The organism is Spongiibacter marinus (genome assembly GCF_016906995.1).
In the GTDB taxonomy this organism is placed as follows: domain Bacteria; phylum Pseudomonadota; class Gammaproteobacteria; order Pseudomonadales; family Spongiibacteraceae; genus Spongiibacter; species Spongiibacter marinus.
This window is the reverse complement of record NZ_JAFBBD010000001.1, coordinates 1-56,608: the sequence shown is the minus strand read 5'-3', so window position 1 is coordinate 56,608 and position 56,608 is coordinate 1. Positions and strand designations below refer to the sequence as shown.

At 54.4% G+C, this 56,608-nt stretch carries 55 protein-coding genes (1 of these 55 cut by a window edge); 35 read left to right on the top strand and 20 right to left on the bottom strand.

Annotation, left to right across the window (positions count from 1 at the left end):
• From HNR64_RS00275 to HNR64_RS00260, 4 genes are all read right to left on the bottom strand, one after another.
• On the bottom strand, window positions 1-1,132 hold the 5' portion of the coding sequence (locus HNR64_RS00275; RefSeq protein ID WP_204994644.1) for a methyltransferase. It extends 65 nt beyond the left edge of the window; only the first 1,132 of its 1,197 coding nucleotides appear in the window; it begins with the start codon at window positions 1,130-1,132; the stop codon falls past the left edge of the window.
• A 26-nt stretch (window positions 1,133-1,158) separates the two neighbouring features.
• The gene (locus tag HNR64_RS00270) at window positions 1,159-4,833 is read right to left on the bottom strand and encodes a response regulator (RefSeq protein WP_204994643.1); all 3,675 of its coding nucleotides are present in this window, start codon (window positions 4,831-4,833) and stop codon (window positions 1,159-1,161) included.
• Window positions 4,834-4,982: 149 nt separating this feature from the next.
• Window positions 4,983-5,711, bottom strand: a complete 729-nt coding sequence (locus HNR64_RS00265) for an SDR family NAD(P)-dependent oxidoreductase (RefSeq protein WP_204994642.1) — start codon at window positions 5,709-5,711, stop codon at window positions 4,983-4,985.
• Window positions 5,701-6,111 carry a thiol-disulfide oxidoreductase DCC family protein gene (locus HNR64_RS00260; protein ID WP_204994641.1) on the bottom strand — a complete coding sequence of 137 codons (411 nt, stop codon included), beginning with the start codon at window positions 6,109-6,111 and terminating at the stop codon, window positions 5,701-5,703. Before HNR64_RS00260 ends, HNR64_RS00265 begins: the two co-directional genes overlap by 11 nt.
• A 95-nt stretch (window positions 6,112-6,206) precedes the next feature.
• Between HNR64_RS00260 and HNR64_RS00255 the strand changes: the two genes are divergently transcribed.
• Window positions 6,207-6,650: a YaiI/YqxD family protein gene (locus HNR64_RS00255; RefSeq protein WP_204994640.1), complete on the top strand. Its 444-nt coding sequence runs from the start codon at window positions 6,207-6,209 to the stop codon at window positions 6,648-6,650.
• Between the two features lie 77 nt (window positions 6,651-6,727).
• The gene (locus HNR64_RS00250) at window positions 6,728-8,104 is read left to right on the top strand and encodes a Na/Pi symporter (RefSeq protein ID WP_204994639.1); all 1,377 of its coding nucleotides are present in this window, start codon (window positions 6,728-6,730) and stop codon (window positions 8,102-8,104) included.
• On the opposite strand, the gene HNR64_RS00245 is transcribed toward HNR64_RS00250, so the two are convergent.
• A complete protein-coding gene (locus HNR64_RS00245; protein WP_204994638.1) occupies window positions 8,069-9,154 on the bottom strand; it encodes a MarR family winged helix-turn-helix transcriptional regulator in 1,086 nt (361 codons plus the stop codon). The genes HNR64_RS00250 and HNR64_RS00245 overlap by 36 nt on opposite strands.
• 132 nt (window positions 9,155-9,286) lie before the next feature.
• Here HNR64_RS00245 and HNR64_RS00240 point away from each other — a divergent pair, with 132 nt between their 5' ends.
• The 10 genes from HNR64_RS00240 to HNR64_RS00195 all read left to right on the top strand — a co-directional run bounded on the left by HNR64_RS00240 (window position 9,287) and on the right by HNR64_RS00195 (window position 17,262).
• Window positions 9,287-10,486, top strand: a complete 1,200-nt coding sequence (locus HNR64_RS00240; RefSeq protein ID WP_204994637.1) for a cytochrome P450 — start codon at window positions 9,287-9,289, stop codon at window positions 10,484-10,486.
• A complete protein-coding gene (locus HNR64_RS00235; protein WP_204994636.1) occupies window positions 10,483-11,364 on the top strand; it encodes an NAD(P)-dependent oxidoreductase in 882 nt (293 codons plus the stop codon). Before HNR64_RS00240 ends, HNR64_RS00235 begins: the two co-directional genes overlap by 4 nt.
• 18 nt (window positions 11,365-11,382) lie before the next feature.
• Window positions 11,383-12,864 carry an aldehyde dehydrogenase family protein gene (locus HNR64_RS00230; protein ID WP_204994635.1) on the top strand — a complete coding sequence of 494 codons (1,482 nt, stop codon included), beginning with the start codon at window positions 11,383-11,385 and terminating at the stop codon, window positions 12,862-12,864.
• A 9-nt stretch (window positions 12,865-12,873) separates the two neighbouring features.
• A complete protein-coding gene (locus HNR64_RS00225; protein WP_204994634.1) occupies window positions 12,874-13,644 on the top strand; it encodes an SDR family oxidoreductase in 771 nt (256 codons plus the stop codon).
• An 11-nt stretch (window positions 13,645-13,655) separates the two neighbouring features.
• Window positions 13,656-13,976 (top strand): 2Fe-2S iron-sulfur cluster-binding protein, encoded by a 321-nt coding sequence (locus HNR64_RS00220; protein WP_204994633.1) that lies wholly within the window; start codon window positions 13,656-13,658, stop codon window positions 13,974-13,976.
• A 34-nt stretch (window positions 13,977-14,010) separates the two neighbouring features.
• Window positions 14,011-14,751 (top strand): SDR family oxidoreductase, encoded by a 741-nt coding sequence (locus HNR64_RS00215; protein WP_204994632.1) that lies wholly within the window; start codon window positions 14,011-14,013, stop codon window positions 14,749-14,751.
• 10 nt (window positions 14,752-14,761) lie between these two features.
• On the top strand, window positions 14,762-15,142 hold the full coding sequence (locus tag HNR64_RS00210) for a carboxymuconolactone decarboxylase family protein (protein WP_204994631.1): 381 nt from the start codon (window positions 14,762-14,764) through the stop codon (window positions 15,140-15,142).
• A gap of 1 nt (window position 15,143) precedes the next feature.
• A complete protein-coding gene (locus HNR64_RS00205) occupies window positions 15,144-15,572 on the top strand; it encodes a nuclear transport factor 2 family protein (protein ID WP_338061794.1) in 429 nt (142 codons plus the stop codon).
• 105 nt (window positions 15,573-15,677) lie between these two features.
• Window positions 15,678-16,757: a CNNM domain-containing protein gene (locus HNR64_RS00200; protein WP_204994630.1), complete on the top strand. Its 1,080-nt coding sequence runs from the start codon at window positions 15,678-15,680 to the stop codon at window positions 16,755-16,757.
• Between the two features lie 64 nt (window positions 16,758-16,821).
• Complete coding sequence (locus tag HNR64_RS00195; RefSeq protein WP_204994629.1) at window positions 16,822-17,262, top strand: hypothetical protein; 441 nt, start codon at window positions 16,822-16,824, stop codon at window positions 17,260-17,262.
• A 38-nt stretch (window positions 17,263-17,300) separates the two neighbouring features.
• Here the strand turns inward: HNR64_RS00195 and minE are convergent, their stop codons facing one another.
• Genes minE through minC form a run of 3 tightly spaced genes read right to left on the bottom strand, consistent with a single transcriptional unit; the run spans window position 17,301 to window position 19,196 of the window.
• A complete protein-coding gene (gene minE / locus HNR64_RS00190; protein ID WP_027873106.1) occupies window positions 17,301-17,552 on the bottom strand; it encodes a cell division topological specificity factor MinE in 252 nt (83 codons plus the stop codon).
• Window positions 17,549-18,364 (bottom strand): septum site-determining protein MinD, encoded by an 816-nt coding sequence (gene minD, locus HNR64_RS00185; RefSeq protein ID WP_204994628.1) that lies wholly within the window; start codon window positions 18,362-18,364, stop codon window positions 17,549-17,551. The genes minE and minD overlap by 4 nt, the downstream gene beginning before the upstream one ends.
• A gap of 49 nt (window positions 18,365-18,413) precedes the next feature.
• Window positions 18,414-19,196, bottom strand: coding sequence for a septum site-determining protein MinC (gene minC, locus HNR64_RS00180; RefSeq protein WP_204994627.1), 783 nt, complete (start codon window positions 19,194-19,196; stop codon window positions 18,414-18,416).
• Between the two features lie 350 nt (window positions 19,197-19,546).
• Here minC and HNR64_RS00175 point away from each other — a divergent pair, with 350 nt between their 5' ends.
• Together HNR64_RS00175 and HNR64_RS00170 are read left to right on the top strand one after the other, a co-directional pair.
• Entirely contained in the window at window positions 19,547-21,487 is a 1,941-nt protein-coding gene (locus HNR64_RS00175; RefSeq protein ID WP_204994626.1) for an alpha/beta hydrolase, read from the top strand.
• Window positions 21,488-21,619: 132 nt separating this feature from the next.
• Window positions 21,620-22,060: a DUF3429 domain-containing protein gene (locus HNR64_RS00170; protein ID WP_204994625.1), complete on the top strand. Its 441-nt coding sequence runs from the start codon at window positions 21,620-21,622 to the stop codon at window positions 22,058-22,060.
• On the opposite strand, the gene HNR64_RS00165 is transcribed toward HNR64_RS00170, so the two are convergent.
• The 5 genes from HNR64_RS00165 to HNR64_RS00145 all read right to left on the bottom strand — a co-directional run bounded on the left by HNR64_RS00165 (window position 22,057) and on the right by HNR64_RS00145 (window position 28,104).
• Window positions 22,057-22,302, bottom strand: a complete 246-nt coding sequence (locus HNR64_RS00165) for a DUF202 domain-containing protein (protein WP_204994624.1) — start codon at window positions 22,300-22,302, stop codon at window positions 22,057-22,059. The two genes, HNR64_RS00170 and HNR64_RS00165, sit on opposite strands and share 4 nt — an antisense overlap.
• Window positions 22,303-22,330: 28 nt before the next feature.
• Window positions 22,331-23,893 (bottom strand): cryptochrome/photolyase family protein, encoded by a 1,563-nt coding sequence (locus tag HNR64_RS00160; protein WP_204994623.1) that lies wholly within the window; start codon window positions 23,891-23,893, stop codon window positions 22,331-22,333.
• Window positions 23,893-25,386 carry an FAD-binding domain-containing protein gene (locus tag HNR64_RS00155; protein ID WP_204994622.1) on the bottom strand — a complete coding sequence of 498 codons (1,494 nt, stop codon included), beginning with the start codon at window positions 25,384-25,386 and terminating at the stop codon, window positions 23,893-23,895. The genes HNR64_RS00160 and HNR64_RS00155 overlap by 1 nt, the downstream gene beginning before the upstream one ends.
• Window positions 25,383-26,702 carry a DASH family cryptochrome gene (locus tag HNR64_RS00150; RefSeq protein ID WP_204994621.1) on the bottom strand — a complete coding sequence of 440 codons (1,320 nt, stop codon included), beginning with the start codon at window positions 26,700-26,702 and terminating at the stop codon, window positions 25,383-25,385. Before HNR64_RS00150 ends, HNR64_RS00155 begins: the two co-directional genes overlap by 4 nt.
• Window positions 26,703-26,829: 127 nt before the next feature.
• Window positions 26,830-28,104: an MFS transporter gene (locus HNR64_RS00145; RefSeq protein ID WP_239547395.1), complete on the bottom strand. Its 1,275-nt coding sequence runs from the start codon at window positions 28,102-28,104 to the stop codon at window positions 26,830-26,832.
• A gap of 194 nt (window positions 28,105-28,298) precedes the next feature.
• On the opposite strand from HNR64_RS00145, the gene cyoA reads away from it, so the two are divergent.
• The 10 genes from cyoA to HNR64_RS00095 all read left to right on the top strand — a co-directional run bounded on the left by cyoA (window position 28,299) and on the right by HNR64_RS00095 (window position 37,411).
• The gene (cyoA, locus tag HNR64_RS00140; protein WP_204994619.1) at window positions 28,299-29,252 is read left to right on the top strand and encodes a ubiquinol oxidase subunit II; all 954 of its coding nucleotides are present in this window, start codon (window positions 28,299-28,301) and stop codon (window positions 29,250-29,252) included.
• Window positions 29,253-29,327: 75 nt separating this feature from the next.
• Window positions 29,328-31,322 carry a cytochrome o ubiquinol oxidase subunit I gene (cyoB, locus tag HNR64_RS00135; RefSeq protein ID WP_338061793.1) on the top strand — a complete coding sequence of 665 codons (1,995 nt, stop codon included), beginning with the start codon at window positions 29,328-29,330 and terminating at the stop codon, window positions 31,320-31,322.
• Entirely contained in the window at window positions 31,322-31,951 is a 630-nt protein-coding gene (gene cyoC / locus HNR64_RS00130; protein ID WP_204994618.1) for a cytochrome o ubiquinol oxidase subunit III, read from the top strand. The genes cyoB and cyoC overlap by 1 nt, the downstream gene beginning before the upstream one ends.
• Window positions 31,948-32,295, top strand: a complete 348-nt coding sequence (gene cyoD / locus HNR64_RS00125; protein ID WP_027873096.1) for a cytochrome o ubiquinol oxidase subunit IV — start codon at window positions 31,948-31,950, stop codon at window positions 32,293-32,295. The genes cyoC and cyoD overlap by 4 nt, the downstream gene beginning before the upstream one ends.
• Before the next feature lie 7 nt (window positions 32,296-32,302).
• Window positions 32,303-33,022, top strand: a complete 720-nt coding sequence (locus HNR64_RS00120) for an SURF1 family protein (protein WP_204994617.1) — start codon at window positions 32,303-32,305, stop codon at window positions 33,020-33,022.
• An 82-nt stretch (window positions 33,023-33,104) separates the two neighbouring features.
• Window positions 33,105-34,433, top strand: coding sequence for an ATP-binding protein (locus HNR64_RS00115; protein ID WP_204994616.1), 1,329 nt, complete (start codon window positions 33,105-33,107; stop codon window positions 34,431-34,433).
• 4 nt (window positions 34,434-34,437) lie between these two features.
• Window positions 34,438-34,986, top strand: a complete 549-nt coding sequence (locus HNR64_RS00110; RefSeq protein ID WP_204994615.1) for a response regulator transcription factor — start codon at window positions 34,438-34,440, stop codon at window positions 34,984-34,986.
• Between the two features lie 231 nt (window positions 34,987-35,217).
• Complete coding sequence (locus HNR64_RS00105) at window positions 35,218-35,502, top strand: hypothetical protein (protein WP_204994614.1); 285 nt, start codon at window positions 35,218-35,220, stop codon at window positions 35,500-35,502.
• Window positions 35,503-35,516: 14 nt separating this feature from the next.
• Window positions 35,517-37,127, top strand: a complete 1,611-nt coding sequence (locus HNR64_RS00100; RefSeq protein ID WP_204994613.1) for a PepSY-associated TM helix domain-containing protein — start codon at window positions 35,517-35,519, stop codon at window positions 37,125-37,127.
• The gene (locus HNR64_RS00095) at window positions 37,124-37,411 is read left to right on the top strand and encodes a hypothetical protein (RefSeq protein ID WP_204994612.1); all 288 of its coding nucleotides are present in this window, start codon (window positions 37,124-37,126) and stop codon (window positions 37,409-37,411) included. Before HNR64_RS00100 ends, HNR64_RS00095 begins: the two co-directional genes overlap by 4 nt.
• A gap of 572 nt (window positions 37,412-37,983) precedes the next feature.
• Here HNR64_RS00095 and HNR64_RS00090 read toward each other — a convergent pair.
• The gene (locus HNR64_RS00090) at window positions 37,984-38,292 is read right to left on the bottom strand and encodes a hypothetical protein (protein WP_204994611.1); all 309 of its coding nucleotides are present in this window, start codon (window positions 38,290-38,292) and stop codon (window positions 37,984-37,986) included.
• 76 nt (window positions 38,293-38,368) lie between these two features.
• The gene (locus HNR64_RS00085) at window positions 38,369-38,914 is read right to left on the bottom strand and encodes a hypothetical protein (protein WP_204994610.1); all 546 of its coding nucleotides are present in this window, start codon (window positions 38,912-38,914) and stop codon (window positions 38,369-38,371) included.
• A gap of 576 nt (window positions 38,915-39,490) precedes the next feature.
• On the opposite strand from HNR64_RS00085, the gene HNR64_RS00080 reads away from it, so the two are divergent.
• On the top strand, window positions 39,491-41,110 hold the full coding sequence (locus HNR64_RS00080; RefSeq protein ID WP_204994609.1) for a site-specific integrase: 1,620 nt from the start codon (window positions 39,491-39,493) through the stop codon (window positions 41,108-41,110).
• Window positions 41,111-41,666: 556 nt separating this feature from the next.
• On the top strand, window positions 41,667-42,290 hold the full coding sequence (locus tag HNR64_RS00075) for a hypothetical protein (protein WP_204994608.1): 624 nt from the start codon (window positions 41,667-41,669) through the stop codon (window positions 42,288-42,290).
• 219 nt (window positions 42,291-42,509) lie between these two features.
• On the opposite strand, the gene HNR64_RS17510 is transcribed toward HNR64_RS00075, so the two are convergent.
• From HNR64_RS17510 to HNR64_RS00050, 5 genes are all read right to left on the bottom strand, one after another.
• On the bottom strand, window positions 42,510-42,644 hold the full coding sequence (locus HNR64_RS17510) for a zinc ribbon domain-containing protein (protein WP_420853743.1): 135 nt from the start codon (window positions 42,642-42,644) through the stop codon (window positions 42,510-42,512).
• A 234-nt stretch (window positions 42,645-42,878) separates the two neighbouring features.
• Window positions 42,879-43,421: a hypothetical protein gene (locus HNR64_RS00065; protein ID WP_204994606.1), complete on the bottom strand. Its 543-nt coding sequence runs from the start codon at window positions 43,419-43,421 to the stop codon at window positions 42,879-42,881.
• Between the two features lie 33 nt (window positions 43,422-43,454).
• Window positions 43,455-43,850: a gamma-glutamylcyclotransferase family protein gene (locus HNR64_RS00060; protein ID WP_204994605.1), complete on the bottom strand. Its 396-nt coding sequence runs from the start codon at window positions 43,848-43,850 to the stop codon at window positions 43,455-43,457.
• A gap of 13 nt (window positions 43,851-43,863) precedes the next feature.
• A complete protein-coding gene (locus HNR64_RS00055; RefSeq protein WP_204994604.1) occupies window positions 43,864-45,165 on the bottom strand; it encodes an N-6 DNA methylase in 1,302 nt (433 codons plus the stop codon).
• On the bottom strand, window positions 45,162-45,755 hold the full coding sequence (locus HNR64_RS00050; RefSeq protein WP_204994603.1) for a restriction endonuclease subunit S: 594 nt from the start codon (window positions 45,753-45,755) through the stop codon (window positions 45,162-45,164). Before HNR64_RS00050 ends, HNR64_RS00055 begins: the two co-directional genes overlap by 4 nt.
• 257 nt (window positions 45,756-46,012) lie before the next feature.
• On the opposite strand from HNR64_RS00050, the gene HNR64_RS00045 reads away from it, so the two are divergent.
• The 9 genes from HNR64_RS00045 to HNR64_RS00005 all read left to right on the top strand — a co-directional run bounded on the left by HNR64_RS00045 (window position 46,013) and on the right by HNR64_RS00005 (window position 56,429).
• Entirely contained in the window at window positions 46,013-47,731 is a 1,719-nt protein-coding gene (locus HNR64_RS00045; protein WP_204994602.1) for a type I restriction-modification system subunit M, read from the top strand.
• Window positions 47,724-48,962: a restriction endonuclease subunit S gene (locus tag HNR64_RS00040; RefSeq protein WP_204994601.1), complete on the top strand. Its 1,239-nt coding sequence runs from the start codon at window positions 47,724-47,726 to the stop codon at window positions 48,960-48,962. Before HNR64_RS00045 ends, HNR64_RS00040 begins: the two co-directional genes overlap by 8 nt.
• Window positions 48,963-48,982: 20 nt before the next feature.
• Window positions 48,983-52,039, top strand: coding sequence for a type I restriction endonuclease subunit R (locus HNR64_RS00035; protein WP_204994600.1), 3,057 nt, complete (start codon window positions 48,983-48,985; stop codon window positions 52,037-52,039).
• Between the two features lie 8 nt (window positions 52,040-52,047).
• Entirely contained in the window at window positions 52,048-52,767 is a 720-nt protein-coding gene (locus HNR64_RS00030) for a M48 family metallopeptidase (RefSeq protein WP_239547394.1), read from the top strand.
• Window positions 52,768-52,797: 30 nt separating this feature from the next.
• Entirely contained in the window at window positions 52,798-53,841 is a 1,044-nt protein-coding gene (locus HNR64_RS00025) for a hypothetical protein (protein ID WP_204994598.1), read from the top strand.
• 94 nt (window positions 53,842-53,935) lie between these two features.
• Window positions 53,936-54,229, top strand: coding sequence for a hypothetical protein (locus tag HNR64_RS00020; RefSeq protein WP_204994597.1), 294 nt, complete (start codon window positions 53,936-53,938; stop codon window positions 54,227-54,229).
• 117 nt (window positions 54,230-54,346) lie between these two features.
• Window positions 54,347-54,868, top strand: coding sequence for a hypothetical protein (locus HNR64_RS00015; protein ID WP_204994596.1), 522 nt, complete (start codon window positions 54,347-54,349; stop codon window positions 54,866-54,868).
• Window positions 54,869-55,013: 145 nt separating this feature from the next.
• Entirely contained in the window at window positions 55,014-55,568 is a 555-nt protein-coding gene (locus HNR64_RS00010) for a tyrosine-type recombinase/integrase (RefSeq protein ID WP_204994595.1), read from the top strand.
• A 261-nt stretch (window positions 55,569-55,829) separates the two neighbouring features.
• Entirely contained in the window at window positions 55,830-56,429 is a 600-nt protein-coding gene (locus HNR64_RS00005) for a helix-turn-helix domain-containing protein (protein ID WP_204994594.1), read from the top strand.
• The last annotated feature ends 179 nt before the right edge of the window (window positions 56,430-56,608 follow it).

Genomic DNA, 56,608 nt, shown 5'->3' with positions numbered 1-56,608 from the left:
AGACACTGAGCGTAACGTGGTAGTCCTGCTCACACAGGAATAGGGCGCTGTCTAACACACAGCGCAATTCCAGCAGCCGCCTGAATAGCATGGCAGCGAGGCCGCGCTGCTCTTGCATAAGCTGTTGGCCTGCCGCGTTGGCCAGGGCGGTATCAGCGTCGCTCATGTCGAGTGTTGCAATGCCATTGGCGGCGCATTGTTGTTCTACAAAGTAGCTAAACCCTTTTTTGGCAGCGCTGTGGGGCAGGGCGCGGTATTGATCCAGCGCTATCCCCTGTTGCTGGGCAAGTTGTTGGCTTGCAAGCCACCAGTGGTGAAGTTGTCGTCGCGCCTGCGTTTCACCGCGCCGGGCCGTGACGGTTTGTCGAACCGCCAGGCGCAAATCTTGTGTTGTGATTGAGAGGGGCGAGTTGTTGACGGCCTTGGACAGTGGCGCGTACTGCTCAATAAACCGGTGGTAGCAGCACGGGGCGAGGGCAATCTGCGCGGTGCTCGCCGCCGCGGCAACTTTCAGCATACGTTGGTGGAGACCTCCGCAGGCGTGCAGTGCAATGATGGCGTTGGCATCGGCCACAAACGACTCTGCCTGCTCGCTCAATACATCGCAACGCACAATGCGTTGATTGGTGTTGGCGTGCCTGCGGTTGCCACTGGTAACAAGGTCGCTATCAATTTCCAGGCCGATGACAGACGAGGGTGAGTGTTGCGGGTGGAATCGCAGTGCCTGGCCGAGGTAGCCTTTTCCGGAGCACCACTCGATCACGTTTCCCGATAGTGATGCTAACCCGCCACAAAAAGCCTGTATTTGCTGCCATTTTCTACCACCAATGCCGCTGGGCGGCTCGATATGTGGTGGCGCGATGGGCGGCGTAAAGTAAGACAGAATGGCGAGTATGTCTTTGGCATGGGCAAAGTGTGGCGACAATCGCTCCAAGAGCATAAGGTCGTCGCCCTGCAGCTGGGCAACATCCTCTGCCGAGAGTGTGCAAAGCGCGCGGAACAGCGCGTCGTAGTGCGTTACTGACTCGGCGTTCGAGCCGGCGCGCCACAATGCTTCGTGCTGGCTGAGTAGCTGGTCGATGTTCTGCAATAGGTCGGCGCCTTTCGCAGCGGTGAGAACGTTGCTGGTCATGCCCACATTATACGACGGTGCGGCAGTTAACCCTCTATTAGCGCGCGGCTTTCGTTGGTGTTGCGCAGCAAATGCTGTTCAAAGCACGCGCATAGCTGCTGCCAACACTGGTGGAGCTGGGGGTAGAAATAGTGGATTTTTTCCCAGTCCTTATTACTGGCGGCAAGTTCCAGTGATGAGGCCAGCTCGCGCAGTGCGTCGCCTTGTAGCTGTCCGCTACTGCCCTTCAGTGCGCGGCTGATACGGGCAATTTCTGCAGTATCTGCTGCGGTAACTGCGCTGCGTAATGCCTGCTGTTGCGCAATGCTGTACTCGTTAAACATCACCAGCATTTTATTCAGGGTACGTTCCTGCCCCATGACCCCTTCCAGAGCTTTGTCGGCATTCCACAGCGCCTCTGCATGATTCTTTGATGCGGGGTTGGCAGGGTCGTCGCTGCGCGAGGCGTGCAACCAGCTGAGCAATTTTTTATGCAGTCGGTCGGGGTCAATCGGTTTACTGAGGTAGTCATCCATACCTGCGGCGCTGCATTTTTCCCGGTCGCCGCTGAGGGCATTGGCCGTCAACGCGATAATGGGTAACTCGCGTGCGGCTTCGCCTGCCAGACCTGCACGGATTTGGCGAGTGCACTCGTAACCATCCATTTCCGGCATCTGACAGTCCATTAAAATTGCGGAGTAGGGCGGCGCTTGCTTGTCCTGCTGGTGCTTCAGCTCAGTGATCGCCTTGTTGCCGTTATCGGCAATGCTGACCTGTAAGCCCAACTCGTCTAGCAGACAGCGCACCACCTCTTGGTTTACCGCATTGTCCTCAACCAGTAGCACGCGCCTGCCCTGTAATAGGCTGCTAGCCGGTGCCTCCTGCGTACGGTCGCCGCTATCGCTTTGCAAGTAACTTCCCAGGGGCGCCAGTTTTAGTGCTTCACGCAAATTACTGGTGGTGAGGGGTTTGGGATACCACGCATCGAAGCCCAGCGAGCGAAAGTGGGCGTCGGTTCCCTGACTACTGATTTTGCTGAGCAAGACAAAAGGCTGGCTGCTTAGATGTTCTTCCTGGCGCAGAAATTGAACGAGCTCGGTGCCATCTAAGCCATCCATGTATCGGTCGATAATAACCAGGTCGATTTTCTCCAGCGGAATATCATGACTCTCGGCAGAGTTGAGCGCCGACTCACTGGATGTAGAGCAATAGACTTTTGCGCCCCAGCGCTTCAGCTGACGCTCAAGGCTTTTGCAGCTGTTTATATTGTCCTCTATCAACCATACATGCCTGCCCGATGCATAGGCCTCATCGAATGACGCATCGGCGGATGAATTCAGCACCACCTGGACATGGAAGGTGCTTCCTTTGTTTTCCTTGCTGCTAACGGCAATGCTGCCATTCATGGCTTGGCAGATCTTCTGGCTAATCGACAGGCCAAGTCCGGAGCCGCCATAGCGGCGCGTGGTGCTGGCATCCGCCTGGGTGAATGCGTTAAACAGGCTGTCTAATTTCTCACTGGCAATGCCGATGCCGGTGTCGCGTACATAGCAGTCAAATATCCATTGGTTTTGATGCTCGGTGAGCGTAGCGTGAACAACGATCTCGCCACTTTCGGTAAATTTTAGTGCGTTGCCAAGTAAGTTAGTCAGGACCTGGCGTAGCCTTGCGGCGTCGCCTGAGACCTTGTCTATGTTGATCTCACTAAGGTCAACAATGAGCTCCAGGCCTTTTTCCTGTGCGCGCAACGACATGCTCTCGCAGACTTCTTCGATGACTTCGCGTATCGCAAAGCTGCTGTCTTCCAGGGTCATTTTCCCGGCGTCGATGCGGGAGAAGTCCAGGACATCGTCGATGAGAGAGAGCAGCGAATGTGCGCTGCTGCGGGCAATGCTCACCCGACGCTCCTGTTCGAAGTCGAGGTCGGAGTTTGCCAGTAAATTCAGCATGCCGAGGACGCCGTTCATCGGGGTGCGAATTTCGTGGCTCATGGTTGCCAAAAACTCACTTTTCGAGCGCGCGGCTTGCTCCGCTTCATCACGGGCGCGTATCAATGCTTCGGCGGCGCGTTTGCGGTCATCAATGTCTTGGAGTGAGCCGAAAATGTGTGTGCAGCGCTGCTTATCCAGTACAGGGTGGCCCGTGAGCTGAATCCACAGTTCGCGGCCTTGTTGTGTGGTGAGCTTCACTTCTTCGCTAAATGCCTGGCCATTGATAATGGCGCGTCGGATCAAATGCTGCAGCAGGTGCCACATCTCTTCCTGAGGAAACACCCTGCGAAGCGCCTCTTCAGTTGGGGTAAAGTTTGCTGGTACACCACAAATTTCCCTTGTCACCTCAGACCACGTGAGCTGGCCGCTCTCCACCTCCAGCTCCCAGGCACCTATCCTTGCTTGCTGGCTCATGGAGTTAAACATCTGTTGCTGCCGGTCCATTATCTGGGCGGCGTGCATCCGCTCACTAATGTCCTCAACCATTGACCAGATTAGCGGTTTACCCTGCGAGTCGCTGAATAAAATGCTGTTGGTTTCGATAGGCAGGGGCTCGCCATTGGCGCGGATAAGCTGTTTCTCATAGGGCCCCAGGCGGCCTGTTTCTGTGAGAATAATGAAAGCCGCCTCGTCATCTAACATGAATTCTTGGGGCGTTATATCTTGGTAGCGCAACTCGGTTAGCTTTTCATGAGGGTAGCCTAAGCTTTTGCACAGAGATTGATTGGCGGCGATGAATTTGCCTGTTTCGTAGTCGTTTAATGCAATGCCAATCGGCGATAGCTCGAACAGCTGAACTAATAGTTGGTTGCTTTCATAGCGCTTGGCAAGCAGCCACGAAATAATGGTTAGGAAGCAAAAAATGATTAGTGCCAGCGACGCGACAACAACCCGGAAGGGGTCAAGCAAATTCATCTGTAGCCAGCCGCTCTCGGGGGCGGCGGCGATTTGCCAGCGCTCATCCAGCGGTAGTCGGATATCTGTGGTCACCGCGCGGGTCTGGTCGTTAAATAGTGCGGCATCGCCAAATACGGTTTTACCTAAGCGACCCTCGGGTCCGTATTTGCGTATGGCTACCTGCAATCGCTCGCCTGCTTCGCTCAGGCCACTGCTACGCAGCAGCTGCTCTATATCAATCACGGCCGACACGGTCATAGGCTCTCCAGTACCTTGATTCTGGCCACCGGGTAGACGGGCAATCAGCGCCATACCGCCTTGAACTAATTCGACAGGGCCCGAGAGTACAGCGCCGCCGGTTTTGTGTACCTTCATCATGTCGGCGAGTTGGTCGGGCCGCGTTCTTAAGTCTAGCCCCAGCACCGGCTCATTGCCCTTGAGTGGGTAGACGTAGGCGCCGATAACACCGCGAAATACGGCAACGCTGCGAATGCGGCTTTCACCGGAGAGCAGGCTTTCGGAATATTTATCCAGATAATCGGGGTTGAGGTCGGGGTGCTGGCGGACGGCTGCCACCATCGCTTTGGCTGCCTGGAGGTCACCCTTCAGGTCACTCTCTACTTTAGCGCTGATGGAACCCATTTCCCGCAGAACGGCGTCGCGGTGATTCAACTCGCGGTTGTGGTTATTCAGCTGGTCGATATATACCGCAACAACGGCGATAAGAATGAAGCTGGCAAGGCTGGCCAGTGGGTGCAGCCAACGGCGGTAGCGACTCACAGCAGCTTGGCGTGATGCGCTGTGACGACGGAGTTTTTGGAGGAACGAGTTCATGACTGCTCCCTGAGCACCGGCCAATAAGGAAGCCGCGGCTATGCGGTACCCGAACTCTCTGTCTCGTCAGTACATATAACACCGTGGCAATAACACCTGTAATGCTAGTGTGCACTTGCCCTGTCGAACATGCGTAGTTTCCACGGCCGTTACCAGTCGATGGCTTTTCCCTGCCAATCGATGTAACTGAGCTGGCCGTCGTGGGGGAGGGCGGAGCAGAGGTCCAGCAGGCGTTCGGCGACGAACTGAGGGGTGAATAACTTGCCGTCTGGGACGCGGCGCTGGAAGGGCGCTGACAGGGGTGAGTCGGTCGTGCCGGGGTGGAAGGACAGCAATTTCAGGTTCTTAGCGCGGCGAGCGAATTCGATGCTGGCGGTTTTTAATAACATATTCAACGCCGCCTTGGAGGCGCGGTAACTGTACCAACCACCGAGTTGGTTATCGCCAATGCTGCCGATTCGGGCGCTGAGAACGGCTACCACGCAGGGCTGAGGGCCGCGCAGCAACGGTAGTAGCGCTTGAATAGCCAGCATGGGGGTTACGGTGTTGCTGTGCAGGCGCGACAGTAGCGTGTCGGCATTAATGTCTTCGAGGCGCTTTTCAGGTTGGCCGGCGGCGTCGTGTAGCACGCCATTGAAAATAAACACGCGAGAGATGGCGCCGCTATGCTCCGCCAGGGAGTCTGCCCACGCAGCGAGGCTGTCCGAGCTGTAGTCGCCGCAGTGCCAGTGCAGTCGCTGGTCATCGCATTTAGTGGCGCTGGGGTGGCGACTAAAGACGTGTACGTCATCCAATTCTTGGTCGGTCAGCAATTTTTGGATCAGCGCCTGCGCAATAGCGCTATTGCCGCCGACCACCAGTGCGCGTTTAGGGTTCATGGCGGCGATGTTCAATGATGGCGCAGCGCTCTGTGCAGCGTGGCTGGCCGGTAAACAGCTGGGAAAAGAAGTAGCGGTGTCGAGCGAACACGCGATAGCCAAGGTCTGCCAAGGGGCGAATAAGCGGCCAGCGCAGTGCGGCCATCCAGCGGTGTTTTCCTACCAGCTGCCAGGCGCGACAGCTCACATCCAGGCCAAGTAACAACGAACCGTTTTCATCCCAGCCGTGTAACACGCGGTTGGCCGCAACGGGGTCGATGCTGGGGTAGCGGCGACTAAAGTCCTCGCCGTTGATGTCTTCAAAAGCCAGTGCGCGGCGACCGTCCAGGGCGGCGAGTTGCGTCATTTCCGCGACACACAAGGGGCATCGGCCATCGTAAAATAGGGTTAATCGCGTCATAATTTCTTTCCACAGCGAGGTGCTCAGTGTCTGTACGGAGCGCCAGGTCAAAGCGATGCCTGACACGCTATAACGAAATGCCGGAGAAAGCCAAAATGAAAATCTGGGTTGACGCCGATGCCTGCCCGGTGGTGGTCAGAGACATCTTATTTAAAGCGGCCGAGCGCACCGGGGTCGCCTTAACCCTCGTGGCGAATCAAATGCTGAGAGTGCCGCCGGTCCCCCATATTACCGCGGTTCAGGTGAGCGCTGGCTTTGATGTTGCCGACAATGAAATTGTGCGCCGTTGTGAAGAGGGGGACCTGGTCATTACGAGTGATATTCCCCTGGCCGCCGAGGTCATCGAGAAAGGCGCGATGGCTCTCAACCCAAGGGGTGAGCGTTACACGGCTGACAATATTCGCGGTCGGCTGAATATGCGCGATTTTATGGAGACGCTGCGCTCTTCCGGCATTCAGAGCGGCGGGCAAAGCGCCTATGGCCAGCGCGAGAAACAAGCCTTCGCTAATCAGCTCGACCGGATACTCGCCCGTGCCTAAGCCCTAAGTAAAATTACGGGGAATAAATGGCGCGTTGTTATCGGCAAAATACAGCGATCGTTTAAAGGCGTTTCAATGTGAACCAATGGATGGAATTAGCGGGCGGCCTCGGCCTGTTTTTAGTCGGCATTATCCTGATGACCGACGGCCTCAAAGCACTGGCTGGCGATGCCCTACACCGGGCACTTTCGCGCTTTACCCGCAGCCCGACTAGTGGCGCCTTCACCGGCGCAGCAACCACGGCAATTCTGCAGTCTTCCAGCGCGACAACAGTGGCGGCGGTGGGCTTTGTTGGCGCGGGCTTATTGAGCTATCCCCAGGCCCTTGGGGTGATATTTGGTGCTAACCTCGGTACCACCGTTACGGGATGGATGGTCGCCCTGCTGGGCTTCAAGCTTGAGCTGAATACGCTGTTGTTGCCCTGTATTCTCGCTGGCGCCCTGGCGCAATTGTTTGGCCGGGGGCGCTGGCGTGCCGCCGGGCTGGCACTTGCGGGTTTTGGCCTGATCTTTGTTGGCATCGACGCGATGCAAGTGGGAATGTCCGGCTTAGAGGGGAGGATTACCCCGGACAGTTTCCCGGAGAATACTTGGCTGGGGCGTCTCCAACTGTTGTTGCTAGGGGCGCTAATTACGCTGATTACCCAATCCTCCAGTGCGGGCGTGGCTACTGCGTTAACCGCTGTGCACAGCGGCGCTTTGGAGTTTGAACAGGCGGCCGCGATGGTAATTGGTATGGACGTTGGCACCACTGCAACGGCGCTGTTTGCCACCCTGGGCGGCTCAGCCGAAACTCGGCGCACGGGATACTCCCATGTGGTGTACAACGTATTCACCGGGATTGCCGCTTTTATCATGCTGCTGCCCTACGTAGCGCTTTGGCAATGGTGGGCGCCCGGGGCGATATACGATCAGGCTGAGGTCGCCCTCGTGGCGTTTCACAGCTTGTTCAATCTGCTCGGCGTTATTTTGGTGTTGCCACTGGCGGGCCAGTTTGCGCGGTTCATGCTCTGGCTGGTGCCGGAGGCGCAGGAGCAATTCACCGGGCATTTGGATAAGCAATTATTGAAAGACCCCGCGATTGCCCTGGAGGCTGTGCGGCGCAGCTTGCGCTCACTGGTTGAAGCGCAGCTGCAATATTGCATTGTTTTGCTGCGCGACCAGCCATCAGCCAAGCCCGAGCGCCATCGTGAGCTTGACGATGCCATTGAGCGCTGCCAACGCTATGTAGACGATATCCACTTACGGCCCGACACGCCGGACAGCTGGCAGCGCCTGTTGGCGTGTATGCACGTCATTGACCATATGCAGCGCCTGCACCTGCGCTTGGCAGATCGCGAAACGGCTCAGCGCTGGCAGCGGCGCTCATCGCGCCACTTCGCGAAAATCTTTGTCTACTTGGATCAATTGCACAAACTCTCACCCTACGGGAGTCCCGACAGCAAGGCGGAGTAACGCATTCAGCTGCGTTTGCGCTTCGCCGCCGAGGCGCTTTTCGACGGCGGCATTCAGGTCGGCGCTCGGCTGGCCCTTATCTAGCAGGTCCGCGGCGTAAGTCAGCAGCTCGGGGACGCTTAGCGGCGCCGCCACATTTACCTCAGCCTGCGGTTCGGCGCCGCTAAGCGTCTGTAGGGCCTTGCAGAAGCGCTGGAAGTCGCCGTCACCCAGGCGGTGTTGCAGGCGTCGCTCTAGTTTCGTCATAACCGATACCGCATCGTCTATTAACTTAATGCCCGCTTCAGTCAGGTGAAGGCGCTGGCTGCGTCCGTCAGCGGGGTCACTGTGGCGCTCGACATAGCCCAATTCATCAAGCTGACGTGCGACGCGAGAAATGGCCTGGCTGGATACGCCATTGGCCTGTGCCAGTTCGCCAACACTGCTGCCCTCGGGGGCCAGGCAGGCGAGCACCTGGCCGTGGGTCATTTGCAAATGTGGGTGGCCGCGGGCAATGGTGCTCTGCATCAGGTGGCGCTGCAGGCTTCGGTTGATCATGCCGATCAGCATTGAAAAAGGCAGTTCCTCATCAATGCCAGTCCGGTTCGGTTCAAAGCCGGGCACGGCCATCTCAATGCAAATCCGCTGAGCATAGCGGCCCAAAAATGCCATCTCAGCGCTGCCGAGCTGCGCCACATAACGCTCATTGATGTCGGCCAGCTGCTGGTTTGCTGCAGCAATAAGCTGATTGCCGCGCGGGCTAAGGGCAATCAGCTTTGCGCGCTTGTCCAGCGGATCGGCTTGGCGCGCGATATACCCGGCCTCGCTTAAAGGGCGCAGGCTTTGCAGGCAAAGTTGTTTACTCATTGCCAGTCGCTGGGCTAGCTCGGTGAGCCGGTGTGGGCGTTGGCCCAGCAAGCTCATCGGCGCGGCGAAGTGCATGGCTAATCTCGTGAACCCCTGGGCGGCTAAGCCCTGCATGGTGGCTTGTTCACAGTCATTGCTGAGGGCATTGAGTTGTTTGAGCGGGTTGTTACGAAACCGCTCGAGTGCGGCTGAAGTCTGTGGCATGGCCTTGGGCGCCTGTTAATTCTGTAGCGCCAATTAATGTAACACATATTTATTAAAATATATTTAGTGTATTTACCTTTTGTGTGGGGCTGTGCTAGCGTACTCGGCAATAATAATGATAAGGAGTGCGCGATGGCGGCGGTGGAGTTCAATCCCTATTCCCATGCGGTTCATGAAGACCCCTATCCCTACTACCAGCGTTTGCGGGCCGAAGCGCCGGTTTACTACAACGCCGAGCACGGCTTTTGGCTGCTGAGCAAATGGGAAGACTGTTTTAACGCATTTCGCGATTTTAAAACCTTTAGCAGCATCAATGGCCCGGCCTTGGAGTCAGACCAAAGCGCGTCGGCGGGCTACCCCATGTTCATTAATATGGACCCGCCGGACCATACGCGTATTCGCAAGCTGTTATCGGGGCTGATGGTGCCCCAGCGTATTGCTGCTCTTGAAGACTACACGCGGCAAAAGGCCCGTTCGCTGATCGCGCCTCATCTGGCGCGCGGGGAGATGGACCTGATTCAGGACTTCAGCGCCATTCTGCCAATGGACGTGATCTCTACCATGATTCATGTGCCCGAGGCGGATCAAGCCGCGGTGCGCACCTGGGCAGATGAGCTGATCTACCGGGAAGATGGCCAGTTCGAGATCAGCGAAGCGAACGTCAACGCCTATTTTAAATTGGCCCAGTATTTTGACGACCTGTCCCGACAATTGGCTGAGCAGCCCTTCGATCCCGACGATATGTTCAGCTGCGTTTTACAGGCTGAGAAAGACGGCAAAATGACTCACGACGATGTCATTGGTTTTGGCATTTTGCTGGCGGTTGCCGGCAACGAAACCACCACCAAGTTGATCGGCAATATGGGCTACCGCTTGTGGCAGCACCCGCAGCAGCGCCAGTTGTTGATTGACGATCCCAGCCGCATCGCCGACGCGGTAGAGGAGACTCTGCGTTTCGATGGATCCACGCAAATGATCGGCCGAACGGTAACGAAAGATATCGAGATTCGCGGACAAAAGATTGCCGCTGGCGCGCGCGTGGGGCTGTGCATTATTTCCGCCAGTCGTGACGAAGAGCGCTATGAAAATGCCGATGTCTACGATGTATGCCGGGGAGCGCGCGACCACATGGCCTTCGGCGTGGGTATTCACGCCTGCCTGGGTTCGGCGTTGGCGCGCTTGGAGGTCAGGGTATGCTTCGAGGAGCTGCTAAAGGCGATTCCCGATTACGAATTGGACCTGTCGCGCAGTGACCGCACTCACAACCCTAATGTGCGCGGCTTTACTACTTTGCCAATGCGCTTTCGCCCGCGGCAGGCGGGCGAGATATGAGCGCCGTGCAGTGCGGCTTTATTGGTCTGGGGAATATTGGCAAACCGATGTGCGCCAATATTGCCCGCAAGGCCTCGTCACAGCATCTTGCCTTATCGGTATTCGATCTCGACCCCGCGCCCCTGGCAGAAATGCAGGCGCTGGGCGCCCGCGTTGTCGAAAGCGCAGAGGAACTGGCCCGCAATTGCTCGCTGATCGCGCTGTGCGTGCGCAATGACGCAGACGTTGAGCAACTGCTCTATGGCGAGGCCGGTATTTTTGCGGTGGCTGCACCCAAAACCGTTATTGCCATTCACAGCACTGTTACCCGAGACGGTGTCGTGCGCTGGGCCGCGGATGCCGCTGAGCGAGGGCTGGCGCTGGTCGATGCCCCTATCACCGGCGGCGCGGCGGGAGCGGCGGATGCCACGCTATGCATTATGGCCGGCGGCAGTAAAGCGGCAGTATCGCGCTGTCAGGCGATGTTTGCGTGTACGAGTAAAACGGTGGTGTATGCCGGTGAGGCGGGGCAGGCAACCGTACTGAAGCTGGCAAATAACCTGATGAACTATGCCGCTTTTTCGGCGATTTCTGAAGCGGCGCAATTGGTCAAATGCGCCGGTGCCGATCTCGATGCGCTCCATCAGGTAGGGCAGGCAAATGGCGTGATTACCACCATGATGAAGCAGTTTATCGACGGTCGTGACGGCGTGCGCGCCGCCTGCAGTGATGAGGATATGCGAGCGGTGTTTGGCCCTTTCGCAGCGCTGGCGGAGAAAGACCTGGATCACGCCCTCAGTTTGGCGGCGCAGCTCAATGTGGCGTTGCCGCTCACTGAAAGGGTGCGCCGCGATATCGACGATGTCTTTATGGCGATATCGCGCCCGGACGTCGAATAACAATAATAGGAGGTCACCATGGGCGTTGCTGATACCCGGCAGCCAGGTCACGGCGAGAGCCGCTTGTATATCAATGGCGAGCTGCGCCCCGCTGAGGGCGGTCGTCAGTATGAGAATATCAGCCCCTTGACTGAGACGGTGCTCGGGGTTGCCGCCGATGCCAGCTTGCGCGATGCCGATGAGGCGATTGACGCCGCGCGGCGGGCCTTTGATCACAGCGACTGGTCGACGGATCACGCCGCACGCCGCGCCTGTTTACAGCGCTTTGTGGACGGCCTAAATCGCCATCGCGACGCCCTGCGCGCAGCAGTTGCCGACGAAACCGGGGCGACCCAGTTCTTCGTTCACGGCCCGCAGTGCGACGGGCCAATTGCGATGGCGAACTGGCCTGTGGAGTATATGGCGTCCTTCCCCTGGCAGCGGGACATCGGTGAATACGAGGTGATGGGCGTTCGCAGCCGGCGCCTTGTGGTAAAGGAGGCCGCGGGCGTGGTGGCGGCTATTTCACCGTGGAATTTTCCCATTCAAATTAACCTGGCCAAGTGCCTGCCGGCCCTGGCCGCGGGCTGTACGGTGGTACTTAAGGCCGCTGCCGAAACGCCGTGGACGGCATCTCTGCTTGGCCGCATTGCCGCCGAGGCCGAGTTGCCCCCCGGTGTGTTCAATGTGCTCACCGCTAGCGATCCCGCTGAAATTGGCAATGCAATGACCCGAGATCCGCGTGTCGACGTGGTGTCTTTTACTGGCTCCACAGCGGTGGGCAGGCAGGTTATGCGCAACGCCGCGGATACCGTAAAACGGGTGTTTTTGGAGCTGGGCGGCAAGTCTGCAATGGTGCTGCTCGACGACGCCGACCTGCCCACTGCGCTGTTTGGCTCGCTGGCTATCTGCGCGCACAGCGGTCAGGGCTGCGCGATTACCACTCGCCTGTTAGTGCCCCGCAGTCGTCTTGCCGAAGCCGAAGAACTATTGTGCGCCTATGTAGGCGGCATGTCTTACGGCAGTGATGACACCAGTGGCGAAATGCAGGGGCCGCTGATCAGCGAGCGCCAGCGTCAGCGGGTGTTGGAATATATTGAGCTGGGCAAACAGGAAGGCGCGAGGCTGATACTGGGGGGCGGTATTCCCGCGCATACACGCGCTGGCTACTTTGTTGAGCCGACCATATTCAGCGATGTGCGCAATGATATGCGTATCGCGCAAGAGGAAATATTCGGGCCGGTATTGGTGGTCATCCCCTATGACGACGAAGCCGAGGCGCTGCACTTGTGCAACGACTCCATCTACGGCTTATCGGGCTCGGTGTACTCAGCCAGCGAAGAGCGTGCCCTGGCGTTTGCGCGGAAAATCCGCAGTGGCACGGTCAATGTCAATGGTGGCAACTTCCTCGGCCCCGATGCGCCTTTTGGCGGCTATAAGCAAAGCGGGGTCGGGCGAGAAATGGGGCCGGAGGGCTTTGAGGAATACCTGCAAACCAAAACCATTGCCATCGCCGTGTAGGAGGGGGCTATGAATAATTCTCTGAACGGTCGGGTCGTTGCGGTAACAGGGGCTTCCTCGGGCTTTGGCCTGGCGATGGCGCGGGCGCTGATTGCCGCCGTTGCGAAGGTGGGTCTGATCGCGCGCCGTGAAGCCCTTTTGCAGCAGCACTGTGATGAGCTGGGCGAGCGCAGCTTGGCGGTTGCTGCCGATATTACCGACAGCGCGCAAGCGCAATCGGCAATAGAAACGGTCGCTCACCATTTTGGTGGTCTGGACGCGTTGGTGAACAACGCCGGTCTGGCGCGCCCCGGCTTTGTTGAAGACTGGCAAGACGACGAGATTCATCAACAGTTGCAGCTCAATATTGCCGCGACGCTTTATTGCAGTCGCGCAGCCGCCCACCTGTTAAAGCAGTCTGCCAACCCCCGGTTGATCAATGTGAGCAGCGCTAGTGCCCAGCACCATGACGAAATGGCGGGCCTGTCGCTTTACGCGGCCAGCAAGGCCGCTGTTGAGCGGCTGAGTCGCGACCTGCGTCGTGAGTTTTCCCCGGCGGGTGTCGGCGTCAGTATTTTGCGCCCCGGTGCCGCGATGACGGATTTCGCTGCAGGTTGGACGTTTGAGCGCCTGCAGGCGGCGGTGCAGCAATGGCACCGTCAGGGGCCGTGGATGGATAGCGGTATGCAGGCAGAGCATGTCGCACAGGCACTGCTGTTCTGTTTGTCGATGCCGCGCGGGGTGTCGGTGGACTTGCTGGAAATTCGCCCTTGCACGCCAGTTGAAAAAGTCACCCTGTAAAGGAGAGAGAAATGGTTGCTATCACCTATGTTGAGCACGACGGCACCGAACACGCAGTCGATGTCGATGAACAGATGAGTTTGATGGAGGGCGCCACTTTGAACATGGTGCCCGGTGTCGAGGGGATGTGTGGTGGGATTTGCTCCTGTGCAACCTGCCACTGCTATATCCCCGAGGAATGGCAAAGCCAGATGCCGGCGCTCAGTGATGGCGAAAACAGCATGTTGGAGAATGCGATTGATCGCCGCGCCAACAGTCGTCTGGGCTGCCAGATTCCCGTGACGCCCGCGCTTGAGGGCATGCGTGTAGAGCTACCGGAAGAACAGGCCTAGGCCCTGCATTTACAATTAGAACGAGAAAATAATAATGAGTTTTCACAACAAAGTAGTGGTGGTTACGGGGGCGGGGCAGGGAATTGGCGAAGGCTATGCCAAACGCTGCGCCGCCGAGGGCATGCGGGTCGTGGTCGCCGAGCTAAATGCTGAGCAAGGCGAGCGGGTTGTGGCCGACATTCAGCAGGGTGGCGGTGAGGCGATGTTTGTGCGCACCGGCGTCGGTGATGAGGCCTCGTGTATTGCCTGTGCGGAGGCAGCGAAGTCCGCTTACGGCAAGATCGACTACCTCATTAACAATGCGGCGATCTTTGGCGACATGAAGATAGAAGGTTATATGAATGTCGATATGGACTACCTCGATACCTTCATGCGCGTGAATGTCCACGGCAGCCTGTTAATGGCGCGCGCCTGTGTTCCGCATATGCCGGAAGGCTCGGCGATAGTAAACCAGTCCTCCACGGCGGCGTGGATGAATATCGGTTTTTACGGCGTGGCCAAACTGGCACTCAATGGCCTGACCTGCTCGCTTGCCAACGAGCTGGGCTGGCGAAAAATTCGCATCAACGCCATCGCTCCCGGCCCCACCGAGACCCAGGGCTTGCGCAATACCGCAGGTGACTACGCCGACGAGTTGGTCAAGCAAATGCCACTGAGTCGTCTCGGCACGCCTGATGATATGGCCGATGCGGCACTGTTTTTGTTGTCCGATAAAGCCTCTTGGATCACCGGCCACATATTGAACGTGGACGGCGGTCAGTTTATGCGGGTTTAGGAGCGCTGCTATGACAGAGTCAAAACGTGAACGCGGTATCGAAAAGTTTAAAGAGGTGTATTGCAATGCCCTGCCCGAGCCACCCAAGGAAGGTGAAGACCGCTTTTTCGACTTCATGTTGGGCTCGCTGTTTGGCGACCTGTGGGACAACGATACCCTAAGCATTCGCGACCGCAGGCTGTTGCTGCTGGGGGCAATAGCGGCCCAGGGGGAGGACATGACCTTCACCATTCAGGCGCAGTCGGCGTTTACACGCGGGGAGCTGGATGAGGCCCAATTGGAGGAGGCCGTACTGTTTCTAACCCAGTATATTGGCTACCCAAGAGCCTCTAAAATGCGCATGGCGCTGATGGGGCTAATGGCCAAAATAAAGAAACAGGAGGGCGAGTAGCGTGGCAGACACGTCGCTAAGTGAACAGAATCGTCAGCGGGCCATCCGCTTTATTGAGTGCTTGTCGGCGGGCGACACCGAAGGTTTTTTAGCCTTTTATCACCCTGATGCGACCCTGTGGACCTCGGGCCGAACATTGATTTCCGGTCGTTATAATCTGGAAGAAATCTCGACGTCCGCAGTGGGCGTACTGGATGCCTTCCCAAATGGCCTTAAGTTCACGATCACCGCGACCACTGCCGAGGGTGAGCGCGTGGCGGTGGAGGCCGAGAGTCGCGGCGACCACAGCTCTGGTCAGCATTATCACAACCGTTACCACTTTCTCTTTCGCTTCAAAGACGGGCGCATTATCGAGCTGAAGGAATATATGGATACCGAGTTGGTGAGTGACATTCTGTGCGGTGGTCAGCGCCCGGCGGCGAATGGCTAAAGCACGGCTCTGCTGTTTGCCGACTTTGTTCGCGCAGAGGATTTAAGTCCGGCGAAAGCTGTGACACAGTTAGCGCTATCGATACCACGATGAGGCGTAAGCGTAATGGCCATATTGGCGCTGTATGTTTTTTTGGCGTTGGGCGTGTCTTTTCTCTGCTCACTGCTCGAAGCTGTGTTGTTAAGTGTTAACTCCTCCTATATTGCGGCGGGCTTGGCCAGTGGTCAGCGCACCGCGACCTGGTGGCAGCGCTGCAAAGAAGATATCGACAAACCTCTGGCGGCCATTCTCAGTTTGAATACCATCGCCCACACCGTGGGCGCGGCGGGGGCGGGCGCGCAGGCCACGGCACTGTTTGGCGAAGTGTATTTCGGGGTGATCTCCGCGGTACTCACCCTGTTGATTCTGGTCTTTTCCGAGATTATTCCCAAAACGCTGGGCGCGCGTTACTGGCGTCAGCTGGCACCCGCCTGCGCGCTTATTTTGAAATGGGTGCAGCGCTTGATGTCGCCGCTGGTCTGGCTCACCCAGTGGATAACCATCTTTTTCAGTCAGAAAGAAGAAGCCGCATCCGTTAGCCGTGCCGAGTTTGCCGCCCTTGCCGAGCTGGGTGTTGAGGAAGGAGTGTTCTCGCCGCGCGAAGCGCGGGCAGTGCGCAGCTTGCTGCATTTCAGTCGCCTAAAAGTGCGCGACGTGATGAGCCCGCGGCCGGTAATTTTTAGTTTGGATGGTGACAAAACCGCCGAGCAGGTTCTGGCTGAAAACCCCAGCCTGCCGTTCTCCCGTATTCCGATTTATCGCGACCAGGCCGATAACGTTTACGCCTTCGTGCGCAAAGACGAAATTTTACGCGCTGCGATTGAGGCGCCGGGCACAGTGCTGCACACCCTTCAGCGCCCACTGTTAATTGTGCCCGACAACTTGCCGCTGCGCGGCATGATTCAAAAGATGCTGGTACCCGGTAAACAAATGGCATTGGCCGTGGGCGAGTACGGCGAGTTGCACGGCTTGGTAACAACCGAGGATTTGGTGGAAACCTTGCTGGGCTTTGAAATTACCGACGAAACCGATGAAGTGGTCGATATGCAGGTATTTGCGCGTCAGCGCTGGGAGCAGCGCGCGCGGCAGATGGGCTTCCTACACGATGAGTTGGCCCATGGCGATAGCGACAAATCGCCGCAGTAGTGGAGTCGCCTCTGCGCGTTTTGGTATAACATCAGCCGTTTATTTTTTAGGATACAAGCGCCCAATGAAGAAATGGATAGTAGGGCTGTGCGTCGGCACGGTTATGTCGGGAAGTTCGCTATTGCAGGCAAATGAAAGCCCTGACCTGATTGCCGTGATGGGCGATATGCAGCGCTTTGCGCACAAACTGCAGCTGTCGCTGGATGCGAGCAACCTGACGCTGGCAGATTTTTATGCCCACGAGCTGGAAGCGGCGGTAAAGCAGGCCAGTGACATTGAAAGCTATGGCGACTATCCGGTAGGGCGCTTGTCGGCCAGTACGCTTAAACCGCTGGTGTTAAAGCTGGAAACGGCAATCGATAGCGGCGATGTCAGCCGAGCCAGCACGGCGTTTGATAAGTTGATTGATGGCTGCAATAGCTGTCACGAACTCACCGAGCACGGATACATCCATGTGCAGCGCAGCAGCGCGAATCCGTATATGCAGTCCTTTGCACCACGTTAGCGGCGGCGGGAATGCGCTGGTCATTCCCGCAGCACGGCTTAGCGGTCAGGCAGGGTGATGTTTAGCTCAAGTACCGAGCAGTTGCCGGCATTGTCCAAGGCCACTTCGACCTGATCCTGGTTCACATCCACGTACTTGCGTATCACTTCCAGCAGCTCTTGCTGAAGTTTTGGCAAATAGTCGGGCTGGTTCCGTTGATTGCGTTCGTGAGCAACAATGATTTGCAGCCGCTCTTTGGCGACGGCGGCGGTATCTTTTTTGTTGTTGCGGAAAAAGTCCAGGATGCTCATGCAGTCCTCCCGAACAGGCGCTTGAACAGGCCTTTTTGTTCCGCGTGAATAAAACGTTGCTCCACCTCTTCGCCGAGTAAGCGTGCCACGGCGTCGCTATAGGCTTGCCCCGCCGTGCTCTGGTCGTCGTGAATAACCGGAATACCCTGGTTTGACGCCTTCAATACGGTTTCTGACTCGGGGATAACACCCAGCAGTTTGGTTGCCAGAATTTCTTCGACATCTTCCACCGCCAGCATTTCGCCCTTGGCCGCGCGCTCCGGGTTGTAGCGGGTGAGTAGCAGGTATTCTTCCACGCGCTCGCCGTTTTCAGCGCGGCGGGATTTGCTCTGCAGAATACCGAGAATGCGGTCGGAGTCTCGCACTGAGCTTACCTCGGGGTTGGCAACCACGATCGCGGTGTCGGCGAAGTACAGCGCCATAAAGGCACCGTGCTCAATGCCCGCGGGTGAGTCGCAAATAATGTATTCAAAACCGTCGTCGGCGAGCTCTTTAAGTACGCGCTCTACACCGTCCATGCTCAGCGCATCTTTGTCGCGAGTTTGCGAGGCGGGGAGAATATACAAATTGTCGACGCGCTTATCTTTAATCAGTGCCTGGCGCAGCGTTGCGTCACCGTTGATCACATTGACAAAGTCATAGACAACGCGGCGCTCGCAGTTCATCACAATGTCGAGGTTGCGCAAACCAATATCAAAATCGATAACGGCAGTTTTGTGGCCGCGTAGCGCCAAGCCACTGCTGATTGCGGCACTGCTGGTGGTTTTACCCACGCCGCCCTTCCCGGAGGTCACGACAATAATTTTGGCCAAAGCAAGGCTCCCTTATATGTTGGCAGGGCGGGTTGCGCCCTTCTTTCAATTAACTGAGTGGTTGAATCTCTAATGTTTGCTCGTCGAGGCGAATCTTTGCGGCGGACTTCCAATGCTGGCCGCGAAAATCTTCATCCAGCTTAAAGGTTCCGGCGATAGATACCAGTTCGGCCTCCAAACTCTGACAAAATATTCGTGCAGAAGTGTCGCCGCGTACACCTGCCAGAGCGCGTCCGCGGAGTGCGCCGTAAACATGAATATTGCCATCGGCGAGTACTTCCGCGCCGGCTGATACCGACGACAGCACAATTAAGTCGCCGCCAGCGGCGTAAACCTGTTGGCCGGAGCGAATCGGCGTGTCGATCACTTTGCTGGGCCGCGCAGTGGGCGCCTCGCTGGTTGGCGCGGCGGTCTCTGGCTCTGCTTTGACCGCAACGCTCTCGGAAGCCTTGGAGGTGTCAGATGTATCGGCAGTTTCGCGAGCGGGGCGACCAGCGGGCATGATGGCCAGGCCGCAAGCGCGCGCCTGTTCCTGTATTGCGTCATCCGGGCTGCGCAGGGCGACGGGAATCAAGCCATGCTCGCGGCACAGTGCGGCCATTTCCTGCACGGGCGGCGCCAGCGTGCCCTGGTAGGGCTCTAGGTTGAGCACGACCGGGGTGTGCTGGAAAAAGGCCGGCGCTTCGGCGGCTTTGGCGCGCAACTGCTGCTCAAAGCAGCTGTGCTCATAGTCGCTGATATCGAGTTGCGTCAGCGGGAACAAGCCCGCTTTCAAGCGAAATTGCGGCGCGCTGCCGAAGGGGAGTTCTGCGTTTTGAGGTTTTGAATCCATGCGCTCAAGTGTACCGGAGTTTGCAATGAAAATGGCGGCTTCTTATAGCTTGATGTGGTGTTGGCCGCAAGTTGAAAACCCGCTTCCAGTGAGCGCACTGGCGCGGTCATTACTGGTGCACTACGCGCTGAATGCATCCCGCAGCGCCCTATAAAAGGGCGTTAGATGCGCGATTGATCGAAAAAACACCGACTTTCACTGCAATACTAATTTTTGAAAAGCTGGCATTAAAGCTGCAGTGACCTTGTTATTCGCCGCTGCGATAGTGAGTTATGCAGCGGCTACTTTTGCAGCGTAAGCCAGGAGGGCACCGATGCAAGTCATCCTTTAAAGCAGTAAGGAGTGGTGTCATGGTTTATTCGTCGTCTTTTGATTCGCCTCGCAAGTGGATCGTAGGTAGTGCACTGATGTTACTGACCGCCTGTGGCGGATCGGGAAGCTCATCGGGCGCAGGGGGGGAGGGAGGCGTAGTCGATGATCCCACCCCACCTGTGGTTGAAACACCAGTTTTCTCTGAAAGCCGCTTTGATGGCGCAGCGCCAGATGCCGACACGCAGGGCCCCTACCAGATTGCTGGCCCCATCGATTACCAATATGCCGCGGTGATGGCCACCCGCAATATTGATGATAGCGACGGCAGCAGCGTCGACCAGTTTGCCGACCCGGTGGATATTCTCGGTGTGATTCACTACCCGGTGGTAGACAGCGCCAGTGACATACCCGAAGACGGCTTTCCGCTGATTTTGTTCCAGCACGGCCGCCACTCAACGTGTTCGACTACTGGCGATGCCAGTGGCGACGAATCTTCTGGCACGGACTGCGAAGCAAACGGTTTAGTGCCTATCCGCTCGGATAAAGGCTATGACTATATCGCCGACACCATGGCCTCCCACGGCTATGTGGTGCTGTCGGTGGATGTGAATGACATCAACGCCCAGGACTCAGGTTCTAACGACCAGGGCATCACCGCCCGAGCGGAAGTGATATTGCACCACTTGGATATTTTCCGCGATATCGCCACCCAGCCCGACTCGGCTTACCACCAGGATGAGGCCGGTAATGACTTTAGTGTTTTGCTCGACAGCATTGACCTCAGCCGCATCGGCCTGATGGGGCACTCCCGGGGCGGTAATGGGGTTGCCAAAACCATCACCTACAACCAAGACCCGCAATTTCGCCGCACTAGCGATTTTGACCAGCCCCACGACATAAAGGCGGTGTTCTCTCTAGCACCTACTGATTTTGACTCCGAACTGCCGCTCAATACCGCCTGGGCCACTCTGTCACCCTACTGTGACGGCGACGTGTCGACCCTCCACGGCGTATATATGTATGACAATGTTCGCTACAACGCCGACGATGTGTCGCAGCCGCAATTCATGCTTACCGCGATGGGCGCCAATCACAATTACTACAACGACTTTTGGTTTAACGATGACGCCACCCTGAATGGCTTTGACCCCTACTGCACGGAAGCCTCGCCGGTAAGCGGTCGCTTTAGCCGCAGTGACCAGCGCCGCCATGGCGAGTTTTTGATCAGCAGCTTCCTGCGACTCTTCGCTGGCGGTGAAGAGCAATTCGCCGGGTATTGGAGCGCTGTGGATAGCGCGCCCGCCAGTGCCTGTCCAGAGGGGGTTGATACCTGTGACGAGCGACTGCATTTGTCCTTTCATCAGTCATCAGAAAACCTGATCGTCGTCGACAAAACGCTCAGCGAGGATTCGTTACTGATGAACGAATTTGGCGCCAATACATTTGACGGCTTCACCTTTACTGGCTGGTGCGCGCCAAATGGCGGTAGTTTGGAAGACTTACTGGGCATGAATGAAGACCGTTGCCCGTCGCCGTCAACCATCTCTAAAGCGCCGCAGGTGTTTGCCAACTATCTGGGAACGGGCGCCAGTATTGAATTTGCCCTGCCAGCCGAGGGTCTTGACGCCAGCGCGGCAGACTTTCTGACGCTGCGTATGGGGGTGAGTGTTACGCCGGAAAATGCCACCGGCCAGGATCTGCATCTCACGCTCAGCGATGTGTCTGGCAACGCCGTGACCTTGCTCGCCAGTGACTACAGCGACGCGCTGTATTTTCCGCCGGGGCTGATGGTATCGGCGCGCGATACCGGAGCCAAGACGGTCATTAATATGCTGCCGTTCCGACTGGATGCCAAAGTGATTCACGATGCCGGTGTCGACCTCAGTGCGCTGTCGTCAATTAAATTAGCCTTTGACCAAAAGCCCGCGGGCACCTTTCAGCTGACCGATGTGCTGTTTCAGACCGTCCCCTACCGCTAACACTTTTAGTGCGTGACCACTCTCCCGGGTGGTCGTTTCACAGCTTGCGCCCGCCCTCGGGCGCTTTTTTGTTTCTGGACGATAAATCCGGGCTTTTCTTGTTTTTCGTATTGACGAAAGAGGAGAAAACTTATGGCGACAACAGGCATTGCGCAACGCAGCTACCTGCTGGCAGGTGCGCTGGGTGCGATACCGTTTATTGCAGCGCTGTGGGCCGTGTATGTCGGCGGCAGTTGGGCCGGCCTGACCGGCCAGGTGGCGTTGCACAGTTATGGCGTGGCCATCACCGCTTTTATGGCGGGAACGCTTTGGGGAGGGACCTTTTCAGCACCGTGCTTCAACGATGCCTTGCTGGGAATGGCGGCGGCGATCGCGGTGGCATTTACGGTATGGATGCCAATGGCGCAAGCCTACCTTACGTTGGCCATCCTACTCGGTATTCTCTGGTGTTATGACTTGTTTCGCTATTACCGCTATGGCTTACCCAGCTGGTATATCAGTTTGCGCTGCTGCCTTAGCAGCGTTGCGATCGCCTGCTTACTCGCCGGGCTGTTCATTGTGCGCCTGGCTTAATTACGCAGGCGCCTGCGAACTTGAGCGAAGCGGTAGGCGCCCCAAATGCCGATGGCGGCGCCGGCGGCGACTAAGCCCCATGCCAAACTGACCAGCAGCGCTTGTTGAGCGTAGAAATGAAGGATGGCCGCACCAGCAGCGGCGAAGGCGAGGGCGCTGCGCAAATAGGCAAGCAGCGTGCGTTCATTGGCGAGAAGGGTGCGCTCTAAGGCGAGCTGGTCGCGTACTTGGCTGTCTTCCATGTGGCGCTCCTGTGTAAAGGTGCAAACACTATAGCGTGTCGATATTCTCCAGGCACCAGTCGGCGCGTTGCAACACGGCTTGTTGCTTGTCATCAGCCATCTTATCCCAGCTTTTGTAAACCATGCCCACCCTCGGGTTACGCGCAAAATTCTCGCGGTGGCGCAGCATAAAATGCCAGTACAGGCTATTTAAAGGGCAGCTTCGCTCGCCTGTTTTTTCTTTCACCTTGTAGTGGCAGTCGCCGCAGTAGTCGCTCATTTTGTTCATGTAGTTACCGCTCGCGGCGTAGGCTTTACTGGCCACCAAGCCGCCATCGGCGTACTGGCTCATGCCGCGAGTATTGGGCATTTCCACCCACTCCAGGGCATCGATATAAATGCCCAGGTACCAGCTGTCGACCGCATCGGGATGAATGCCAGCCAGCAGCGCAAAGTTCCCAGTGACCATTAGGCGTTGGATATGATGGGCGTAGGCGTGCGTCAGCGACTGGTCTATTGCCTGCTTCAGGCAGTGCATGTGTGTCTCGCCGTTCCAATACCAACGCGGCAGCGGTCGCTGGGCATTCAGGGCATTGCGCTCGCCGTAGTCGGGCATATTTGCCCAATAAACGCCGCGCACAAATTCTCGCCAGCCTAAAATTTGGCGGATAAAACCCTCGATTTGCGCAATATCTATCGCGCCATCGCTTCGCTCAAAGGCATTCAGAGATGCATCAATCACCTGCTTTGGCGACAACAGCTTGCTGTTCATCGCAAAGGCGAGGCGCGAGTGATAAAGGCTCCACCGATGCTCGCTACGTGCAGTCATGGCGTCTTGAAAGCGCCCGAAGTTCGGTAGCAGCTGCTCACAAAAATACGTGAGCAGTTGCAGGGCCTGCTGGCGGGTAATCGGCCAGGGAAGCTCGTCGCCGTCCTGGCCGATGCTGGCGATGTTGTGGCGGGCAATGCGCTCGCGAATCGGCCCAACGGGGTTGGCAAAACACAGCGCCTCGGGGATGCCGTCGAGGTCCTCAGCACTGAGCTTGTTGCGGTTATCTGCATCGTAATTCCACCGCCCGCCACGGGGCTCATCGCCGTTTTCCCCGTCCATTAACACATGAAAGCGTTTGCGCATTTTGCGATAGAAAAATTCCATTTTCTGGGCTTTGCCTGCCGTAAAATACTGCCCCAGTTCCGCAAAGGGCAGCATGAAGTGCTCGCTGTCTACGCAGTGATGCTGCACGCCATTTGCTAGTGTCAGCGCTTGTAACTGCTGGTGCACCCGGTACTCGTCAGGTTGCTGATACTCCAGCTGTGAAACCCCGTAGTGGCGGCATAAGCGTTGCAGCAGGGCGTTGAGATCGGCGTCTTCTGCAGTGTCATCCAAGTTCAGGTGCAGGACATGGTGGCCCGCTTTTTTTAGCGCCTTGGCAAACTGCTCCATGGCGGCGAAAAAGCCGCACAGTTTCTGAATGTGATGTCGGCAGTAGCTGGCTTCTTGATGCAGCTCGGCAATAACGTAAAGGGTTTGATCGTCGTGCTCTCGGTACCAGCTGTGGCTGGCATTCAGTTGGTCACCGAGAATCAATCGCAGGCGTTGATACTGGCGCATTATCCGGCTCGCTTCGTCGGGGTGGTGTTGAGTTTGGGGCGCACATGCGTGGCCAAGATACGCTGGGCTTCTTGCTTAACATCGGGGCGGGCGCGCCACTGCCAGAACACGCTTCGTGCTGTTTTCCCGCTGACGCTAATATCGACGATGGGTAACGGGTAATCCTTGCCCGGTGTGAAGTGATACATGGCCGCCTCCAGCGGTGGAATATGCCACGGTTGATGGATGACGGGGCTGGGCAGGTTTGCCAGCTCTGGCAACCACTGGCGAATAAAGGTTCCCTCGGGGTCGTGCTCCTGGGATTGTTTAACAGGGTTGTAGATACGCAGCGTATTGATCCCGGTAACGCCGGCTTGCATTTGCATTTGTGGGTAGTGAATGCCGGGCTCGAAATCCAGAAATAGTGATGCCAGGTGCCGGCTACCCCGCGTCCAATTGATCCGTAGGTGATGGCAGAGAAAGCTCACTAACATGGCGCGCATCCGAAAGTTGATGTAACCGGTGGCCTGCAGGCAGCGCATGCAGGCATCCACTAAAGGATAGCCGGTTTTACCCGATTGCCAGGCGATGAGGTCGCGCTCCGCGTCTTCCCCCTCCCGCCATGGAAACGCCTCGTAGGCGCGATTGAGTGGCCGCGTCTCCATTTCACATTCACTTTCAAATTTCTGCATAAAGTGGCAGTGCCAGTGAAGCCGTGAGGAAAAGGCGACATGGCTGCGAGACCAGCCCGGCGTGCGCCAGCGCGCGAGTAAATATTGATAGACCTCGCGCAGGCTAATGCAGCCCCACGCCAAGTATGGCGACAGACGGGAACAGGCTGCGCGACTCAGCTCAGGGCTGGACAGTGAGCGGTAGTAGTCCTTGCCACGGTGCTCAAAGAAGCTGTGCAGGGTTTGCCAGGCGGCATCAGCGCCGCCCTGCTGAAAGGCGGCATTTGGGCTTGTCCAGCTTGCCGGTGGCTGCATGTCAAAGCCGTTTGGCTGCAGTGGTTCTGCAAATGTGGCGCTATTCATTGACGGCGCGGCCGGTGATGCGCGCATGACTTTCTGCCATCGACTGTCCCAACCGTGCCGATGCGTTGCGCCGCGCTGAACAGCGCCGCTAGGGCTTTGCTGCCAGTGTATGTTTGATGCGGTGAAGAACGCGGCAAGCCGACGGTCGCGAGCAAACGTGGAGGCCAGCCCGATTTCCTGGTGGCTGAAAACGGTGTCGATGGTAAGGCGCTGCTGCAGAGCGGAAAAAATTGCCAGTGCCTCGCCGTGCAATACCTGAACGTGTCCGCCAAAGGGTTTCAGCGCGGTTTGCATGGCTTCCAGTGATTGCCACACAAAGCGCCAGTGACGCTCATCATAGTGGGGGTCGGCCAGTAATTCCGGTTCGAAAATGTATAGAAGTAGTACCGGTCCGCCCGCCGCGCAGGCGTTGGCAAGGGGGGCGTGGTCGCTGAGGCGAAGGTCGCGCTTTAACCACACCAGTTGAATGGCGCGGCTCATTGCCCCTCTCTCAGGATGGGCCAGTCAACGATATCGATATGGTCGAGCTCGACGGCGGTGGCGTCCTCGCCGAGCCAGTGACGGCGGAATTCACCATCGGGGTCGAACTGTTCGGTTTGCTTATTCAGGTCAAAGTGTCGGTGTCCGCGCGGGTCAGCGCCAACACCTGCCAGATACTGCCAATTCCCCCAATTGCTGGCGACGTCGTAATCGATAAGCTGGCGCTGAAAATAGGCCGCGCCGTAGCGCCAGTCCAGCCCCATCTCATGGACGAAGCAACTCGCGACGATCTGCCGCCCTCGGTTACTCATATAGCCGCTGGCATTTAGCTCGCGCATACACGCATTAACGAGCGGGTAGGGCGTTGTGCCCTCGCACCACTGGCGAAAGCGTTGTGGGTAAAAGCTGGTTAACGGTTTTTGGTGCTTAATGCCTGAAAATGAAAACAGGTCTGCGCCGTGGCGCAGGGCATAGAACTGGAAGTACTCCCGCCAAAGCAACTCAACGTAAATCCACTCGGTGGAGCCATTGCGCTGTACGCTTTGCTCGTAGTCGATCAGCGTATCGAGCAGTCGTCTGGGCGACAGGCAGCCGTTTGCCAGCCAGGCAGAAAACTTGGTCGAGGTCTCCCACCCCCACAGTGCATTGCGTGTTGCTTTGTACTGGGTGGGCAGCGCTGTTGAAAAATAGTTTTTCAAGTGAGCGATGGCGGCCGTTTCACCGCCAATAAATCGTTGCTCGCCAGCGGCGCTGTAACCTGCGTGGCTCTCGGTGCGCCAGCCGGCAGGTGGCGGCGGAAGCGAAGCGGGTGCGGCGAGCGCGGGGCTGGGGAGCTGGTCGCCGAGTTTGCGGCGAAATTTTGAAAAGCTTTCGGGCAGGCCACCCAGGGAAAACGGCAGCTCGTCGACTTCAAACAAACAGTGATTATTGGCCTCGATAAAACGGCAGTCGGGGAGCTGTTGTTGCAGGGCTTGCCACTGTCGGCGCTCATCCAGCCCGATGGCCTGTGCCTGCGCGATGACTGCAACGTCGTAGCGCTCGACCAGCGCCGGAATCGTGCGCCCTGCCGACGCCTCGACAATGGTAAGCCGCTGGCCCATCGAGGCCAGTTGCGCCTGTAGGTCGCGCAGACTCTCCTGGATAAATTTCAGGCGGTGGCTGCCCAGAGCCGGGGTTTGGCAGAACCGAGGCCGGAATAACTCTGGGTCCAGGCAATATACGAGCAACAACTCGTCTACTTGACTGGCAATGCGCCGCAGCGCTGCATTGTCGTGCAGACGAAGGTCATTGCTGAATAAAAATAGTCCTCGGCGCATGCCTAACCCCAGTAGTGATCTCTAGAACTTATAGGGTGTCGGGAAGGCTTTGGATTTGCGAGAAGGTGGCGGGAAAACAAGGCCCCCACCCCGGGGGAGTGGGGCGAGAGCCTAAAAGGGAGCTGGCCTACTTCGCCGCGAGGCGGCGCAGGATATAAAGTGCCAGCAGAGTGCTGAGCGCACCGGAGAGCAGGTAGCCGGACACAGCGGTCAAACCGAAGTGCACAGACAGACCCAGTGCGATCAGCGGGGCAAAGGCTGCGCCGAACAACCAGGCGAAGTCAGAAGTCAGTGCCGCACCGGCATAGCGGAAGCGCGGGGCAAAGTTGTCGGTAACGGTTCCCGACGATTGGCCGTATGACAAACCGAGCAGCGTGAAGCCGATCAGGATGAAGGCGTTTTGCGCACCCGCCGAGCCGCCGAGTAGTGCGGGGGCAAAGGCGGCGAAGGCAGCGATCAGCACCGCCATTGAGGCAACCAGCGCTCGCTTACCGAGGCGGCTGGCAATCAGGCCCGAGGCGAGGGTTGCGACAACGCCGATCACACCACCGAAGATTTGCACGGTCAGCACATTGGTGATGACCTGAGAGTTCTGCAGCGAGATCCACGACAGCGGGAAAATCGTCACAATGTGGAACAGAGCATAGCTGGCCAGTGCGGCGAAGGCGCCGAGGAAGATCGTTGGGCCTTCTTCATCGAGCATTTTCTTGGTGCTGACCGGCTCCAGTTCTTTCTCTTCCATCGCCAGTGTGTACTCTTCGGTGAGCACCAGGCGCAGCCGTGCGAACAGGGCGACAACGTTAATTGCGAAGGCGACAAAGAAGGGGTAGCGCCACGCCCAGTTTTGGAAATCTTCCTGGCTTACGCTGAGTGTTAGGTACAAGAACAATGCATTGGCAAGCAGGAAGCCGATAGGCGCACCCAGCTGGCCGAACATGGTATACCAGTTGCGCTTAGCCGGGGGCGCATTCAATGCGAGCAGCGATGGTAGGCCGTCCCATGAGCCGCCTAACGCAAAGCCCTGCAAGATTCGAAACACGGCAAGCAGGAAGATGGCGCTGCCACCCAGGCTGGCGTAGCTTGGCAAAAAGGCGATGCCCGCCGTCGCGGTTCCCAACAGGAAGAGCGATACGGTTAGCTTAACGCTTCGGCCCCAGCGGCGCTGAATGGCCATGAATAGTGCGGTGCCGAAGGGGCGAGCAACGAAAGCCATAGCGAAAATGGCAAAGCCATAGAGCATGCCATTTAGCGAGTCAGTAAAAGGAAAGAAGACATGCGGGAAGACCAGCACGCAGGCGATACCGAACACGAAGAAGTCAAAATGCTCGGAAGCTCTGCCAATAATGACGCCCACTGCTATCTCGCTGGGGGCGACTGGAGAGTGTCCCGCTGGGGTTTTCATGTCCTCAGCTGTTGAGGTATTTGCTGTTAAATTTGCCATAGTCAGAAGGTGTTTTCCGCCCGTAGTACTCTGAGTGACACGAAGCCTAACGGCTTTGTTTGAAAGCGAACATAGGACAAATTGTCCAATTCTCACTCCCTATTCGTTCACGTACAGTCCACAACCCAATGCAATAACTGGACAAGCGTGTAGCGATGACAGTGTTCAAAACCCTTATCAAATCATTAGCTGCGACGGCGGGCGTCGCAATGATCAGTGGCTGCGACTGGGTTGTTATGTCGCCCTCGGGCGATATCGCCGCTCAGCAGGCTGACCTGATTATTTGGGCAACGGTACTTATGTTAATAATCGTTGTGCCCGTCATTGCGCTGACGCTGCTGTTTGCTTGGCGCTATCGCGCGTCGAACAAAAAAGCAACATACCAGCCCGACTGGGATCACTCAACGCATTTGGAGTTAGTGATCTGGGCGGCGCCGCTGGCAATCATTATTGCCCTGGGCGCGATGACCTGGGTGAGTACTCACCAACTCGACCCTTACCGCCCGCTCGATCGCGTGGATGAAGGCAAGCCGGTCCCGGCCGGTGTCGAGCCGCTGATCGTGGAAGTGGTCGCGATGGATTGGAAGTGGTTGTTCTTCTACCCCGAGTACGATGTGGCGGCGGTTAACGAGCTGGCGGCACCGCTGGATCGTCCGATCAAATTTAAGATCACCGCAACAACGATGATGAACTCGTTTTTCATCCCGGCCCTGGCGGGCCAGATCTACGCCATGGGTGGCATGGAAACGCAGTTGCACGCCGTCATTAATGAGGAAGGCGTCTACGACGGTTTCTCTGCTAACTACTCCGGTGCTGGCTTTAACGGTATGCGCTTTAAATTCCACGGCAAGACCGACGAAGGCTTTGCTCAGTGGCTGGACACCGTTAAAAGCCAGGGCACCGAGTTGAGCCGTACCGCGTATAAAGAGCTGGAGAAACCCAGTCAGTATGACCCGGTTCGCTACTTCAACACGGTGATGCCTGGCCTCTACGACGCCATTCTTAACCGCTGCGTTGATCCCGGCACGCTGTGCATGAAGGACATGATGGGCGGCCACAGTGGTCATCAGGATCACAGTCAACACGAGGCAGATCACCATGCGCATTGATGCCTCACATTTTGAGCGGGTTGCAGCGCAGCCCTTCCATTCACCCGAACAGCGCCTGGGGCGCCGGTAATTCCCATGTCTGACACGTTCGACCTAGGTAAAATGATTTTTGGCCGACTCAGTCTGGAGGCCATTCCTTACCACGACCCAATTATTGTGGCGACTTTCGCCATGGTAGCGATTGGTGGTGTTGCTCTGCTGGTTGCGGTTACTCGCGCCAAGCTGTGGGGCTACTTGTGGACCGAATGGTTTACCAGTATCGATCATAAACGCATCGGTGTGATGTATATGATTCTGGGTATTGTGATGATGCTGCGCGGCTTTGCCGACGCGATCATGATGCGTATCCAGCAGGCCATCGCGTTTGGTGATTCCATGGGCTACCTGCCGCCGGATCACTACGACCAGATCTTCACCGCCCACGGCGTGATTATGATCTTCTTCGTGGCCATGCCCTTCGTGGTCGGCATTATGAACTACATCGTGCCGCTGCAAATCGGTGCCCGCGATGTCGCCTTCCCCTTCCTAAACAACTTCAGCTTCTGGATGACGGCCTCGGGCGCGATTCTGGTGATGATGTCACTGTTCGTGGGTGAGTTCGCGAAATCAGGCTGGCTGGCCTACCCGCCATTGACCGGGATACTGCAAAGTCCGGGCGTGGGGGTGGACTACTATATTTGGGCCCTGCAGATTGCCGGGGTCGGTACACTGCTGTCGGGCGTCAACTTCGTGGTTACTATCGTGAAGATGCGGGCACCGGGCATGTCGATGATGAAAATGCCGGTATTCACCTGGACAGCGCTGTGCACTAACGTCCTGATTGTGGCGGCTTTCCCCGTGCTGACTGCGGTGCTGGCGATGCTGTCTATGGATCGCTACCTCGACACTAACTTCTTCACCAACGACCTTGGCGGTAACGCCATGATGTACGTGAACCTGATCTGGATTTGGGGTCACCCCGAAGTCTATATCCTAATCCTGCCACTGTTTGGTGTGTTCTCAGAAATTGTGGCGACCTACAGCGGCAAGCGTCTGTTCGGTTACTCGTCGATGGTCTATGCGACAGTGGTCATTACCATCCTGTCCTACCTGGTATGGCTGCACCACTTCTTCACCATGGGAAGCGGGGCAACGGTGAATAGCTTCTTCGGCATCACCACCATGATCATCTCGATCCCGACCGGTGCCAAGGTGTTCAACTGGCTGTTTACCATGTATCGCGGTCGTATCAAGTTTGACGTGCCCATGCTGTGGACGGTCGGCTTTATGGTGACCTTTGTTATCGGCGGTATGACGGGAGTACTGTTGGCTGTGCCTTCCGCTGACTTTGTACTGCACAACAGCCTGTTCCTGATTGCTCACTTCCACAATGTGATTATCGGTGGTGTGGTCTTCGGTGTGTTTGCGGCTATCGCCTACTGGTACCCGAAAGTAACGGGATACAAGCTGGATCCCTTCTGGGGCAAGATGACCTTCTGGTTCTGGATTATCGGTTTCTATCTGGCCTTTATGCCGCTGTACGTACTGGGCCTGATGGGCGTAACGCGTCGCATGAGCCACTTTGACGATCCGTCACTGCAGATCTGGTTCCAGATCGCGCTGGTCGGCGCCGTGTTAGTCGGCATCGGTATTATCTGCTTCCTGCTGCAGTTCTATTTCAGCTATCGCAAGCGCGACCAACTGCGCGACGAAACCGGTGATCCCTGGGATGGCCGTACTTTGGAGTGGTCGACTACGTCGCCCCCGCCGCAGTACAACTTTGCCTTTACCCCGCGCGTGCATGACAACGACGCCTGGTGGCAAATGAAGGCCAACGGTGTGAAGCGGCCTCAAGACGGCTTCTTACCGATCCACATGCCGAAAAACACAGCGGCGGGGATGGTGATTGCCGGTATCAGCACGGTGCTGGGCTTTACCCTGATCTGGCACATGTGGCTGCCCGCGGCGCTGTCGCTGGTGGCGCTGATTCTGGCGACCATCGTGCATACCTTTAACTACGATCGCGATTACCACATCCCCGCTGATGAGGTGGCGCGCATCGAAACGCAAGCAAGTGAGGTGAAAGCCTAATGTCACATCCCACTGCCACGGCTGCGACGAAAAACGGCGACCTGGAGTTTTTCGTGCGCGGCGATCACCACGCTCCTAACGGTACGCTGCTGGGTTTCTGGTTGTACCTGATGAGCGACTGCCTCATCTTTGCGGCACTGTTTGCAACCTATGGGGTACTGAGCCAAAGCTTTGCCGGTGGCCCCACTGGTGCCGACTTGTTCGACCTGCCGCTGGTGGCGATCAACACCGCCTTCTTGTTGCTGTCGTCGATCACCTACGGCTTTGCGCTGCTGCAAATGCAGCAGAACAAGCTGCAGGGCACACTGCTCTGGCTGGCGCTCACCGGCGTGTTGGGCACGGCGTTTTTAAGCGTTGAGCTGTATGAGTTCTACCACCTGATTCATCAGGGAGCGGGCCCACAGCGCAGTGCGTTTCTAACCGCCTTCTTTGCATTGGTCGGTACCCACGGCTTGCACGTAACCATTGGTGTGATTTGGTTGGTAACGCTGTTGCTGCAGCTGTCTAAGCACGGCCTGACCTTAACGAATCGCCGCCGGGTATTTTGTCTGTCGATGTTCTGGCACTTCCTTGATGTCATTTGGATTGGTGTCTTTACCTTTGTCTATCTGATGGGGTCTATGTCATGAGCGATCATCACGATCACGAACACCACGAAGAGCTACCGCACGCGTCCTTTAGCGGCTATATGATTGGCTTTTTGGCGTCGGTGTTTCTCACTGCCATTCCATTCTGGCTGGTTATGGGCAATGTCTTCGACTCCAATAGCACGACTGCGATGGTGATCCTCGGGTTCGCCGTTGTGCAGATTCTGGTGCACATGGTGTACTTCCTGCACATGAATTTTCAGTCCGAAGGCGGCTGGAATATGCTGTCGCTACTATTTACAGCGGTGCTGCTGTTCATCACTTTGTTCGGTTCATTGTGGGTTATGTACAACATGAATGTCCGCATGATGCCGGGGATGATGTAAGGCGCTTATGGCTGCCTCGCCCACGTCGCGCCGCCATCAGTTCTTTCTTGCCGTTGCCATGCTGGTCGCATTGGCAACGGCGGCGGGCTTGGTGACCTTGGGTAACTGGCAACTGGAGCGACGGGTATGGAAGCTCGGGCTGATTGAGCGCGTCACTGCACGCGTGGACGCCGCTGCGCAAGCGGCGCCAGGCATTGCAGATTGGCCCGATATCAATCGAGACCGCGATGAATACCGCCACATTCGCCTTCGCGGCGAATACCTTAGCGATGCGACACTGCTCGCCAAAGCTGTAACCGAACTGGGCAGCGGCTACTGGGTGATGACGCCGCTGCGCACCGAGCACGCCGGCACGGTGATGGTGAATCGCGGCTATATCGACCAAGGCGTGAGCGCACCTTTACCGCCGGAAGGGCCTCAGGAAGTGACGGGCTTGCTCAGGCTCACTGAGCCAAAGGGCGCATTTCTGCGCGATAACCTCCCCGAACAACAGCGCTGGTATTCGCGGGATGTCGAGGCAATGGCAAGCGCCTTGAGCGTGCCGCTGGCGCCATACTTCGTCGATGCAAAAACGGCGGAATCCGGTGCCAATGCCCCGGTCAGTGGGCTGACTGTTGTCACCTTTCACAACTCTCACATGGTGTACGCCTTGACCTGGTATGCGCTAGCCGCCATGGTTTTGGCTGCGGCTGCTATGCTGTATCGAGAGGCGAAGCGCCGCCGCTAAGCAGGCCGGCGCGCTCTAGAGCTGGATGGCCGTCTCTTACGTATAATAACGACCGCTATCACCGCGTGGGAGAAACCCTAGAATGTCACACCCCCGGGCCAGGGCAGGCGCTCTGTTGGCCGCCATGTCGCTGCTCAGTTATCGCAACAATGAAACCCTCAGCAAACATATGCGCCAGCTGGTGCAGCTGCGCTGGTTGGCGGTGCTCGGGCAGCTATTTACCATATTGGTCACTCATTTTAGTTTGGGGGTCGATCTGCCGCTGGCAAAAATGTGTGGGGTATTGGCGGGTCTGGCGGCCTACAACCTGGTGTACGAAATCAGTTTGCGCCTCGGTCGCGAGCTCTACGCCGGCGAGTTATTTGTCGGACTGCTGGTCGACATGTTCACCCTCACGGCTCAGCTCTACCTGAGCGGCGGCGTCAGCAACCCCTTTGCCTTTCTTTATGTATTGCAAGTGGGGTTGGCGGCGGTGCTGATGGTGGCACCACTGGCCTGGACACTGGCGGGCGTCGCTGCGCTGTGTTTTTTGTGGCTGGCGGAAGTCGGCCACCCGCTGGCTGGCTTGCCACTGGACTACCACCTCGGTGTCGACAGCGTTTACGTGCAGGGCATGTTTATCTGTGTGGTACTGACGGCAGCCTTGTTGGTGATCTTTGTTAACCGTATTACCCGTACTCATAGAGAACACGACGCCCGCCTTGCCGACTTGCGGCAGCGCGCCGCCGAGGAAGAGCATATTCTGCGAATGGGCTTGCTCGCCTCAGGCGCTGCCCACGAGTTGGGAACGCCGCTGGCGACTATCGACGTTATTTTGGGCGACTGGCGCCACATGCCGGTGTTCCGCGATTCCGCTGACCTGGGTGATGACATCGGCGAAATGCAAACCCAGGTTAAGCGCTGCAAGGAGATTGTTAGCGGGATACTCATGTCGGCGGGCGAAACGCGCGGAGAAGTCTCGGTAGAGACAACCGTCTGTGAGTTTTTTGATGAGCTGGTCGATGAATGGCGCAGCACACGCAATAGCCGAGAGTTGCGCTTCGACAACCAGTTTGGTGAGGATGTCGATATCGCCTCGGACTCGGTGCTGAAGCAAACCGTGTGTAATCTGCTGGATAACGCTTTAGAAGCGTCGCCGCAGTGGATTGCGTTGACCGTGCAGCGCGACGCCGACACCTTAATTATTGCGGTGCGCGACCACGGCCCCGGTTTTGCTGCGGAAGTTTACCAGCGCCTCGGCCAGCCCTATCAATCCACCAAGGGGCGGCCAGGCAGCGGACTGGGGCTGTTTCTGGTGTTTAACGTAGCGAGGATGTTGGGCGGTGTATTTGCGGCGCGCAACCTTGACGAGGGCGGTGCGGAGGTTATGCTTCGCCTCCCCCTCGATGCGCTGGTGTTAAAAGAGGACTAATGCAATGGCTGAGGCCGAGCACGATCAGAAAACCTTGTTGCTCGTCGAAGACGACGAGGCGTTTGCGCGCACGCTCCGCCGTTCATTTGAGCGCCGCGGCTATAAGGTTCACCACGCCACCCGCCTGGAACAGGTGGAAACGCTGCTGGCAGAGGTCTCTCCCGGTTACGCCGTGGTGGATTTAAAGCTCGATGGCGAGGCCTCGGGTCTTGCCTGTGTACAGGCCCTGCACAAACACGACAGCGATATGCTCATTGTGGTGCTCACCGGCTACGCAAGCATTGCCACGGCGGTTGAGGCGGTGAAACTTGGCGCCTGCCACTACTTAGCCAAGCCCTCAAATACCGATGACATTGAAGCGGCCTTCAACAATGCCGAAGGCAACGCCGATATAAAAGTGACGGGGCGTGCGACCTCCATCAAAACCCTGGAGTGGGAACGCATCCACCAAACGCTGGCTGAAACCGACTTTAACATCTCTGAGACCGCACGCCGCCTCGGCATGCATCGCCGCACACTGGCGAGAAAACTGGCTAAGCAGCAAGTTAAATAAACGGCGCTCGCCAACCCTATCCCACTATTCGAATTTTCCTTTCTCCCACGCCGGCAGGGCAGCGGTGCGGTGCCGTTACTGCTACTCCTGCGCAGGGGCAAGAAAATGCGCGCCCCTCAATAGCAAATGAAAATCGTTCTCGTTATAATGCGCTGCAGCGCCAACTCGCGCCTGCGCGGCGTAGTCATTGCGCTGACAAATTAGGGATGAAAAAGCAGAGAGACGGGAGTGATGGCGGGAACGCGCACTGAAAAAATCTGGCGGTTTGTGTTGGCTGGGCCGCTGGTACTACTTGCCACGCTCATTATTATGGCGGGTAGTTCTCTCTGGCTGCCTGAGGGGCAAGCACAGGTTAATAACTTCGTTATTCCGGTAGTGTTGCTGCCCGCGATCTGGGCAGTGCTGTTCTTTTATAGCGTATTGGATCGGCTGGGCCGCGCTTCGGTAGTGATCTTCATATTGACTGCCGTGCACGCGGCGTTAATTGCGCAGCACCTACTGCAAGCGCAGCAATAAACGGCGAGAAATCGATGCTAAAGCTACAGCAAAAAACGACTCAAACGATGCTGGCGCTTCACGGCTGGGGCGCGGTGATTTTCGGCCTGCTGCTCTACTGGGTGATCTTAACCGGCACGATCGCGGTATTCGCCGACGACATAAATGACTGGGCCTCGCCGCTGCCGGCCGCTATACCGGAAACCTTTCCACTGGGCACTGATGCTATGTTGAGAAAGGCCGCCGCCGATGTGGCGCCTGAATATCTCGACGAGCTCATTGTCTTTGCAACTGCAGGCGGTCGTATCCGTGCTTTTTTCCACACTCATGCTGAGGCAGAGGATGGAGAACACCCGGAAGAAAAGGGGGTGTTATTCGTATTTGACCCGGCCAGTGGAGACATCCTGCAGCGCTTTGAGGGCACCCAGAGCGAGATCGAAGCGCAAAGCCACTACGGCAAGCTCGGACACTTTCTGGTCGAATGGCATGTGCAACTGCATGTGCCCTCGCCCTGGGGGCTGATGTTAACCGGTATTCTTGGCCTGAGTTTATTAGTCGCCTGCGTCAGCGGTTTTGCCATGCACCGCCATCTTGTTAAAGATGCGTTTTTACGTCGCCGGCGCGGTGGAGATGTGCTCAGTCACAAAGACGCCCATGTGATGGCGAGTACCTGGAACCTGCCGTTTGCGTTTATTTTGGCGTTTACCGGCAGCTTCTATAGCCTGGCCGGCGCCTTTGCCATTCCCGCCATTGCCATGGTGGCGTTCGGCGGCGACCAGGAAAAACTTATCGAAACCGTTCAGGGCTTACCTCCGGCCGAGGACCCGCGCCCTGCCGAAATGGCGAATATCGACGCCATGTTGGAAGACGTTCGGGCGGCGGGGCATCGCACGCGGTTTTTAACCGTTGACCACTGGGGAAGGCAAGACGCACGCATTAGCGTATTTCCCTGGCAAGCAGAGGGCGAGCTGTTGCCCAAAGGCTACGCCTTCGACGCCCAGACTGGTGAAAATCTTGGTGAAAAACCGGCATTGGGGCAATCGCCCTCGCTGGGCAGTGACCTGGTTGCGCTTATGGGGCCGCTGCATTTTGGAAATTTTGCCGGTTGGTTGTCGAAAACGGTGTGGTTCGCTCTGGGGTTTGCCGGCGCCTATGTCTGTATTAGTGGCCTGACCCTATGGGTTAAGCGCCGAGAGCAGCAGAAAACATGGCAGTATTTATTGCGGGCAACACTATGGAGTGCTTGGGGGCTTCCCCTTGCACTGGTCGCCGCCGCGGCGGCCTATTTGCTGCAGCAGGCTGGTGTGCTGGCTGGGGCAGTTGAGCCGCTGATGTTCAAGGCCTTCGGTCTTTGTCTGGCGCTAAGCGGTATTCTTGCCGGCATCGTTCGCCGTGTTACCGGCGTGCGGCGAATACTCGTCATCAGTTTGGGGCTAGGACTTTGCGCCTTGGTAGCGCTGCGTTTGTTGCTAGGCGGCCCGGGCTGGGTAAGCGCGGCCACAAGTGGTTTAACGGCTGTTGTGGTTTTGGATGTTGCTCTGCTGCTTGGCGGGGCCTGGCTGCTTCGCCGTGAATGGCGTCAAACCCTGGCGTTGCCCGAGGAACCCCTCATTGATACCGGCGACATGGAGGTTAACACGCCATGATGTTGCTGCTCAGCATTGCCGTCAGCGCGCTTAGCGTAACAGCGCTCGCCCTGCGCGACCCAAAGCGATTGCGTTGGCGTCAAAAATTAGCACGCCATGGCGCAAGCCCCGCCAAAGGCTTTTCGCCACTTCCGCAACGTCAGCGTAGATGGCTGCTCACCGCAATGCTGGTGCCTGGTGTGCTGCTTGCGCTGGCGGGAATGTGGGCCAGCCTGATGTTATGGCTGGGTGCCAGCCTAACCTATGGCTGGCTGCTCTCCGAAGTTCTTGCATCCCGTCCTTAAACGACCACACAACAATACATGCCATACGCGTTTGCTATCGTGTAGACGGGGTCCACGTCATTAGAGGATAAAGAGTGCTCATCAAAGAATGCAATAAAACAAACCCTATGAGGGGGGAAAGTTGGCTACTTGCGCTCATCGCTGCCGGAGGGCACCAGCGTTAAATAGGGTGCGGTTAAACCGCCGCAACAACGAAGCGGCTCCGCTTCTGGCGTGGGCAAAGTTTCGTTCCTCGATTGCACTTCGCGCTTCACCTTCTCTGGTGTGGGAAATTTCGAAACTGAGTTAGGCTTCTTGTTGATTATCATTATTCCCCCTTACTTGATTTCAGCTAGCGCACCGGCGAGGGCGGCATTGGCTTTCGCTAATCGCACTGCTCTCTTTAACCTCGCTTCGAGGTTTGCTTATCGCTTCTCTGGCTGGGAGGTATCTAGCAAACAGGTGGCGATTCACCTTTCGAGGATCCTGTCACCTAGTCTGCGAGCGAGGATGACTCAATCCAATACATTTTACCGTTGTTGATCCCCCGGACGCCCATCGTCATACCCCAGTCGATAACCACGACCGCTATATCAGCGCCGGTTGATAAACAGCCCGGCGCAAACTTTCTCACATCCTGAGCCAGCCAAGTCAGTTGTTCCTTTAGCTGTGATTTCGTGGAACAGAACAGTGAACCCTTTTTGGTGTACTTGCCGCCAGACACGTCTGTGTTGCTTTGCCTCTTCTGCTATCCTGGCCTTTATCGCTTTGCGCTGGCGCTCTTGTGCCCGTTCCTGAGCGACTTTAAGTGGCTTCTCAATTTCTTGAGTAAAGGCCTTGATGCCGCTTTTGCACGACGCCAATGCCTCGTCGGTAAGAAGAAATTTGCTGGCACTTGGCATCTTTTGGAATCGAATCACGTTTTTACAGGCGCTATTTAGCTCGCTCTTGGTGTTAGCGCTTATAGTCGCCGTTCGTTCACTTTCGATCAGTGATAGCGCTTACTGTGTCCCATAGTAGGCCGATAACAACGTCGCAGCTTCTTGCTTCTTGCTTCCTGCGCTCAGCTTCCAGTTCCTTCTCGTATTGAGCGGCATAAAAAGCCATCTTTTCTGGGCAGTCAGATAGCGCTGCACTCAATGCTGCAATATCACGCTGTTTTACGTCTGGATCTGTGCCCTCCATAACTGCGTTAATCCGATCAAGGTCGGCACAGGACGTACTGGCTAATTTCTCTTTGACGGGTGTAGGCAAGCTATCGGCTTCAGCATACAGATCAATGGCAGCACTGATGGTGTCAGTATTCTCATCCACCAAAGTTTGCGCACGAACAATATCTTCCTGTTCCCGCTGCTGTTGACTGCGGATGGCTTCCTGTTCCTGCTGAGCCCGCGCAATCTTAAATTGCTCAGTTTCAGCGATGCGAGCTTTGTACTCTGGCAGCTTTCGTTTGCAGTTAGCGAAGCTTCTATGCCCAAAACTCCCAAGCCCGCCTTTGCATGGCTTTTGGTATGTACCTGTCATGCAGGCGGTTGCATACTCAACAAAGCCGCTACACTGGCCAAACACACTATCTCGCGGCGTTTTCCCAAGCGGTCATTACCTTTAGTATCCGTGAACAACATATCCATCGTGCGGGGTTGTGACTGTTATTCGATACCTTTTGCGGCTGGAACTACCTTGTACACCGAAACGGGGTAGGACACCAAAGGTATTCTTAATGACCATAGCAGCGCGACTGACGGGCTTTTGTATATCCCAATGAGTAGCAGTTTATTCGCCCGAGCTGGGAGGATGCACAGTTCTGTCTCGGTTTGGCGGGCTGAGCTGATTTCTGCGGCTGTAGTGGTCAACTAAGCCGATTTTCTTTGCACTTACTATGTCGATTTGTGGGTGGGGGCTTTGCTAAAAAACGACGATACCCTAAAACCTGCTTACATCGATAGTTACATCGAGATTTTTAAGACGGGAATTTTGGTTGATGTTTTTTTCTAAGTCATTGATTTTAAATGGTGCCCAGAGGCGGAGTTTTTTAGCACCGAAAGTAAGCCATTGAAATTGCGTAAATACTTCTAACTGATTGAAGATTAAGGAGATATTATGCAACAGGGTGCTACACAAAGTGCTACACATCGCGCAACGTTTATCGGGGACTGCTCAGACTATTTGCATCGACGTCGTGCGTCGAAATACTGGTATGTCAGAAAGCGGATACCGTCCGATTTGGTCGGAAATCCCATTCTTGCAACACGGCAGGGTAGACCTCGGAAAGAGCTAACTAGGTCGACGGGTAAAGTTTCAAAGCACGAAGCGGCTGGGGTGGCCGCTAAGATACTCGCTGAATGGGAGGCATTGTTTGCATTGCTTCGAGGCGAGGAGTTCGAGGGCATTGCAGCTCCCAATCGGTGTGAAACCACCGATCAAGAGCCTAATAAGTCACTTCCGGATGAAGCCTCCAAGCTCTACGACTATCTAATGAGCCTTATTGTTCACCGCAAAAAGCAAGAGGAGGGGCTGTTAGACCAACACCGTAGGGACTTCGTCGTTCGCAATAGCGATCAGTTATCCCCAGATAATGTAGATCAACTGTTAGCGCCACTTGGAACAAGTGATTACCTCAGCCTCTATGAAGCCAAAGCTATAGAGCTGCTGGGGGATACGGCTATGGCTCGTAACTTTGCAAAAGTCACCGGCGAGTATTTGCAGTGTGATTATGGGCAAACGCTTGGCGAGGTATTGGATCAGTACCTTGAACACCGTGTCGCGAATGGCTCTCGTACTTCCGCGATTAAGAACGTCCGAAAAGTTGTTGCTCTATTCGCTCGTGAATGCCTGGCTCCGATGGGGCTGGCAATGCCACTCAATAAGATTAACAAGCAGCATGTCAGGGCGTTTGTTAAACAGGCCCAGCAACATTGGCCGGGCCAAACAACCTGTTCTGACAATATTTCAACTATTTCTACCGTATTTCGCTATGGTGTTCGTGTTCTTGATGCGGCAGATACCAACCCTTTCGAGCATGCAGTGGGACTGTTGCCAAAGTCCAAGAGAGGGGTTCGTAAGGCTATCCCCAATGAAGCCTATGACAACGCGATGCTTAGGGAGATGCTTCCTGATCTTGCGCGATTCAGTATTAAGGGGACATCTGCACCGACTCGGGTTCTCCTGCCGACAGTACTGCTGGCCATGTACTCGGGCATGCGTGTAGAGGAAGTGTGTCAGCTCAAGAAGGACGATATCCGGATCGTTGACGGAGTAAGAGCCATTTTTCTACCCTATTCGAAGTCTCAGGCTGGCATACGAGAAATACCGCTCAATCGGGGTAGTGAGCTGGTTGTAGATTGGTTGATCGCAAATTCACCTGACAACTACCTTCTGCCGGGGTTGGTGACTCACGATGACCGCCGTTCAAAGAAGGTTTCAGACCGCTTCAATCGCTGGAAAACGGGGTACTTTCCTGATGACAGCCACAAGCGTAGATATACCTTGCACAGCTTCCGAAGTACGGCAATAACCGCTCTAGATCGAGCTGACGTACCGGACGAGTATATCTCCCTCCTGGTGGGACATGAGGATGGCAGAAAGACTCTGGCAAAAACAGTGTACTCCGCCGGTAAGAGACTGCGTCAACTCCATGAGCCTGCTTTGAAAATCGATTATGGCGATGAGTTGTTCGGTATGGCTAAAAAATTACTAGCCACCCTCAATCTCTCGGAGTAGCTCCTTTAGGTAAGTGTGATCATCTTTGCACTTCAGGGCGCGAGGGAGCTCCTCTCTGAAGATGTTCTTCAGCGTTGTTGGCTCCCACTTACCTTTGCGACTAACTGTCTTGATACCGGAATCGTTGAGCTCGGCTGAAATCCACTTGAGGCTATGAGACATGAGAAGGACCTCGCTATGCAGTGCGCCTAGGTCCTTTAAGCACCGAAAATTAGCGACGCATTTGCATTTCTCAGGGCAAAGTTCACGGAGGATTTCGATTTTTTTCTGGACTCTCCTTTTTGCCTTCGAGCGGCTTGCAGCCCTCGTTGCGCTTGAAGTTGCCGGTGTTTTCGCTGCTGTCATTACGCCACTCTAAATTTTTTTCAACGGATTTTCACCCCCCCCTTATAAATAGTCTATGAATCGGTGCTATTTCGGCCGGTTCCTCGGTCCGTTATCGCGTACATAGCAGCTATGGCGTGCTTACCGGAATGGTGAAAATTAGAAGATAAACGACTGTGCCCAGCTAGTGGGTGCATTGAATATCTTATTGTCTAACAAAAAGAGGAAATATATGTATAACGTTAAATTGAGTAAAAAATCTATCAAGCAGTTGGTTAGTGGGGAATATTCATCGAATAATGCAGATAGCAGGGAGCAACTAATTGATTGGTTGCGGTCAATGAATACGACCTACCACCTAACATTGACATTTCCGTATCTAGAGGCGGAAGCCCGCTGCACGGAGCATCTCAACGAATTTTTTCACAAGCTAAATTTGCGAATCTTCAGAGCTCGTTATGGTCGGGTCAAATCAGATTGCCTGGCGGGGGTGGTGGTGATGGAGGATACTCCTGCGAAGGATACTGTTCACTTCCATGTGTTGATTGAAGGGCAACAGTACCTCCCTGAATTCGAAAGAATGAAGAAGCTTATTGAAGGTATTGTGGCGTCAATGAATCGTGGTAAGCGAAAGAAGGTGGATAAGTTTCAACTTGACCAATATCGACTCGCAGAAGGTAAGAGCCTGGAAAGGTATCTCACGAAAGTCTTTGAAAACAGCAGAACTGATGTCGAGGCGCTTGATCGATTTGCGTGCTTATCGATCGGTGGGATTCAGTTCGGTGAGATAGGTAAGAGCTCTCGCTACGGGAAAACTGGATTTCATATAAAAAAGAAAGTCACGGCTTCATACTAAGGCATACGATGCCTATCGGCCACAGCTTACCCCGTACCGTACGGAGCTTCTCCCGCTGGCGGTCACATGGCATCGAGCAATACCGAGCTCAACAGGCGTCGATATGGACGCCGTACCAGCTGAATTGACATGTAGGTTAGTTCCAGCGCACCCACTAAGTAGAAGAACACTAACAAGCAGAAAACGTGTTGCCATGATGCTGCCCTCCTCGTCGAGGTATTAAGCGCGCTTTTCCTGCGCGTGTTCCTTCGGTGATTCGCTGCTTTTCGGCTTAACGTCGCTCCAGCAGTTCGCACAAAACGCAGCTTTAGGTGATCTTAGCAAGTGCCCACAATCAGGGCATTCTGGTCCCATTAACGACAACCTATGGTGATGGATGTCTGACCGCTCACTAAGCCTGTGGCTGGTAATACTCTCAAAGATATCTAGTGGAATTTGGTTGAGTAACCGCCACTCCTCGCTATCTCTGTCAATCAGTACAGGAATGCCTAGCAATGGCTTAATAATGCTGTACTCCGTTTCATCCAAAAATGGTAACTCTGCGTCACAGCGCCAACAATAGTGTATTTCCATTACAGTGGTTCTCCGTTAGATCAATTCAAAGGGGCGCTCGTGAATATTTTCTTGTTCGCTCCATGCTGAATATGCCTTGCAATAGCTAGTTGTGAGAATCTCCACGTCGCAGTCGAGGGCAGTAAACTTGTCGAATTGTGCGTGTAAAACAGACCCCTCATATACAGAGGCCAACAATTTGATGCGTTTTTTATCGGGCTGTGCATCCGTATGAAACGCGGTCAGTACGTCGTTGTATAGCGTTTCGTAATCTACGTCAGTCACGTCTGGTAGGTGGATGCGGCGGATACGCTGATAGCCTTTCTCTGGGAAAAACCTATCTGACAGCTCTTGCCCAGCCTTGCTGCTTGGCATATAGAGTGCAGCCAATAGCATGAGCCCATCGGCGGCCACCGTATGACTGGTTCTGGGTAGCCAGACGACTTTGCCTTGTCGTGTTTGAGCTACCCAGTGAATATTGCTGTTCTCATAAAGCTCTATTGCGTTGTAGCCCTGGCATATTCCATTGTCGTAAGGGTGCGGTTTGCCCAGTTGCAATCGTGCGGTAATCGTCGCCATACCAACTCCGTGTGGTGTCTTAGTAAATCCGTATCAGCCAGTCCAGATGCCGTCATCGAGCCTGAGATAGCCGTCTATGGGCTTGTTGTAGAGATATATCCAGCAGTTAGGGCCTGCTTCCAACTGCATCTGCTGTCGAATATAGAGCGAAGAGCACGGAGAATCCGGGTTATAGCCCTCCAAGTGATCCAATGCCGCCAGTGTGTCATCGTCTACGGCATACACTTCAACAAAAACAGGTTGTTCGGAAGCGCTCCGCGTTGCGCCAGGGAAGGGGCCTAGATCATAGAGTGAAATTCCCATAATCCACCCCTCGTCAACTAATGGGCTGTCCCCAAGCAGCGAGTGATTGCTAAAACCGCTCTTTAGTGTGCCGTATACACCCACATACTGATTAGCTAACTTTGGGAAATGTATAGTGTTTGCCATAATTGCCTCCTAGTTACCGACCATACTTATCCATAAGCGCTTCAAGCGTTGCTTGAGCTGCCTTCGCTTTGGCTTCAGCCTTTGCTAATTTCCTTTGCTCAATAGCCAGGGTATCCCGATGATTTTCAGGTTTGTTGGCCTCTAGGAAGCGTTGGGGTGAAAGATCGCTATATCGACCATTGGCATCCCCCCGTTGAAGTTCCTTGATATCCACTGCAACGGAATCTTGTTCGGTGCTTGTGTAAAAACTATTTTCCGAAGGGTTTGGCTCAGCTAGGGCATTCATCAGCGCGGATGATTGCTTCATAAAGCGCACAGGTTCATCCGCTTTCGCTAACTTGCGAATCACCAGTAAAGACGTCCAGTCGAGAATGCTGTCCAGAGCAATCACTGATTCAACGTGACCATTGCTTAGGAAATAGTCACGAATCTGCCCATCATAGCCCCCTCTGGATAGCCAGCCGTCAGGAACTATCACATACGCCTTTCCCTGCTTCTTGAGTTGTCGAAAAGTTTGTTGAAGCCAGAGCGAAAGTGTTGCGGTACTTGGTAGCTCTCCTTCGGGCTTAAGCACAAAGGGGAAGTGCTGCTGGTAGGAAATGCGCTGTTGCTCACTAAGAGGTAGAGCCGCTGGCGGCTCCACTAAGGCTGTATCATAAAGCTCAGGTTCGTAGGCTAGGGGGTTAATAGCATGTTCCACATCCCCACAGGCACCTAGCAAGTAATCTTGGCGTATGAATGCAGCGTCTCGCTTTTCTGCAATATGAAAGCGGTGGCTGAGAACGCCAATCTTGCTGTCGTCCTCAACAAAAACACCATGCTTCGGTTTTAGTCTTTGGCTTTTAAAGGCCAAGCCACAATGGCTGTCGATAAAAGACTTACCGCTTAAATCCCCCAGTAAATATTGAAAAAAACTGGCTTGTCTCACATAACTGCGAGAGGGTCGGTGATAACGCTCAGCATAGTACTGACGAACAGCTTGGGCCGTTATAGGGAGCTCATTCAGGTGGTAAAGTGTGAATTCCGCAATGGCTCTTGCGACAAGGTTAGACAGGCGGCTGAGGCCCGAGGGGTCCCAAGGTAAATCGGGCTCTCTTTTCTGTATTTCTGCGAGTGATCTATACAGAAAGCCTTCATAGGGAGCGCAGAATTTTTCTTCATCCTTGAGTACCTCGGTAATTATGCCGGGGTGTTTGGTGCCAAGCGCCAAGAACAGCGCGACGGCCTCGCAGAATTCATCGGGCTTAATGCGGCCCTTGCAGAGGTCACGGGTTTCCAAAAGCTTGGAAATTATGCGGGTTTTCTCGCTGTTCATGACCACAATAACCCCTCAATCATGCTCGTTGCCGTCGCATATTGCTGTTCGGCAAGGGCCTGTGTCGCTCGGAATGCTTCATTCCTTGCATCACGAATTTCTGCAATAGCTTTGCGCGTCTGTGGGTCAGGTATAGGTACTTTTAAACGACGAAGATCAGCAGCCCTAATGCTTGGGGTGCCTTTTCCCAACGACAAACCCAACCTCTCGCGCGACGAGGGTGTGTTAATAAGTTCGGCAAGGTAAGCGTGGCTAACTTCTGGCTGATGTGGGCGAATTATCGCGAAATTCGCGGAGGTTAATAGCGGTTCTGCGTGCAGCGCCTCGGCAAAGACGGTTGCTCGAATATTGCCCCGTGCCAATACGAGTACATCGCCAGTCTGTGCAATAAAGCGCTTTGTGTTGTGTTTGTGTTTCCATACCGGAATAAGCCGAGATTCCACAATATTTCCGTGTTCGTCCAAGCTGTTTCCGCTAATTAACAATAGGCGATCCTCACCTTCTAGCGGCAATTTGGAGTAATAACTGACCGTCGCACCCATAAAAATTTCGGCAATTTCGCCAAGGGGAGTCAAATTTCCTGCTGCCATGCTTACCCCCTTAAAATAATTATTCGTAATTAAAATACGATTTAAATGGTAGGGCTGAGGTGGTAAAATGTCAATCGTAAACGAAATACGAAATTAAGGCTTGTCGCGGAATAACTGCCCCATAAGTCCGCAGTTCGTGGAGTGTGGCCGCACTATAAAAATGCGCTGGCGATAGCGCTTTACAATGGCAGCAGCTTTTATACACTCTGTGCATGCCCCTTGCTGGGCAGCATGGAAACATAAGGAAAATCAACGGAATGGCAATTACGCTCCAGCAACTCGAGTCCTTCCTCTGGGAAGCCGCCGACATCCTTCGCGGCAACATGGACGCGTCCGAATACAAGGACTACATCTTTGGCATGATGTTCCTGAAGCGTCTGTCGGATGCTTTTGAAGAAGCCAAAGAGGGTGTCGTTCAGTACTACATCGGTAAAGGTAAGACCGAAGCTCAAGCCCGTGAGTTGGCTGACGACGAAGACGAGTACGACAAGACCTTCTATATTCCACCTGTGTCCCGATGGGATGCCATCAAAGACCTGAAGCACGACATTGGTGCTGAACTGAACAAAGCCACCGAAGCCATCGAAGAATACAACGCCTCACTGGAAGGTGTGTTGGTATCCATCGACTTCAATATCAAGAACAAGCTGTCAGACAAGAAGCTGCGTGACCTGTTGAGCCACTTCAGTCGCCACCGTCTGCGCAACGAAGACTTCGAGCGTCCTGACCTGTTGGGTACTGCCTACGAATACCTGATCAAGATGTTCGCGGACTCAGCGGGTAAGAAGGGGGGCGAGTTCTATACCCCCTCTGAAGTGGTACAGCTGCTGGTGTCATTACTCAAGCCCCATGCGGGTATGCGCATCTATGACCCTACAGCGGGTTCTGGCGGTATGTTGGTGCAAACCCGTAACTACCTAGCCCGGAATGGTGAGAACCCTTCGAACCTGTCGTTGTTCGGTCAGGAAATGAACCTGAACACATGGGCGATCTGCAAGATGAACATGTTCTTGCACGGCGTATACAGCGCAGACATTGCCAAGGGCGACACACTGAGAGAACCCCAGCATACCCAAGGTGGTCAGCTGATGACCTTTGATCGGGTAATCGCCAATCCGCCTTTCAGTTTGAAAAAGTGGGGTAAGGAAGAAGCGGATGCCGATAACTACGGTCGCTTCCCATATGGTACTCCACCGAAGGACGCCGGTGATCTGGCATTCGTCCAGCACATGATCGCCAGTCTGAATGCGGAAGGCATGATGGGCGTAGTCATGCCCCATGGGGTGCTGTTCCGGGGTTCCAGTGAGAAAGAAATCCGTAAGGGCATACTGAGCGATGACCTATTGGAAGCGGTCATTGGTCTGCCGTCAGCCCTGTTCTACGGTACCGGTATTCCTGCCTGTCTGTTGATCATCAACAAGAACAAACCGGCTGAGCGCAAAGGCAAGGTGCTGTTCATCAACAGCGAACTGGAATTTGAAGAAGGCAAGAACCAGAACAAGCTTCGCCCAAAGGACATTGAAAAGATCGTTCAGACCTTTGACGACTATGTAGAGATCAAACGGTATTCAAAGGTCGTGACCTTGGTGAACATTGCCGAAAACGACTACAACCTGAATATTCGCCGCTATGCCGATACCAGCCCACCCCCGGAAATCTATGATGTACGGGCGATCTTGCATGGTGGTATTCCCGTGCGTGAAGTGGAAAGCGAGTACATCCGTGAAGAAATACTGGAAGACTTTGATGTCAGTACGGTCTTTGTGAAGCGCGATACCGACTACTTTGAATTCAAACCAGAAATTGAATCCAAGGAAGCCATACGGGAAACCGTGGGTGATGTAGACGCCAAGGTCATTACCCAGCTGGAACGGTGGTGGGACAAATACCGGGTGTCGTTGAAGCAACTGGATTCACAGGTGACGGAAGCTGAAGACGTGATGAAAAGGTATCTGACGGAGTTGGGTTATGAGTAATCCGGTTCCAGATGGGTGGTCGCTTCAGCCGTTATCCGCTTTAGCAAATTACTATAATGGTCGTGCATTTAAGCCAGAAGATTGGTCAGGTGAAGGGCTGCCGATCATTCGAATAGCACAAATCAATAACCGAAACGCCGACCTAGATTATTACGCTGGCGATGATGTTTCTGACAAGAACTACATTCGAAACGGTGATTTACTATTTTCGTGGTCGGCGACGTTAACCGCCTTACTTTGGGATCGCGGCGACGCTGTTCTCAATCAACATATATTCAAGGTCGAAGAAAAAGATGGCATTGATCGTTTATTTCTACACCAACTGATTCTAAACAGTATTGATCCGCTTGCGGAACTTTCACACGGCAGCACCATGAAGCACATAAAGAAGGGTGTGCTTGATGAATATTGCGTGGAAACACCTCCGCTTCCCGAACAACAAAAAATCGCTGCCATCCTGTCCACCGTCGATGACGTGATCGAAAAGACCCGCGCACAGATCGACAAGCTGAAAGACCTTAAAACAGGGATGATGCAAGAGTTGTTGACCAAAGGGATTGGTCCGGGCGGCGTTCCGCACACTGAATTCAAGGATTCGCCAGTAGGGCGGATACCGGTGGGGTGGGACACGGAATTACTAGATAATGTGGCAAAGCGCGGAAGTGGGCATACACCAGACAAGTCAAAGGGCGAGTATTGGAATGGCGGTATCAAATGGATTTCTTTGTCAGATTCTGATCGGTTAGATAAGTTATACATTTCAGAATCTCAAAAACAAATTAGTGACCTGGGTATAAAGAACTCTTCGGCTGTACTTCATCCCGCAGGGATTGTTGTTATGTCCCGCGATGCTGGGATTGGGAAAAGTGCAATAACAACCTGCCCAATGGCAGTTAGTCAGCATTTCATGGCATGGAATTGCGGTTCAAGGTTAGACAACCATTACCTATATTACTTACTCCAATATTGGAAGCCAAAGTTCGAAGCAATCGCAATTGGCAGCACTATTAAAACTATAGGTCTTCCTTACTTTAAAAAACTTCTAGTTCCCGTGCCGCCTATTGAAGAACAGCACAAAATCGCAGCGAGTTTGAAAAGTGTTGATTCAGCGGTATTTGAATTGCAGAAGAAGGAAGCTTCAATTGTTAAAGTCAAAAAAGCCCTAATGCAAGACCTGTTAACCGGTAAGGTCAGGGTAAAAGTCGATAATAAGGAGTCAGCAGTAGCCTGAGTTCGGGCGCTGCCAATACGATGTTTCAGGATGAACTCGACAAGGTAGAACAGCCCGCCCTAGACCAGCTGACCAAGCTGGGCTGGGAATACGTACCCGGTGCCCAGCTGTCACCCGACAATTCAAGCGAACGAGCGTACTACCGTGACGTGCTGTTGGTTAACCGCCTTGAAGCTGCCCTTCGAAAGCTGAACCCATGGATTAGTGAAGAAAATCTTCGGAAGGTGATGCGTGAAATTACCCACCCGAACTATGCTGGGTTGATGGAATATAACCATGCCATCTATCAGATGATGGTGAATTACCTGTCAGTGGAACAGGACTTGGGTAAAGGTCGCAAAGGGCAGACGGTCAAGATCATTGATTTCGACTATCCCGCTAATAATGACTTCCTGTGTACCAATCAGTTCAAGATCGAAGGTTCCAATCAAAACATCATTCCTGATGTCCTGTGCTTTGTTAACGGTATTCCGCTGGCAGTGATCGAATGCAAATCACCCTATGTGGCGGATGCTATCGGTGAAGGCATCAATCAGCTTCGCCGCTATGCCAATCTACGTTACCCAGAAGAACACGAAGGGGCTGAAAAGCTGTTCTGGTATAACCAGCTGATGGTCAGTACCTGTCGGGATCAAGCCAAGGTCGGCACGATCAGTTCCAGTGCCCAGCACTACGGGGATTGGAAAGATGCTTATCCATTCACCGATGCTGATATCTGCGACAAACCAAAATATGAAGTGCGGGAAATGGCATCACCAGTTTGTTACGAAGGTGAAGTCAATGTTGCCACCCCCGTGACAGCGCAACAACGACTGATTGCCGGGATGTTCAGTCCCGCTAATTTCCTAGACCTGATTCAGAACTTCACTATCTTTGAGGCGGTCGATGGTCGTTTGATCAAGAAGGTGGCGCGGTACCAGCAATACCGAGCGGTGAACAAGGTCATAGAACGGCTAAAAACCGGCAAAGATCGAAAAGAAAAGTCCGGGGTCGTATGGCACACCCAAGGTTCAGGAAAGTCCCTGACGATGGTTATGCTGGCGATGAAGATGCGCCGTGACCCGGAGCTGAAGCAATACAAGCTGGTATTCGTCACAGACCGTACCCAGCTGGATAAGCAGCTGTCGGATACCTTCGGCAATGCCCAGAGTGAAACGATCCATAACGCAAAATCGGTAGCGTCCCTGAAAGACCTTCTTCGCAAAGATTCATCCGACATCGTGACCGCCATGGTGCAGAAGTTTCAGGATGCGGAAGCCGAGGGTGACTTCAAAGACCTGAACCCCAGTGACAAGATCATTGTTCTCGCAGATGAAGCTCACAGAACCCAGTTTGGGAATCTGGCGGCGACCATAAATGCAGCATTGCCCAATGCCCCCAAGATTGGCTTCACCGGTACACCGTTGTTGAAGACCCAGAAGATGGATCAGGCATTCGGTGGCTATATCGACCAGTACAAAATCAATGAAGCGGTCGAAGATGGGGCGACAGTTCGTATCATCTACGAAGGGCGTCAGGTGCAGACAGATGTGGTCGGTGACTCACTGGATGCCCTGTTTGAAGAATATTTCAAAGACTACAGCCCGGAAGAAAAGAAGGAAATCAAACAGAAGTACGGTGTAGAACGGGCAGTGCGTGAAGCACCCAACCGGATACGCTGGGTCTGTATCGACCTGTTGAACCACTATAGGGAAAAGATTCAGCCCAACGGCTTTAAGGGCATGATCGTGGTCGGTAGTCGCTATGCTGCGACCCTGTACAAGAAGACGCTGGACGAATTGGGTGCGCCACCGTCTGAGGTGATTATCAGTGGCAAGCACAACGATGAACCCATCTATGCGCCGTATACCAATAGTGCCGACCACAAGCGAATCATCAAGAACTTCACTAAGCCGCTGGGTACTGACAAGGAAAAAGAAGACCCGACTGCCTTCCTGATCGTTAAAGACATGCTGTTGACCGGCTTTGATGCGCCAATAGCTCAAGTCATGTATATCGACCGTAGCTTGAAAGACCACACCCTGATGCAGGCTATTGCGAGGGTGAACAGAACCTACAAGGGTAAACAAGCGGGATTCGTCGTGGACTACTATGGTCTGTCAGATCACCTGACTGAAGCCCTAGATATGTTCAGCAGTGACGATGTTGAAGGTACCTATCATTCCCTTAAAGACGAAATACCCAAGCTGAAAGCCGCCCATACCAATGTCGCGAAAATCTTCAGCACCGTGAAGGGTGAAGACATCGATGATTACGTACTGTTCCTAAAAAACGAAGACACCCGGCAACAATTCGAACTGGCGTACAAGAAGTTCTCCAAGCAGATGGATGTAATCTTGCCGGATGTAGCTGCCAAGCCCTTTGTGCCCGACCTGAAATTCTGGGGCAAGGTTCAGAATGCCGCCCGTAACCGCTACCGCGATCCGGGGCTGAATATCAATGACGCCGGTGAAAAGGTGCGCAAGCTGGTCGAAGATCACATTATCAGCACCGGGGTAGACCCCAAGATACCCCCGGTTGACTTGATGGCAGCGAACTTCAAGGAATCGGTCGATCAGATCAAGTCCCCGGAATCCCGCGCTAGTGAGATTGAAAGTGCGATCAAGCACCACATCACGGTCAACCTTGATGAAGACCCCGAATACTATAAGTCACTTAGTTTGCGGCTACGCGAAATCATCGAACAAACCAATGGCAAGTGGGACCAGCAGCTGGAACTGCTGTTGGACTTGGTTTCAAATATTGAAACCGAACACAAACAGGCGGCTGATGACCTTGGGCTGACCGAAACCGAATTTGCTTTCTACAACATTCTGATGGCGGAAGTGACAGGTCATAGTGATGATGGTGTGGTCACTGATGAAGTGCATGAAGATATCAAAGCGACCAGCCAGTCACTGGTGCAGACCTTCGACGAAGCCACCCAGATCGTTGATTTCTTCGCCAAACCCGATGAAGTAAAGCGGATGAAGAAGGAGATAAAACGGGCAATTTTGGACTGTTCCTATGGTGACAAGGCAATAGTCACGGTCGTACAAGACCGTTTCATGGAACTGGCGAAGACCAAATTCCGATGATGGCTGCAATGAAACCCCTTTCACAGAAGCATGAGTACCGGGAAGCCAGCGGCTTTATTGCTGAAGTCATTCGTACCGAACGAAGAAAGACAGCGGACATCCGGGTTGAAGATGGGGCGGTATCGGTTGTGGTGCCCCATGACTTGCCCATTGAGCGTATAGATTCGCTGCTGAAGGAAAAGCGGAAGTGGATCAAAGACAAGATCGTACTGCATCGCCAAGCGCAGCCGGTTAGTGAAAAGCAGTTTGTGTCGGGTGAGGCTTTTTCCTATCTGGGTCGGAATTACCGACTGAAGGTTGAGAGGGGAGCATTCCAGCCTGTACGCCTGATTAACGGACGATTGGTAGTCACCGTGCCACAAGGCAAAGACCAGCCGCACATGATCCGTAATGCCCTTGTGCGCTGGTATAAGCGACAGGCTGAACAGAAGCTGGTGGAGAAGGTTGAACGCTACGCGCCAGTGGTGGGCGTTGAGCCGACAGGGGTGGGTATCAAGTCCTTCAAATCCCGGTGGGGAAGTTGTACCGCAAAGGGGCGGCTAGAGTTCAACTGGCGAGTGATGATGGCTCCGAATTCAGTTGTCGACTATGTCGTTATCCATGAGCTGTGCCACTTAAAGCAGCATGACCATTCTGCTGATTTTTGGCAAATAGTAGAGCGTGTGATGCCATCTTTTTTGGAAAAGAAGGCATGGCTGAAACAGTTTGAAATGAGCTTGAGGCTATAGCCGTCTGGCGCCTGCTGCAGGGATGCAATCTTGAAGAAATTAAGAATAGCGCTGTGTGTTTTGACGTTGTTGTCGTCTACGGGTATGTGGCTGGGGTATGCGTTTGAATACACGAGTGTTCAGCTAGGACGTCAGCTTGCGCTAGCAATTGTTTGGTGGGAGCGTTCTCCGGAATTGCTAAGTATGGAAATTTCCTCGGCCCTCGATGAAGATCGACTTGATGATGCCAGCGCATTGATCAAGATGAATGGGGGCTATGGCTACCCGCATCATGACGAATGGGATGAGGAAATGGAGCGCAAGTCCACATTCCTTTATGCAGCTAAGAAAGCACCAAGCGAAGTCTATCGTGGTGTTGCCTACGGGGAGATGAATAGTAAGGTTTCTACTTCTGCTGCGATCACGAGTGATTTTTTTGTTATTGGAGATTTTCGCGATCTAGCGATGGAAGGGTATAAAGTTTCCCAGGGTGAGGAGTTAGATCAGCTGGTTGCCGGGTTAGCTGCGTTTGGAATCGTAACGACATTTGGAACTCCAGTTGTTGATGGCGGTGTATCACTTGCCAAGGCTGCAGCCCGACAGACAGCAAAGCAATCTGCTGGGTTCAGGAAGCTTCTCCACAGTCGAGTAGTGGAAGCTGTGAATTACACTGAACTAAGGAAGTCGCTTCAGGTTGCGGAATTCACCCCGTCAGGTATCAAAGACTTGTCTGTGGCTGTAAAGAAAAGTATTAGGCTCGATGGCATAACCGAATTCTTTCGGGAGCTTGGATTGATTGCTCGGAATTCGGGAGGCGTGGAAAATGCTTTAGCACTTACCAAGCACGCTTCGGATATGGATACGCTTAAGACAGTTAGAAGAGCGACTCAAGGCTTTGGTGACAAAACTGCGCTGATGGTCAGGCTCGGAGGCGAAAGGGTAATAAAGGTCTTTGGGAGGCTCTTTCAAAAGTTGGTTTGGCTCGTGGGCGCTATTCTCGCCGGTTTGTTAACGCTACTACAGATATTGCTGCTGTTTATAGCGGCGCGTTCTGGTCGAGGCGCTCACTTACAGGCTGCTTCCATTGCTGCTTGAGATTCGTTGGTGTGCGTTAGAGGCTGATAAAGGTTGTCAGATTTCGGAGAGGGTTTAAGGGCAAGTTTCTGAATCGTTAAACAGCAATGCAAAGTTGACGAAGGTGCTGGCTTCCATTCACGAAGAGAATATTCGGTTACGTTTAGAGCTAGGCGATACGAAAGGATTTGATGAGGGCAGCGACCTACGAATTGTTGACGATACAGGCCTGAAGATTGATGGCGATATTGTTATTTCAGCGGTTAGTTATTCCAAGCGTAAGCGCAAATTTTATGTTTCTACCGATTTTGGCAGCGATAACTGCTGGTTGAACCCGGCGAATCATTTTTTACGAGGTATTAAAAATTCTGTAGTGGTTGCGATTGGGTCCTCAAGTTCGCATCTGTAAATTACAGTTAGCTTGGGTTTTGTGCTTGTGGGTTGAGTGCTTCCTGCATCTGTGTGGTGCGGGGAGCTATATTTTTAGTTTAGTCGTGGCTTGATATTTTTGGGATAAGGGGGACATATGGATGAGTCGATAGGGTTGTTTTTTGTGGGCTTATTGATAGGAGGAGTCATAGCGATCATAGTTGCTTTTAATGGTTGGAGGGCAAGGCGGGGTATTGTGAAAGAGAACCGCAACCTAAAAGATCATTTGCATACCCAGATGGGTATAAATGCGATTGGTAATGAGGAGCAGAGGAAGAAGCTTGAGGAACTTTCTAAGAAAAATGAAAATCTTCGAATTTCTTTGGCTGCTCTAAAAAATCGTGCTGATAAATCAGAATTACGCACTTTGTATCTCTATGACAAAGCAATTCACATGATGTATGAGAAGAGTCCTGGTTTTGCCCCTGCGTGGGAAAGCGTCCTTAAGGAGGCTGAGGGCGAGCTAGCTAAAACAGAGACAGGGCTGTTGGCTTGGACTAGAAAGATCATTCGGCCCGCTCTTGGGGTTGAGCGTGCTGCGGTTCAGCCTCCTGCTGTTGAGGATTCTCGTTCGTCGAGGATATCGGTCACTGATGACAATCATCAGGCTCGTCGGTAAATACCCGCTCTTAGAGTGATCAGACACCTATTCCTCAAAATATAATTTTGGGGAATAGAAATCCCTCGATATTGCTGAATTTCCTTACGTTTGTTATCATTTATTCCACAATTTATTGATATATTCAATTAAATGGGGAATAGGTGTGGCCGTTGTCGATGCTGTAAAAACCATAGATGAGGTCAAGGACGTTGCTAGATTATTGAAAAAGCACCGGGGCGAGATTTATTCCGATTTATGGGTGTTTGGCGTCAATGTTGGCTTGCGAATATCCGATTTATTGTCAGTGACCATGGTTCAGGCTCGGTCTGGAGTGTTGGAAATACTAGAGGGTAAAACGGGCAAGAAGCGCAAAGTGACACTTAACGACACCGCTAAGGCAATCGTGAACAAGCGCATTGTCGATAACCCGAGCCACATCTACCTTTTTCAGGTGGACAGCAATCGAGCGAAGAATAAGCCGTTAAGTCGCTCAGCGGTCTCCAAGGCCTTTGCAGAGGTTGGTGAAATTCTTGGCATTCAGCTAGGCACTCACAGTATGCGGAAAACCCTGGGTTGGGTAATGCACTCTCAAGGCGCAAGCATAGAGCGGGTTTGCAAGGTGCTTAATCACTCACATCCTGCGGTTACGATGAGGTACATAGGGCTAACCGATGCGGACACACAGGCGGCTTACAGTGAGTTCGAAATTCGGGTATAAAGTGGGTCTGAACTCGGCAGTTTTGGAGTAGAAAGCTGCTACACAATTTATGCATTTCAGTGCTACACATCAGAAAATAAAAAGGCCCTAACTCTTTGAAAGTTAAGGCCTTTTCGAAATATGGTGCCCAGAGGCGGAATCGAACCACCGACACGAGGATTTTCAATTAAAGAAGTAGCTGCTGAAAATTCTTAACTATTTGATATTTAAAACTTTTAAAAACTCCGATAACACCCTAAACCACTGTATAAACTCGTTGATTTGTCCAAGATTGGTCCAGTTTGGCATCGTTTTCCCAACTGGTTGGTAGGCCAGCAGATACCCCTACGGGAGGTAAGTTTTACCTATTTACCAAAAGCCTATAAAGAGGAATACCCGCTGCTTTTTCCCGGACTCTGCCGTGTTAAACAGCCCCAGAATATGTTGGTGTGGCCAGCCGAAGTACTGCGGTGGCCAATCCGTCGGAACCGGGAGCAGTTGCGAGGCTATTTGCGGCGTGCACCGCTGCCGTGGTTCCGCAAACAAAAAATTGAGAAAAGTTTTACCGACCAGATAAGTCGATTGCTAGAAACATCATCACTGGATGATTCGGCCAGTTTTACGGAGATCGCTTCGCAACTGCATATGACGGAGCGTACACTGCGCAGAAAGCTTACTGAAGAGGGGAGCTGCTTTCATCGCCTCAAAGGAGATATTCGGAGGGACAGGGCGATTTACTGGTTGAGTAAGGGAGATGTGTCGATTGCTGAAATCAGCCATCATGCCGGGTATGCCGATCCGGCGGCTTTTATTCGCGCTTTCAAGGCCTGGACCGGGCTACCCCCGGGCTTGTACCGACGGCGTTTGCTGGCGGCGGAGTGACCGTAGGGGAGCCCAAAATGCTGTGTTGGTATGCGTATGAGCGAGTTACAAGAAATTATAAAAGCACGCTTAAGTCAGTATCGTCGTAAGCGCTCAACAAACCCCGCTCTTGCGCTCAGTCGTTTTCTAATCTCCCGTCGATAACAGGCGACTGCCCCGCATCTTTTATCGCCGAGAGC

Excerpts from the sequence above, each read along its gene's own strand:
- HNR64_RS00220 (WP_204994633.1), top strand. The coding sequence starts at position 13,656 with ATGGTTGCTATCACCTATGTTGAGCACGACGGCACCGAACACGCAGTC.
- HNR64_RS00160 (WP_204994623.1), bottom strand. The coding sequence starts at position 23,893 with ATGCGCCAGTATCAACGCCTGCGATTGATTCTCGGTGACCAACTGAAT.
- HNR64_RS00115 (WP_204994616.1), top strand. The coding sequence starts at position 33,105 with ATGTCACACCCCCGGGCCAGGGCAGGCGCTCTGTTGGCCGCCATGTCG.
- HNR64_RS00090 (WP_204994611.1), bottom strand. The coding sequence starts at position 38,292 with ATGCCAAGTGCCAGCAAATTTCTTCTTACCGACGAGGCATTGGCGTCG.
- HNR64_RS00080 (WP_204994609.1), top strand. The coding sequence starts at position 39,491 with ATGCAACAGGGTGCTACACAAAGTGCTACACATCGCGCAACGTTTATC.
- HNR64_RS00255 (WP_204994640.1), top strand. The coding sequence starts at position 6,207 with ATGAAAATCTGGGTTGACGCCGATGCCTGCCCGGTGGTGGTCAGAGAC.
- HNR64_RS00100 (WP_204994613.1), top strand. The coding sequence starts at position 35,517 with ATGCTAAAGCTACAGCAAAAAACGACTCAAACGATGCTGGCGCTTCAC.
- HNR64_RS00165 (WP_204994624.1), bottom strand. The coding sequence starts at position 22,302 with ATGGAAGACAGCCAAGTACGCGACCAGCTCGCCTTAGAGCGCACCCTT.
- HNR64_RS00225 (WP_204994634.1), top strand. The coding sequence starts at position 12,874 with ATGAATAATTCTCTGAACGGTCGGGTCGTTGCGGTAACAGGGGCTTCC.
- HNR64_RS00040 (WP_204994601.1), top strand. The coding sequence starts at position 47,724 with ATGAGTAATCCGGTTCCAGATGGGTGGTCGCTTCAGCCGTTATCCGCT.
- HNR64_RS00120 (WP_204994617.1), top strand. The coding sequence starts at position 32,303 with ATGGCTGCCTCGCCCACGTCGCGCCGCCATCAGTTCTTTCTTGCCGTT.
- HNR64_RS00060 (WP_204994605.1), bottom strand. The coding sequence starts at position 43,850 with ATGGCAAACACTATACATTTCCCAAAGTTAGCTAATCAGTATGTGGGT.
- cyoD (WP_027873096.1), top strand. The coding sequence starts at position 31,948 with ATGAGCGATCATCACGATCACGAACACCACGAAGAGCTACCGCACGCG.
- HNR64_RS00050 (WP_204994603.1), bottom strand. The coding sequence starts at position 45,755 with ATGGCAGCAGGAAATTTGACTCCCCTTGGCGAAATTGCCGAAATTTTT.
- cyoB (WP_338061793.1), top strand. The coding sequence starts at position 29,328 with ATGTCTGACACGTTCGACCTAGGTAAAATGATTTTTGGCCGACTCAGT.
- HNR64_RS00265 (WP_204994642.1), bottom strand. The coding sequence starts at position 5,711 with ATGAACCCTAAACGCGCACTGGTGGTCGGCGGCAATAGCGCTATTGCG.
- cyoC (WP_204994618.1), top strand. The coding sequence starts at position 31,322 with ATGTCACATCCCACTGCCACGGCTGCGACGAAAAACGGCGACCTGGAG.
- HNR64_RS00085 (WP_204994610.1), bottom strand. The coding sequence starts at position 38,914 with ATGACAGGTACATACCAAAAGCCATGCAAAGGCGGGCTTGGGAGTTTT.
- HNR64_RS00230 (WP_204994635.1), top strand. The coding sequence starts at position 11,383 with ATGGGCGTTGCTGATACCCGGCAGCCAGGTCACGGCGAGAGCCGCTTG.
- HNR64_RS00015 (WP_204994596.1), top strand. The coding sequence starts at position 54,347 with ATGGATGAGTCGATAGGGTTGTTTTTTGTGGGCTTATTGATAGGAGGA.
- HNR64_RS17510 (WP_420853743.1), bottom strand. The coding sequence starts at position 42,644 with ATGGGACCAGAATGCCCTGATTGTGGGCACTTGCTAAGATCACCTAAA.
- HNR64_RS00035 (WP_204994600.1), top strand. The coding sequence starts at position 48,983 with ATGTTTCAGGATGAACTCGACAAGGTAGAACAGCCCGCCCTAGACCAG.
- HNR64_RS00260 (WP_204994641.1), bottom strand. The coding sequence starts at position 6,111 with ATGACGCGATTAACCCTATTTTACGATGGCCGATGCCCCTTGTGTGTC.
- HNR64_RS00240 (WP_204994637.1), top strand. The coding sequence starts at position 9,287 with ATGGCGGCGGTGGAGTTCAATCCCTATTCCCATGCGGTTCATGAAGAC.
- HNR64_RS00045 (WP_204994602.1), top strand. The coding sequence starts at position 46,013 with ATGGCAATTACGCTCCAGCAACTCGAGTCCTTCCTCTGGGAAGCCGCC.
- minE (WP_027873106.1), bottom strand. The coding sequence starts at position 17,552 with ATGAGCATCCTGGACTTTTTCCGCAACAACAAAAAAGATACCGCCGCC.
- HNR64_RS00195 (WP_204994629.1), top strand. The coding sequence starts at position 16,822 with ATGAAGAAATGGATAGTAGGGCTGTGCGTCGGCACGGTTATGTCGGGA.
- HNR64_RS00270 (WP_204994643.1), bottom strand. The coding sequence starts at position 4,833 with ATGAACTCGTTCCTCCAAAAACTCCGTCGTCACAGCGCATCACGCCAA.
- HNR64_RS00095 (WP_204994612.1), top strand. The coding sequence starts at position 37,124 with ATGATGTTGCTGCTCAGCATTGCCGTCAGCGCGCTTAGCGTAACAGCG.
- HNR64_RS00150 (WP_204994621.1), bottom strand. The coding sequence starts at position 26,702 with ATGCGCCGAGGACTATTTTTATTCAGCAATGACCTTCGTCTGCACGAC.
- HNR64_RS00170 (WP_204994625.1), top strand. The coding sequence starts at position 21,620 with ATGGCGACAACAGGCATTGCGCAACGCAGCTACCTGCTGGCAGGTGCG.
- HNR64_RS00235 (WP_204994636.1), top strand. The coding sequence starts at position 10,483 with ATGAGCGCCGTGCAGTGCGGCTTTATTGGTCTGGGGAATATTGGCAAA.
- HNR64_RS00075 (WP_204994608.1), top strand. The coding sequence starts at position 41,667 with ATGTATAACGTTAAATTGAGTAAAAAATCTATCAAGCAGTTGGTTAGT.
- HNR64_RS00110 (WP_204994615.1), top strand. The coding sequence starts at position 34,438 with ATGGCTGAGGCCGAGCACGATCAGAAAACCTTGTTGCTCGTCGAAGAC.
- minC (WP_204994627.1), bottom strand. The coding sequence starts at position 19,196 with ATGGATTCAAAACCTCAAAACGCAGAACTCCCCTTCGGCAGCGCGCCG.
- HNR64_RS00200 (WP_204994630.1), top strand. The coding sequence starts at position 15,678 with ATGGCCATATTGGCGCTGTATGTTTTTTTGGCGTTGGGCGTGTCTTTT.
- HNR64_RS00145 (WP_239547395.1), bottom strand. The coding sequence starts at position 28,104 with ATGAAAACCCCAGCGGGACACTCTCCAGTCGCCCCCAGCGAGATAGCA.
- HNR64_RS00105 (WP_204994614.1), top strand. The coding sequence starts at position 35,218 with ATGGCGGGAACGCGCACTGAAAAAATCTGGCGGTTTGTGTTGGCTGGG.
- HNR64_RS00030 (WP_239547394.1), top strand. The coding sequence starts at position 52,048 with ATGAAACCCCTTTCACAGAAGCATGAGTACCGGGAAGCCAGCGGCTTT.
- HNR64_RS00065 (WP_204994606.1), bottom strand. The coding sequence starts at position 43,421 with ATGGCGACGATTACCGCACGATTGCAACTGGGCAAACCGCACCCTTAC.
- HNR64_RS00175 (WP_204994626.1), top strand. The coding sequence starts at position 19,547 with ATGGTTTATTCGTCGTCTTTTGATTCGCCTCGCAAGTGGATCGTAGGT.
- cyoA (WP_204994619.1), top strand. The coding sequence starts at position 28,299 with ATGACAGTGTTCAAAACCCTTATCAAATCATTAGCTGCGACGGCGGGC.
- HNR64_RS00245 (WP_204994638.1), bottom strand. The coding sequence starts at position 9,154 with ATGCCACAGACTTCAGCCGCACTCGAGCGGTTTCGTAACAACCCGCTC.
- HNR64_RS00210 (WP_204994631.1), top strand. The coding sequence starts at position 14,762 with ATGACAGAGTCAAAACGTGAACGCGGTATCGAAAAGTTTAAAGAGGTG.
- HNR64_RS00055 (WP_204994604.1), bottom strand. The coding sequence starts at position 45,165 with ATGAACAGCGAGAAAACCCGCATAATTTCCAAGCTTTTGGAAACCCGT.
- HNR64_RS00155 (WP_204994622.1), bottom strand. The coding sequence starts at position 25,386 with ATGAGCCGCGCCATTCAACTGGTGTGGTTAAAGCGCGACCTTCGCCTC.
- HNR64_RS00215 (WP_204994632.1), top strand. The coding sequence starts at position 14,011 with ATGAGTTTTCACAACAAAGTAGTGGTGGTTACGGGGGCGGGGCAGGGA.